The organism is Sulfitobacter sp. AS59 (assembly GCF_038899995.1).
Classification (GTDB): Bacteria; Pseudomonadota; Alphaproteobacteria; order Rhodobacterales; family Rhodobacteraceae; genus Sulfitobacter.
The window spans coordinates 226,417-283,551 of the sequence record NZ_JBBMQK010000001.1 but is presented as its reverse complement, the minus strand read 5'-3'; the positions used below and the strand labels follow the sequence as shown (position 1 = coordinate 283,551).

Genomic DNA, 57,135 nt, shown 5'->3' with positions numbered 1-57,135 from the left:
TCAGAACAGCCAGCAATCCCCGCGTTATTCGCGAAAAGCTGGATGTTGATCTTCCGGCGAAATTACTGGGGCAGGGCACATCGAATACTGCCTGCCAGCCGTCTGCCGAAATCGTTCCATTCCAAAGCAGACAGCCCGCATATACCCCTGAACGTCAGGTCGGTTTGGCCTGATCAGTCGCCGCGGGGCAGGGCGGCAACGCCGGTCCGCGCAACATCTGTCAGCCCCAAGGGGCGCATCAGGTCTGCAAAAGCATCAATTTTATCCGGCGCGCCGGTGATCTCGAACACAAAGGTTTCGAGCGTACTATCCACCACATTGGCGCGAAAGATGTCTGCAAGCCGCAAGGCCTCGACGCGTTTTTCGCCAGTGCCCGACACCTTTAACATCGCCAATTCGCGTTCGACCGACGGGCCTTCGACCGTCAGATCGTGAACCTCATGCACCGGAACGATCCGGCCCAGTTGCGCTTTTATCTGTTCAATGACCTGCGGCGTGCCCGAGGTGACAATCGTGATCCGGCTGCGGTGACCTGTGTGGTCAACTTCGGCAACGGTAAGGCTGTCGATGTTGTAGCCACGGCCCGAGAACAACCCGATGACCCGTGCTAGGACACCTGGTTCGTTCTCGACCAGAACAGCAAGGGTGTGGCGTTCGATAACATCCGAAAAATTCGCACGTAGGTTATAGGCGGAGTGGCTGGTAGAGCCTTTTTTGATTTTTAGGGCCGACATGTGACTGTCCTTTTCATCTGATTGCGTCGCCGGAATTTGTCAAAATTCCGGTCCGTTTTCTTTGAAAGAAAACGCGTTACACCAAAACGCTACCCTTAGCGTCGATCACACCTTGCGTATCCACACCGGACAACATCATGTCGTTATGCGCCTTGCCGGACGGGATCATCGGGAAGCAGTTTTCGTGCTTTTCCACCAAGCAATCGAAAATCACCGGCCCGTCATAGGTCAGCATTTCCATGATCGCGTCATCCAGATCGTCGGGATCGGAACACAAAATCCCCTTGGCCCCGAAGGCCTCGGCCAATTTTACGAAATCGGGCAGGGATTCAGACCAGCTTTGCGAATAGCGTTCGCCATGCAGCAATTCCTGCCATTGGCGTACCATACCCAACCGTTCGTTGTTCAGGATGAACTGTTTAACGGGCAGGTTATACTGCATCGCGGTGCCCATCTCTTGCATGTTCATCAGCCATGATGCCTCGCCGGCGACGTTGATGACCAAGGCATCAGGATGCGCCATTTGCACGCCGATAGACGCAGGGAAGCCATAGCCCATGGTGCCAAGACCGCCCGATGTCATCCAGCGGTTCGGGTCTTCAAAGCCAAGGTATTGCGCGGCCCACATCTGGTGCTGGCCCACTTCGGTGGTGATATAGCGGTCGTATTTCTTGGTCAGTGCTTCAAGCCGGGCCAAGGCGTATTGCGGTTTGATCACCTTGCCGGATTGCTCGAACTTGAGGCAGTCAATGCTGCGCCATTCATCGATCTGTTTCCACCATTTCGCAACGGCTTCGCTGTTTGTTTTACGGCCACGGGATTTCCAGACCTTCAGCATATCTTCCAGCACGTGGCCCACATCGCCCACAATCGGGATGTCGACGCGGATGATTTTGTTGATCGAGGACGGGTCGATATCAATATGCGCTTTGGTAGATTTGGGGCTGAACAGGTCAACAACACCGGTGATCCGGTCGTCAAAACGCGCACCGATGTTGATCATCAGATCGCAGTCATGCATCGCCATGTTGGCCTCGTAAAGGCCGTGCATCCCCAGCATCCCCAGCCATTTTTCGCCAGACGCAGGGTAGCTGCCCAAGCCCATGAGGGTTGAGGTGATCGGAAAGCCTGTCGCCTCGACCAGTTCACGCAGCAATTGCGACGCTGCGGGGCCGGAGTTAATCACACCGCCGCCGGTATAGAACACGGGGCGCTTGGCCGTTTCCATCGCGGCGACCAGTTCGGTGATCGCTTCCATGTCGCCTTTTACCGGGGGCTGGTAATGGGACACCGACGGTTTCTTGGGCTCGTACATGCCCGTCGCGAATTGTACGTCCTTGGGAATGTCGATCAGGACCGGGCCGGGGCGCCCAGACGTGGCAACATGAAACGCCTCGTGCAGAACGCCGCTCAGCTTATCCGTCTCTTTGACCAGCCAGTTATGTTTGGTGCAGGGGCGCGTGATGCCGACGGTGTCGGCCTCTTGGAACGCGTCGGACCCGATCATGAATGTCGGCACCTGACCGGTCAAAACCACCAGCGGGATCGAATCCAGCAAGGCGTCGGTCAAGCCGGTGACAGCGTTGGTGGCACCGGGGCCGGATGTCACCAGAACAACGCCGGGCTTGCCGGTTGATCGGGCATAGCCTTCGGCGGCGTGAACGGCACCTTGTTCGTGACGCACCAAAATATGTTTGATGCTGTTTTGCTGAAACACCTCGTCATAAATCGGTAGGACAGCGCCGCCGGGATAGCCAAATACGGTATCGACACCCTGATCAATCAGGGCTTGAACGATCATTTTCGCTCCGGTCATTTTGCGTGTCATCTTGGTGCTCCGTGGGGTGGTGTTTCGGGTCGTGTGTGTCGTTTCAATCTTTGTCGTAGCGCATAAAAAAACCCCCGGTTTTGGCGGGGGCGCATGGTGACGATTATGGTCTGCCGTTACCGGCCCATGCGCGTGTGTCCTACAATGACGACTAGAATAGTCATGGCCAAAGGCTCCTTTTGCGTTGCGGGGAGATTATGTTCAGGGCCGGGGGGCGTCAATGGCCATTTTCAACAAAAAGTGTCGCTAGGGGTAAAAAATCTTTGCACTTATTGCGTGATATGCGATTTTTTTGAAGTTTTTCAAAAAACATTTGGTGAATCACGTCATTTAGATGCGCACTCCGGTGCCTTGCAGCACGCCATGTTCCATCGCATAGCGGGTCAGGCCAGCGGTAGAGGATATGCCCAGTTTGCGTTTGATGTTTTTGCGGTGCGTCTCGACCGTGCGGACCGAGATATCAAGGATCGCGGCCACTTCCTTGTTGGCCTTGCCCTGCGCAAGCTGCAGCAGGATGGTCTGTTCGCGTTCGGTCAACGCGTCGCGGGCACCGTCTTTGGGCTCGAGCGATCCTTGGGCACCAGTACACAGATAGCGCTGGCCCTGCATGACCGTGTCGATGGCCAGCTTGATCTCGTCTGTTGGGACATCTTTCAGGATATAGCCCATGGCCCCGTGACTAAGCGCCGAAGAAATATATTCGGGGTTATCGTGCATCGACAAAATCACGATACGCATGTCGGGGCGGCGTTCCAGCACGATCTCGGTCGCCGACAATCCGCCCAGATCCGGCATGTTCAGGTCCATCAGGATCACATCGGGGTTCAGGCCTTCGAACTGGTCAATCGCGGCGCGGCCATTGGACAGGCAAGCGACCACTTCGATATTATCATAGCTTTCTAGGATCGATTGGATCCCTTCGGCAACCATGGGGTGATCATCGACAATCATGACTTTGACGGGGGCGGACATGGTATTACTTTCTAAGTGTTCGGGGAAGGGGCGCGAAGGCTAGGTTCCGGCGGTAAAAGATGTGTCAGCGGGACCGTTGCTTGTACCCGCGTGCCACCGGAACTTGATGTTTCCAACGACAGGCTGCCGCCCAATTGATCCATGCGTTCTTGCATATTGCGCAGACCAAGGCCACCGGCGCTTTGTGCATCGGTAAAGATGCCGCGGCCGTTATCCTTGATCTCAAGGGTGGCACCTTGGCGGTGGCCGCGCAAATCGACGACAACTTCGGATGCGCCTGCGTGGCGTTCGATATTTGTCAGGGCTTCTTGGGCAATGCGGTAGAGGGCGATCTTGGCGTCGTTATCCAGACGGTTGCGAAACACGACCGTGTTAAAGCGGCAGGTGATCCCTGTCCGGCGCGAGAATTCCTCGACCAGCGTTTTCAGGGCAGGGCCCAAGCCCAGATCATCCAGCACACCGGGGCGCAAATCGCGGCTGATCCGCCGCACCTCTGATATGGCCTCGCCCAGACTGTCGATCCCCTTGCCCAAGGGTTCTGCCGCGCGTCGGTCGCCGCGATCCAGACGGCGGCGCGCGTTTTCAAGGGCATAGCGCACCCCGACCAAAATCTGGCTGATCCCGTCGTGCAGCTCGCGGGCCACGCGGCCGCGTTCTTCCTCTTGGGCGTCGAACACCCGCTGGGTCAGCTTTTTCAGCTTGGCATCGGCCAGCCGCCGTTCACGCAGATTGACCAGCATGCCCGTGCCGAACACCAAAAACAGCGCGGCTAGGGTGATGGCACCGATATATAGAAAGGTGCGTTGCACGCGGGCCAGCACATCGGCACGGGCCGACGCAACGCTGGACAGGATATCGTCAATATAAACGCCAGTCCCAACGGCCCACCGCCAACTGGGAAAGGACGTGACATAGGTGATCATCTGCGCCTCGGTCCCGGTGGACGGTTTTGGCCACAGATAAGTGTGATAGCCGCCCCCCGCGCGGGCGATGCGGATCAATTCATCGACGACCGGTGTGCCCGCGCTGTCGGTTTCACCGCTAAAGTTTTGATTGATCCGGTCGGTTTGGCGCGGGCTGACAAGGGCGTTGCCGTCGAAATCATAGACAAAGAACTGCCCTTCCTCGCCATAGATCATCGCCGACAAAATCTGCGCGACCTGCGCCTTGGCGGGGTCATCCTCGGGCGACGCAGACCCATAGACGAAATAGAAACCGTTGCGTGCTTGGGTGACGTAATTGCGCAACTCGACCTTTTTTGCGGCAATCAGCTGGTTTTCCAGCGTGTTAATCTCGCGGTCTGCCAATGCCTTGGCCTGCAATGCAACGACCACGGCGATCCCGGCAACGGCCAGCACCAAAGGCACAGCGGCAAGCAGTGTCAGCTTTTGGGCATAGGTTGGGGCAAGGCGGGAAAACAGGCGGCGCATGTGATTCTGGTAAAGGGAAACCTAGCCGAATCAAAGGGGGTGTTCGCAAGGCCAAGATGACCTTTGGGTATCTTGGACAACAGGTTTGCCCAAAGTTTAGGCGTAAATTGGGTCATAATCTTGCGGATGATGGTGGTCTCTACGCATTAATAGGTATTTCCAACCCAAATAGATCAGGTAAATTGCCTCCACTTGAAACGACCCGCGCGCACATAAACTGCGTGGGCATCCTATACTCGGGAGGAGTATCCATATGGACCGTCGTTCATTTCTGAAGACATCCGCACTTGGCGGCACCGCTGCTGCAGCATCCACGCTGGCGGCACCACTGTACGCCCAAGGCAAACGCACGCTGACAATGGTTACCGCATGGCCGCGCGGCTTTGCTGTTCTTGATGACGCAGCGAACTACCTGAACGCCATGGTTAACGAGATGTCTGACGGCAGCTTGACCATCGAAAAGAAAGCGCCGGGCGAACTGGTTGGTGCGTTCGAAGTGTTTGACGCGGTATCGTCCGGTCAGGCCGACATGTACCACGCGGCTGACTACTACTTTATCGGTCAGCACCCTGGTCTGGCGTATTTCACAGCCGTTCCATTCGGTGGCACAGCGCAAGAGCTGACAAACTGGTACCTGCACGGCGGCGGCCACGAGCTGCACAACCAAGTCGGCGAAATCTTCAACATGAAGATGTTCCTTGCCGGTAACTCCGGTTCGCAGTCCGGTGGTTGGTTCCGCAAGGAAATCAACTCTGCTGCTGACTTTAACGGTTTGAAATTCCGCATGCCGGGCCTTGGTGGCAAGGTTCTGGGTAAACTGGGCGCATCCGTTCAGAACATCCCCGGCGGCGAACTGTATCAGGCGTTGTCCTCGGGCGCGTTGGACGGTCTTGAGTGGGTTGGTCCATTTGCGGACGAACGCGCGGGCTTCCAAGAAGTTGCCAAAGTCTACTACACAGCGGGCTTCCACGAGCCAGGCTCCGGCCTGACCGCATCCGTTAACCTGGATGTCTTCAACGACCTGACACCTGCACAGCAAAAAATCATCGAATATTCCTGCATGGCGACAACGCACACAGGTCTGGCCGAAACGCTGGCAAACAACGGTGCCGCACTGGCGCGTCTGCAGCAGCAAGGTGTTAAAACCATGCAGTTCCCAGACGATGTTTGGGATGCATTCGGTGCCGCGTCCAAAGAAGTCATGGACGAAAACATGGATGACAGCCTGTTCGCAGACATCCGCAACAGCTTTGAGACATCTTTGCAGTCTTCTGCAGAGTGGCTGTCCAAGTCTGACGCGTATTACGTGAACCAGCGTCAACGCGTTCTGGGCCAAGGCTAAGCCTTAAAACCGTCGTGTCAGGGGTCGCCATCGTGCGGCCCCTGATGCAGTTACACGACCCTGGGCGTTCACGCCGGGGCAACAAAGATTTCGCACCAAGCCTTGTCACAATCAGGGCATGCGAAGGAGGGGACATACATGGCAGATGATGTGGTGTGCGACGGGTTTTTCCGCGCAGCAGAAGGTGCCAAGATAAGCTGTCTGGACAAGTTTCAGGACGGCAATCTGATCAACTTCGTTCTCGGCAATATTCTTGAGGCATTTTACAACTTTTTCGCCGCTCTGGTTAATCCGGGCATGTGGCTGGATTGGTCAAACAGTGAATCCCTCATGCGCTTTATCTATTACGGCGCGTCGGTCGAGCTGTTTTTCGTGCTTTTCATTGGTTTGGTGTTCGTCACCGCCTTTGGATTTTGGCGCAAAGGTTGCATGTGGGGCTGCGTGCGCGTCCTCGAAGGGTTCGCCAACACGGTGGGCCGCTTTTTCGCATGGGCCGGTATTTTGATGGTGCTGCAACAGATCATCATCGTCTTTATGCAGCGGATTTTCACCCGGCCTGATATCTCGGTCGGGTTTGGTATTCCGCTTCAGTTCGACATCAGCTGGTTTGCCGAAGAGCTCAAGCTTTTCAATGCCTTGGTCGTCTGTCTTTGTGTAAGCTACACATTCGTTCAAGGCGGCCACGTGCGCGTTGACTTGTTCTATGCAGGTGTGAAATTCCGCACCAAGCGGCTGATCGACATGTTTGGCGCGCTGTTCTTTATGCTGCCATTCGCCGTTGTGACATGGCTGTATGGCTGGTTCTTCCTGTGGCGCCATCTGGTAACACCGAACCCGTCCGCATCGGACCGCTTGGAATTGCTGCTGCGCAAATCACGCCTGCTGAAATGGAACGTCGAAACGATCGGCTTTTCTCCAAACGGCTTCAACGGTTATTTCCTGTTCAAGATCCTGCTTTGCGCCTTCTGCGTCATGGTGATTTTGCAGGCGATCTCGACGTTTTATCGCGCCATTCTTGAGTACCGCGAAGGACCCGAGAGCGAAGATAAATATCTCGACCGCGATACGCTGGGCGAGGGCGAAGAAGCCTTTGAGGGCACACATTAATTTAAGGGACGTCCCATGCTTTTTGGTCTCGACGGGGTCGAAATTGGCCTAATCATCGTTTTTGTCTGCCTGTTTGGCGGCATTTTGTCTGGCTTCCCGGTGGCTTTTGCCATCGGCGGTGCCGGTATTATCTCATTCGCGATTATCGCGGCACTTGATAGCGCGGGGTTGCTGATCCATCAGGCGATTGACCAATCCTCGCAAGCGTATCGCGATCTGGTAAATTCGGGCGTGCCCAATGATGCGGTGTCGAAATTCCGATACCCTGATTTGCCGCGCATCGCCGAAAGCGTTTTCCCCGCCGGTTGGGAAGAGGCGATGAACCGCAACGTATCATTCATCGTGAACCGTATGAACGAACGCGTTCTGGCGGGGCAATCGATTGAAACACTGCTGGCGGTTTTGATGTTCGTTCTGATGGGCATCACGCTGGAACGGTCGAAAATCGCCAACGACCTGCTGACCACAATGGCGCGCGTCTTTGGCCCGCTGCCCGGTGGTTTAGCCGTGTCCATCGTTGTTGTGGGGGCCTTCTTGGCCGCCTCGACCGGTATTGTGGGCGCGACTGTTGTCACCATGGGTTTGCTGGCGCTGCCGACAATGCTCCGCAACGGTTATTCGCCCGAGCTTTCGACCGGCGTGATCGCCGCCTCGGGCACCTTGGGGCAGATCATTCCGCCGTCCATCGTGATCGTTTTGCTGGGTACATTGGCCGGCGATCTGTATTCCGCCGCGCAAGAGGCCCGCGCAACATCCGCTGGCTGTACCGACGCATTGACCTATCTGGGCGAGCCTGCGGTGGTTTCCGTAGGTACCTTGTTCCAAGCGGCATTGCTGCCGGGCATCATGCTGGCGCTGCTTTATGCGCTTTATGCCTTTGTCTATGCGTTGTTTAACCCTGAAAAAGCACCTGCCGTGCCAATGGGATCGACCAATGCCGAACCCATCACACGGGGCGAAGGTTTCACATGGTTCCTTGGCGCGCCGATCCTGTTGATTGTCGGGACGATCTTCCTTGGTAACATGGGGATCGTGGGCAGCCAGTCTACTGTCGTCTCAAGCTTTAGCGAGATTAGCGAAGGGGCCAGCCTGCGCACGAATGTCGGGCCTGAATGCCAGGCCGCGATGATTGAACTGCACGGTCAAGAGGCATGGGATACAGCCGTATCCGAACAGGCCGCTATTGAAGCCGCAGGCGGCCAACAGGCCAGCGAAAAACTGTCCGACGAAGCCTTTGCGCAAAAACAGGCCGATAAGATCACCGACGCCGCACCGATTGGGACGGGCGTTGCGATCATCGTGATTTTGCTGGGCTTGGTCCTGACAACGGCGCGCGGTGTATCGCCATCTGCTGAAAGACGGCCGCTGATCATCGGTGGCATCGGGTTGGTGCTGACGGTGCTGGTCGATATCCTGCTGGTCGGTCCGACAACATCGCCGGGAACCATGGTTGTGCTGATGGCGCTGCCCTTTGCCGCTGTGGTTTACGGGATGCTTTATGGTCTGAAGCTGTGCGCCAGCAACGAGCTGATCCGCGTGGTTTTCCCACCGCTGGTGTTGATCGTCGCTGTGCTGGGGTCGATCTTGGGCGGTATCACCAACCCGACACCGGCTGCCGCACTTGGTGCGGGCGGGGCGATCATGCTGGCGGCGTATCGCAAGCTGACCGATCTGGACCGGTCGCCCAAGGTGATCATCTGGTCAACGCTCGCCATTCTGATCTGTATCCTTGTTGGCGTGAATTTCGATCTGCGCATCAACCAAGATGATGTCGGTTTCGAGAATTGGGTCGCGTTCTTTGTCGCCTACGGTGCTTACCTTTATGCGGTGTTCGGTTTGCTGTTCTCGTGCTGGATTTTGTACACCTCCGGGGTGCTAAGCCCGGTCGTGCGCGAAACTGCCAAGGTGACCTCGATGGTGTTTACCATCCTGATCGGGTCGCAGTTGCTGAACCTTGTGGTGATCTCCTTTGGTGGGGAACACTATATCCAGCAATGGCTCAAGAGCTTTGACAACGAGCTGACGGTGTTCCTGATCGTTATGCTTGTCCTGTTCATCTTGGGCTTTGTGTTGGATTTCCTTGAGATCATCTACATTGTGATCCCGATTGTGGGGCCGGTGATTTATGGCGGTACGTTCGACCCGAAATGGGTGACCATCATGATCGCGGTGAACCTGCAAACCTCGTTCCTGACGCCGCCCTTTGGCTTTGCGCTGTTCTATCTGCGTGGGGTTGCACCGGCGAGTGTGACGACGGGCCATATCTATCGCGGCATCATCCCGTTCGTGTTGATCCAGGTCGGTGCCTTGGCGCTGCTGTGGATGTTCCCGGCGATTGTGACAATTGTCCCGGATCTGATGCCGAACTGATCGGGATAGATTTGGGATAGGAAAACGGAGAGGGCACCCAATTGGGTGCCCTCATTTAATTCTAGGGGTGCTTATGCTTTGGGGGTTGGTGGTTCTGTTGGATGAATGAGGGGGCTGTCTGCCCCCTCAAACTCCCCCGAGGATATTTTTAAGCCAGAGAAGAGGAGGCAGATCAGCGGCGTTTGGCGCTGAGATCGGGCAGGGCGATATTTGCGACCTGTTCGGCGATGGGATCGGTGCTTAATGGGTGATGGTCCGGGTTGAAATCAGCCGGATCTTTCATCTTGTGCCACTTGCCGCCCATATAAACCTCGAGGCCCGAGAACTTGGCCTTGTAGCCCATTTTCGGGCTGCCGGGCACCCAGTAGCCAAGATAGACATAGGGCAGGCCTGCCGCGCGCGCGATATCGATATGGTCTAGAATGATGTAATTGCCCAAGCCGTTCTGGGGCTGGTCGGGCGTGTAGAACGAATAGACCATGCTGACGCCATCGCCCAGCACATCCGTGAGGCAGACGCCGATCAACTCGTTTGTGACGTCGTCCGTATATTCAATGACGCGGCTGCGGATCGGAGTTTCCTCGACCATGGCGGCGAATTCAAATACGTCCATATCTGCCATGCCACCATCCGCATGGCGGCTGTCCAGATAGCGGCGGAAAAGGTCATATTGATCTTCGGTCGCCCAGGGAGAGGTGGCCCGCCGGGTCAGGCCCGCGTTCCGCTTTAGCGTGCGCTTTTGGCTTTTGCTGGGGATGAAGTCAGCGACACTGATCCGTGCGGAAAGGCAGGCGGCGCAATCGGCGCAGGACGGGCGGTAAAGCACGTTCTGCGAGCGCCGGAACCCTTGTGCCGACAAGCTGTCGTTCAGCATTGCGGCGGCCTCTCCCTGCAATGCTGTGAACAATTTACGCTCTGTCCGCCCCTCAAGATAGGGGCAGGGCTGGGGCGCTGTCACATAGAACTGCGGGGCAATGGGAAGGGTATGGCGCATGCTAATCCGATATTGTTACAAAAAGGATACCAACAGGATTTCAGGACGCCAAGCCCCAGTTTTCCACTGTGTCAGATTTCCTTGCGCCGGTTCAGGGCGACTGTTCCTAATACCATATCGCTAAGCCCCTGACAACGTGCGGTTGTGCCCATCAAAACGATGGAAATCAGCTGCAATGGCATGACGCTTATGCTGACCGTATATCCCAAGGTGTGAAGGAACGCGGTGCCCGTATCGAGACGTTCGTCGTTTTGGGTGCGCAGTTCCATCCCCATCAGGCGCATGCCCCAAGTTGATGATCCGCTGCTCAGCGTGGCGACGCGGTAGAAAAAGCCCACCACCAGCATCATCAGCGGAAAGAAGAACAGGCCGGTAAAGGCAGTGAACGGCAGCATCACAAGGCAGGCCAGCAGGATGATGATCGCATCAACGATCCACGCAAACAGTCGTTTGGTGGCGACGCCGCTGTAAAATTCCGGCTGTGTTTCGGGATCGGGGGGCATTGTCATGTCACTGTCCTTGGAATGGGGTGGATATGCCCCCCAAATGGTGGGGGGCACGGGGGTGCGCAAGTTTACGCGGTTTCGGAGGTATCGTTTTTAGGCGCGCGGTCGGCCATGAACTGGTCGAATTCGGCTTTGTCTTTGGCTTCGCGCAGACGGGTCAGGAAGGCCTCGAAATTGTTTTGCTCTTCTACCAGACGGGCCAGCGTATCGGCCTTGTAGGCGTCAAAAGCGGCGTTACCGGTGGGGCGGCTGGCCATTGAACGATGGCTGCGACGTTTGGCACAAGAGGATGATTTAAACATGCGTTTACTCCAGATCATATAAGCAAGAAGGGCAAGGCCAACAGGCCAGAAGACAATGAAACCGACAACCATGGCGGCGATCCAGGCGGGTTTGCCTTTTGAATCGAGCAGGTCTTCGGCGCGGCCTAGCCAACTGCGTTCAGTGGTGTAGGCGGGGGAATAGGTCTGAGTCATTAAAGTCCCTTTCGGTCAGAGTGTGGTGGCCCTGAAAACCTCGGGCCTGTTGTTGTGCGGGTGTATGTAAATCCCTTTCACATTACACTAGATTGTGATTGCTGAGCATTTGCGCAAGGGGTGATGTGAATCTTTTTTACATTAATTCTGCAAAAACCTCCGATGGCTTTGTTTTAATGGAGAAAACCACCCATTGACCCAAACCGTTGAAACAGCGAATGCTGGCGGGATGAGCAACCTTGCCACCCAAATTACCCGCGTTCCACGCATTTTCAACGCCGATCAGGCTGATGAAGCACGTCAGGCCGTGCCCGGACTTGCGCCTGAGGTGGCGGCGCTGGTGACGGGGGCGGGGTCCGTTTCACCCTATCTGCTGGATCTGATGCGCAAGGAAAGCGCATGGTGTGCCGCCGCATTTGACGACCCTGAAATGGCAGTGCAGGCGGTCATCGCGGGCGCGGGGGATGTGGCGGACGATCAGCTTTCCATGCATCTACGGCAGGGTAAACGACGGATCGCGCTGATGACGGGGCTGTCCGATCTGGCGGGGGCATGGACGTTGGAGCAGGTGACCACCACGCTAAGCTGCTTTGCCGATGCCGCCTGTCACGCGGCCCTGCGGGCCGGGCTGCGCGCCCAGATCAAACGCGGCAAATTGCCCGGCATGACGGCGGAGGATGCGGAAAGTGGCGCGGGCATGGTGGTGCTGGCCATGGGCAAGATGGGCGCAAACGAGCTGAATTATTCCTCGGACATTGATCTGATCTGCCTGTTTGACGAAACCCGGTTCGAGACAGATGATTTCCACGACGCGCGCACTGCTTTCGTACGCGCCACCCGCGCGATGAGCGGCACGTTAAGCGACCTGACCGGCGATGGCTATGTGTTTCGCACCGACCTGCGGCTGCGCCCTGATCCGGCGGTGACGCCTGTGTGTATGGCGATGGAGGCGGCCGAGCGGTATTACGAGAGCCTTGGCCGCACGTGGGAACGCGCCGCCTATATCAAGGCGCGTCCTGCGGCGGGTGATCTGGCCGCAGGGGATCGTTTTCTAACGGCTTTGCGCCCGTTCGTGTGGCGGCGTCATCTGGATTTCGCGGCGATCCAAGATGCCCATGACATGCGGCTGGCGATTCGCGAACATAAGGGTCTGGGTGGGCCGATCACTTTGCCCGGTCATGATATGAAGCTGGGGCGCGGAGGTATTCGCGAGATCGAATTTTTCACCCAGACGCGGCAGTTGATCGCTGGCGGGCGCGACGCTGACCTACGGGTGCGCGGCACCTGCGATGGCTTGGCCGTGCTGGCGGAAAAGGATTGGTTGCCTGCGGATGTGGCCGCGACCCTGACGGATCATTACCGCGCGCACCGTACCGTTGAACACCGGGTTCAAATGATCCGTGACGCGCAAACCCATACTTTGCCCAATACAGACGACGGTTTCGCGCGGCTGGCCGCGATGATGGATCAGGACGTTGAGGATCTGCAATCGGACCTGCACCGCCGTCTGGCGGAGGTGCATCAGTTGACTGAAGGTTTCTTTGCCGGATCAGACAGTTCGGACGCGGACGCGCCTGCACCGCATGTATTTGACAGCGCGGTGCTGGACCGTTGGTTGACCTATCCCGCCTTGCGCAGCGCGCGCGGTGCCGATCTGTTTGCCGAACTCAAACCCGGTTTGCTGGCGCGGTTGGCCGAGGCCGATAAACCCGCCGAGGCATTGCTGGCTTTTGACGGGTTTCTGTCGCGGCTCCCTGCGGGGGTGCAGCTGTTTTCGCTGCTCAAGGTGAACCCGTCCTTGTCGGAGCTGCTGATTGATATCGTCAGCACCTCGCCGGAACTGGCGGCCTATCTGTCGCGTAACGCGGCGGTGCTGGACGCGGTGATTGGCGGTGATTTCTTTAGCGATTGGCCCGGCGAAGCTGCGCTGTGCGATGCGCTGGCGGACACACTGAAAGCCGAAGGCGATTACGAGGCGCGGCTGGACGCCACCCGTCGTTGGGCCCGCGAATGGCATTTCCGCGTTGGCGTTCACCATCTGCGCGGGCTGACCGATGCGCGCACCGCTGGTGCGCAATATGCCGATCTGGCCCGCGCTGTGTTGCAAGCCCTATGGCCCGTGGTGGTCGAGGAATTCGCCCGTAAACACGGGTCGCCCCCCGGACGTGGTGCGGTGTTGGTGGGCATGGGGTCGCTTGGCGCGCGGCGTCTGACGGCGACCTCTGATCTGGATATGATCGTGATCTATGATCCGTTGGATGTGGAAGCGTCAGATGGGAAACGCCCCTTGGCCGCGCGGCTGTACTATGCGCGCCTGACCCAAGCGATGATCACTGCGATGACCGCGCCGATGTCCCAAGGCAAGCTCTATGAGATCGACATGCGCCTGCGCCCGTCTGGCAATCAGGGGCCGGTGGCCACCAGCCTTGCCAGCTTTGAAAGCTATCAGATGACCCAAGCGTGGGTGTGGGAACATCTGGCCCTGACCCGTGCGGATGTGATCGTCGGACCACAGGATCTGGCGGAGGATTTCAACGCGCTGCGGTCCAAGGTGCTGGCCAAGCCACGAGATCGTGCTGCTACCCTGCGCGAAGTGGCGGAAATGCGTGCGCGGCTGGCCACGGCAAAGGCCGCAAATGGCACGTGGGACGCGAAAAACGGGCCGGGGCGGTTGCAAGACATCGAACTGCTGGCCCAAGCGGGCGCTTTGCTGCAAGGTGAAACCGCCAGTCAGATTGACACAGGTCTGGACGCGGCGGCAGCATCAGGGATTATCAGTGGCGACGACACGCAAACACTGAAAGACGCCTATGCCACCTGCTGGTCCCTGCAATCAGCGACCCGACTGTTGTCTGCAACGGTCTTGCGCAGCGATCAACTTGGGCAGGCGGGCAAGGGGTTTTTGACACGCAGCCTGCAATGCGACAGTTTGGACGCCCTCGAAACCCATCTTGCGCAAACCTATGCAGCGGCGGCGTCGGTCATCCGAAATGCCTTGCAAGACTATGATGACGCGGCAAAGACCGGCCCAGAAAAGGAAGCACCATGAGCAAAGGCGACGCGCTGGACCCAAAAGGGCTGATTTACGAATCCTATCAGATCGACGGCATCACCAAGGCCGAATGCCGGACCATCTTTCTGGATTGGGCGCTTAGCCTGCCGCTTGATACCGAAACCGGCCCGACGATCCGGTTGATGCTGGAACGATATGGCACCACCGCCGACCAGCACCCGATGACCGACGTCATGCGCGAGGGGTTGCAAGGCATGGCCACACCGCAGCGGCGCGGCGGCTGGAAAAGCCGCCCACGCCATTGAATGTCCGACAGACGCAGATTGTTTCAAGTGGTGATCGCACGCTAAGGCTTTCCCAATCCATCAGAACCGACTAGAGGAGGCGTTATGACAACAGCCCCTATCGCATCCGCCCCGACCTCCGCCGCTGATTTGCCAGTAGTTCGCCTGCTGCCGAAAGCCAATGCACGTGCCATTCGTCACGGGTTTCCATGGGTTTACGCCAATGAAATGGTCGTTGACCGCCGGACCAAGGGCCTTGCCCCCGGCAGCCTCGCCATTCTCGAGGATAGCGCCCGTCAGGTGATGGGCATCGTCGCGGTGAACCCGCTGTCGAAAATCTTTTGCCGGATGCTGGATCAAAACTCCGAAGCTGTGATTGATCAAAGCTGGTTTGCCGCCCATATCGGGCGCGCGCTGCAATTGCGCGAACAGCTTTATGATGCGCCGTTCTATCGCCTGATCCACGCCGAAGCCGACGGGCTGCCCGGTGTGATCATCGACCGCTTTGGTGATACTGCCGTGGTTCAGCCGAACGCGGCATGGGCCGATGTGCATATCGACGCGCTGACCGCTGCCTTGGTGGAACAGACCGGCATTAAAAACGTGCTGAAAAACGCAGCAGGCCGCACGCGGACGTTGGAAGGTTTGGACGATGTCAGCCTTGTCTTTCAAGGTCAGGCACCAGACGGGCCGCTGCCCGTACCGATGAACGGCGCGATTTACATGGCCGACCTGACCGGTGGTCAAAAGACCGGTATTTTCTATGACCAACGGCCCAACCACGCCTTTGCGGCCAACTTGTCCAAGGGCAAGCGGGTGCTGGATGTATTCGCCCATGTGGGGGGCTTTGGCCTTGCTGCACTGGCAAACGGTGCCAGCTCTGTTCTGGCAGTAGACGGCTCTGCCCCTGCGTTGGAACTGGCGCAAAAAGGCGCCGAAGCGATGAACGTCGCCGACCGATTTGCCACACGCCAAGGCGATGCTTTTGACGTGCTGACGGCCTTGCGGGCCGAGGGTGCGGAATTTGACGTGGTGATCTGTGATCCACCCGCCTTTGCCCCCGGTAAACCCGCGCTTGAGGCCGGATTGCGCGCCTATGAACGCCTTGCGCGTCTTGCGGCCCCCTTGGTTGCGGAAAACGGCATTCTGGCGCTGTGTTCATGCTCGCACGCGGCCGACCTGACGCAGTTCCGCACCTCGTCGATCCGCGGGATCGGTCGGGCAGGGCGCCGCGCTGCGATGCTGCACACCGGATTTGCAGGGCCGGATCACCCGCAACTGCCGCAGCTGGCTGAAACCGGCTACCTTAAGTCGCTGTTCTTTCGGCTTTAAATGACGGTACGGGTCCTGATCGACGCCTGCGTTCTATACCCCACAGTGATGCGAGAAGTCGTGCTGGGTGCCGCGCGCGCAGGCGCGTTCACCCCGCTTTGGTCTGCCCGTATCCTTGAGGAATGGGCACGCGCCGCCGTCAAGATCGGCCCCACAGGTGAGGCACAGGCCCGCGCTGAAATCGCATTGCTGCGCGCCGCCTGGCCACAGGCCGAGGTCACGCCGAACCCAGGGCTGGAGCGTCGGCTCTATCTGCCCGACGAGAATGACATTCACGTGCTCGCCGCTGCGGTTTCCGGCAACGCAGATATCATTATGACCCTGAACGCCAAGGATTTCCCCCGTGGGACATTGGCCGAAGAAGGGCTGTCGCGGATTGATCCTGACAGCTATCTGCACGGCATCTGGTCGGCAGAGCCCGCGATGATCGAAAACGTCGCGACGGGCGTATTAGCACAAGCGAAAGAGCTCTCCGGTCAAGATTGGGAGATGCGCGCGCTGCTGAAGAAAGCGCGTTTGCCGCGGCTTGCCAAGGCGCTTGGCTAAGACATCCAGCGCTTTTGCAGACGGGTCAGCTCGGCGATGCGATCATCCGTCTTGGGGTGGCTCAGCAGCCATGCAGGGGCGGTGCCGTGGTTGCTTTGGGTCAGCGCCTCGAGCTTTTGAAACAGCGATATCTGCGGGGCGACGCCAATGCCCGCTTTGGTTAACAGCGCCGCTGCATAGGCATCAGCCTCGTATTCATCCGACCGTGACAGCCGCGCCGCCAGCAGGCTGGCCACCATATTCGCAATCCAAATCCCGATACCGGGGATCAGGCGCCCCAAGATCATCCCAAGGGCTGCCCGCATTGCGTTTTGGCCGGAAAAATCGATCATGCGGCGGCGTGAATGGCCAAGGGCGACATGGCCCAGCTCATGGGCGATGACGCTCGCCAGCTCCTCGGCCGATACCTCGCCTGATCTGAACTTGTTGTAAAATCCTCGGGTGATGAAAATGCGCCCGTCGGGGGCAGCAAGTCCGTTGACCGGAGCGACCTCGTAAATATGGACCTTGATCCGTGGCAGATCGAGCGCCTTGGCCATTTTCCGGCTCATCTCGGCCAAGGCCGGATCGACCAGTTCGGTTGATTTCTCGTCCAGTTCCTTGGCCGTGCGCCACGCGGAAAAGCGGTACATCGCAAGGCCGTACAGCACGGCAAGCAGGATGGGGATGACGCGTATCATATAACCAATATGGGCGGTCTGCGCGGAAGGGCAAGCGCAGATGAGTATTTGTGAAAGGGTGAAGCGATGGGGTGTAGCTAGATCACAGTCGTGGCGTTAACGGGTGAGCGCACGCATGCCCCGGCTGAGCCCTTCGAGTGTCATGGGGACCATGGCATCCGCGCCGAATATTTCCTGCACCATTTTGATGGATTGGGTGTAGGGCCAGTATTTTTCGGGGATCGGGTTGATCCACAGGCTACTGTTCCATTGTTCGCGGGCGCGGTCGAGCCAGACGGAGCCTGCCTCGGGGTTCCAATGTTCGCTGGCCCCGCCGGGATAGGCGATTTCATAGGGGGACATTGAGGCGTCGCCCACGAAAATGCATTTGTAATCAGGGCCATAGGTGCGCAGCACCTCGTGGGTGGATTGCTGTTCGGACCAGCGGCGCCGGTTATCGCGCCAGACGCCCTCGTAGAGGCAGTTGTGGAAGTAGAAATATTCCAGATGTTTGAATTCGGCCTTGGCAGCGCTGAACAGTTCCTCGACGGTTTTGATATGCGGGTCCATTGATCCGCCGACATCCAAGAACAGCAGCACTTTGACGGCGTTGCGGCGTTCTGGCCGCGTTTTTACGTCAAGATAGCCGTGTTCGGCGGTAGCACGGATTGTGCCGCCCAAGTCAAGCTCATCCGCGGCACCGTCGCGGGCCCAACGGCGCAGACGTTTCAGGGCCACCTTGATGTTGCGGGTGCCCAGTTCGACGGTGTCGTCGAGGTTCTTGAACTCGCGTTTGTCCCAGACTTTTACGGCGCGCTGGTGGCGCGACCCGTCTTGGCCCACGCGCACGCCTTCGGGATTGTAGCCGTATGCGCCAAAGGGAGAGGTGCCCGCCGTGCCGACCCATTTATTACCGCCCTGATGGCGGCCTTTTTGTTCCTCAAGCCGTTTGCGCAGGGTTTCCATCAGCTTGTCGAACCCGCCAGCGGCTTCGATCTCGGCTTTTTCCTCGGCGCTAAGATGCTTTTCAGCCATCTTTTCCAGCCAGTCCTTGGGGATGTCTACAGCTTCAAGAACGTCGTCCAAGCTGATGTTTTCCAAACCTTTAAATGATGCGGCGAAAGCCTGGTCGAACTTGTCGATATTACGTTCATCTTTGACCATGCTGACCCGCGCCAGATAGTAAAACGCATCCACATCATAGGTCGCAAGACCTGCTGCCATCCCGTCCAGAAAGGCGAGAAACTCGCGCATGGAAACGGGGACCTTGTGGCGGCGCAATTCGTCAAAGAAGGGCAGAAACATCGGTTAGACCCCGATCAGCAGACGGTCGAGGATCACCGTCAGGATCATACCCACGACGACGAAAGCCATGGCATATCCGGCAGCGTATTGCGCAATATCTTTGCGGTTGCCTTGGCGTTTGCGGGCGGTCAATCCGCCCCAGATTGCGCCAATCAGCGCGAATAGTATTACGATCATGTCAGCCCGCTTTTCGTGTTATTTGAGCGGGTTCAGCGACGCGATTTCGCGCATCTTGGCCCGCACAGCCCAGTCAGAACCAAAGCCGTAGCGCGCCCAGCCAAGACTGTCCAGTCTCACCAGCCGTGCTTCAGCGGGGCGGTTTTCCAGCTCTAACGCTTCGGCACGTAGCAGCAAAAGCGTGCTGAGCAGGGCCGCGTTTTCACGGCGATGTGCGGTCTCGATATGCGGGCCGATGATGCGCAACGCCTCGGCACCGTTCCCTTGGGTGATGGCATAGGCCCCCAGCTGCGTGGCGACATAGGCGCGGTGCAGATCGGTGCCGGCATTGCGGGCATAGAACAAATCGGCCATTTCGTATTGTTTATGAGCCGCCTCCGGGTCGCCGTTTTGCAGGGCGCGGCCCATGGCGTAATGGGCAAAGGCGCGGCGGTAATCCTGCCAGCCGAGGCTTTGCGCGATCTTGATGGCGCTATAGGCAGCATCTTGGCGTTGACCTGCGGATCGGCCGGGGCCAAGCGCGCCCTGAACGGCGATATTCCATTCCTGCGGGGTGCGTGTGACGTAACGTGCCTTGGTCGCGGTGCCGCGCGGGTTGATGCGCGCCAGAATGCCGGGCAGGATGTTGGCGACCTGACCGCGCGACATGCCAGAGCGTAGGGCAGGATCGTAATACGCCCGCAGCACCATCATGTCGAAACCGGTTAACACGGTGTGCACATTGTCGTCGTTGAACACCGAATCCGGGAGGCGGTAGAGGTCGTTTAGCGGGCCAAGGGCTTGAGCAACTTCTTCGTGCAGGCAATCGCGGACCTCTTGAGGGCTGGCATCATTGGGCAGAAAGATCGCGACATGTTCGCGCGTGGTCATCAGCGCCCAATTGGTCCGGGCGGTACGGCGTGCTTTCTTATATTCGGCGATACTGCTGACGTTGGGGGCCACAAAACAGGCCGCTTGGGGCAATACCTGACGGATTTTGGAGCGGCTCACCGCCTCGATGGTGATGCTGGCATCGGGCGATGTGGTCGGGCGGATGTCAATCCGGGCCTCGGACCGCAAGCGCGAGATCAGGCGCGCCAGATCAGGGCCAAGGGTGGCGGGGGCAGCACCCGTCACACGGATGGTGATCGGCCCCTCAAAACGGGTAAAGACGCGCAGGTCTTTGCCGCTTTCCATGCGAAACGCGAGTTCGATGAAATCAAGCGACAGATCATTATTCGATCGGGGGGCAGCCTGCGGATAATGGGTTGCAAAGTTTTTCATTGGGGGCAGGGATGACGCCCCACTGTCGATGGCGGCGCGGCTGACGACGGCGTTATCGGGGGCCGGGGCGCAGGCGTTAACCAACAGCATCAGCGCAAGCAGAATAACACCCCTCATGAGCGGTCACCAAGGGATGGTGGCGTCGCTGGCCCGTGGTGATGCGCAAGAAACGCGTGCTGCACAAAATCCGTGCCTACTGCCGGCACGTCCTGCGCCGCGATCATATAAGTCATTTGCCTGTTTGCCCTTTGGAGCTGATTACAGGGTCAAAATTAACCACTAACCAGACCTTTCTAAGGACCAATGGTGTCAAAAGAGAGAGAAATGTTAACGAATACGGCATCCTTGTGACGCGCGTGTCATGCTCGCCACAAGTGTATGGGGCTGTATGGGGCGGCGAAAACGCCGCCACCAGATTTAGGCCGCGCGGTTATTTCTGCGCGCGCGCCATAAAGGCCAAACGCTCAAACAGATGCACGTCTTGTTCGTTTTTAAGCAAAGCGCCGTGCAGTTTGGGCAGCGCGTTTTTGCCGTCTTTCTTGAGGTCGGCTGCATCCATGTCTTCGGCCAGCAGCAATTTTAGCCAATCCAGCACCTCGGATGTGGACGGTTTTTTCTTGAGGCCTTGTTGGTCGCGGATGTCATAGAATTGCGTCAGCGCGGTGGTCAGCAGGTTTTCCTTGATGCCGGGGTGATGCACTTCGACGATTTTGCGCAGCGTGTCCATTTCCGGAAACTGGATGTAGTGAAAGAAGCAGCGGCGCAGAAACGCGTCGGGGAGCTCTTTTTCGTTGTTTGAGGTGATGATGACGATGGGCCGGTTCACGGCTTTGATCGTTTCGCCTGTTTCGTAGACAAAGAATTCCATCTTATCGAGCTCTTGCAAAAGGTCGTTTGGAAATTCGATATCGGCCTTGTCGATTTCGTCGATCAGCAGAACGGTTTTGCCTTCTGCCTCGAACGCCTGCCACAGCTTTCCCTTGCGGATATAGTTTTTCACATCATGCACGCGTTCTTCGCCAAGTTGGCTGTCACGCAGGCGGCTGACGGCGTCATATTCATACAGGCCTTGCTGGGCGCGGGTTGTAGATTTGATGTTCCATTCAATCATAGGCAGGCCAAGGGCGTTTGACACCTGCCGCGCCAGTTCGGTTTTACCGGTGCCGGGCTCGCCTTTAACGAGCAACGGACGCTCCAGCGTGACGGCGGCGTTAACCGCAATTGTCAAATCATCCGTTGCGACGTAATCATCAGTTCCTTGGAATTTCATCTTGTTATCAACCCTTTTTGGCGCGTTATTCTGCATCCTTAAACCAATTTTCCTGTGCATTGTGTAGTGACAATCGGTGAACGCTGCGTTAGATGCCTGCATCAGGAGCGGAGTCGGGAGACTAACCTCAATGACTGGATCAAGGACCGCTATGGGGAGTGATATGAAGCAGGAAGTTTTTCTGGCAGACGGGTATACCCCTGCCGAAGACGAGCCGTTCATGAACGATCGGCAAGTAGAATATTTCAGACGCAAGTTATTAAACTGGAAAGCAGAGCTGCTGGCTGGCAGCCGCGACACAATCGAAGGTCTGCAGGATGGCACACGCAACATCCCGGACGTGAACGATCGTGCGTCAGAAGAAACAGATCGCGCGCTTGAATTGCGCACACGGGATCGGGCACGCAAACTGGTCAGCAAGATCGACGCCGCGCTGCGGCGCATTGACGAGGGCGAGTTCGGATATTGTTCGGTCACTGGCGATCCGATTTCGCTAAAACGTCTTGATGCGCGGCCCATCGCCACGATGAGCCTTGAGGCACAAGAACGTCACGAGCGTCGCGAAAAAGTGCATCGTGACGATTGATCTCTAGTTCGAAGTTTTAGCAAAAGCGCCGGGGTCCATTTCCGGCGCTTTTGTCGTTTAGGGGGCTTAAATGGCCATCAGTAATGCAGTGGTGATCGGTGGCGGCATCGGCGGGCTTGCCACGGCAGCATGTCTGTCGCGGCGCGGTATGGCCGTGACCTTGCTGGAACAGGCCCCCGCGATCTCCGAGGTGGGTGCGGGCCTGCAAATCAGCCCCAATGGCATGGCCGTATTGCGCGCGATGGGGCTTGAGCCGCAATTGAAAGCCCGCGGTGCCGTGCGCGGCCAAGCGGTTGTGTTGCAAGACTATAAGGACGGCGCGCAGGTGGCGCGGCTTGATCTGATGCGCGGGCAGGCGGATCACCCCTATCTATTTATGCACCGCGCTGACCTGATTGAGGTGCTGTTGGGGGCTGCAAAGCGGGGCAATGTATCTATCGAATTGGGTGTTCAGTCAGCCGCTTGCGTACCGGGCACCTTGCCGCAGGTCAAACTGGCGGATGATACGATTCGGCGCGCCAAGCTGATCGTTGATGCCACCGGTATCCACTCCAACACCCGCGCGGTGCTAAACGGCGCAAGCAAACCGCGTTTTAGTGGTCAGGTGGCGTGGCGGGCCGTGGTGCCAAACGCGTTTAACCACCCGGATGAGGCGCATGTCACCATGGGCCCCGGCCGTCATTTGGTCAGCTACCCCATTAGGGGCGGATCGCTGGTCAATCTTGTGGCGGTAGAAGAACGCGACGATTGGGCACCCGAGGGATGGTCCATCGCTGATGATCCGGCGAATTTACGCAAGGCGTTTCAAGGGTTTGGCGGTCGCGCCGCCGAGATGATCGCCGCCGTGGACGCCTGCACCCTATGGGGGCTGCATCTGCATCCGGTCGCCGAGACGTGGCACCAAGGCGGTGTGGCGCTGATCGGCGACGCAGCGCACCCGACACTGCCGTTTTTGGCGCAAGGGGCGAATATGGCGCTGGAGGATGCGTGGGTGCTGGCCGATTGCGTGCTCAATACGCCCGAGGATCAGGCCCTGCGGCGCTATCAATCGCTGCGCAAACCGCGCGCGCAACGGGTGATTGCGGCGGCAGCGGGCAATGCTGACCGGTATCACATGACACCCGGTCTGAAACGGACCGCCGCGCACACCGGACTGCGCGTTGCAAGCAAGCTGCTGCCCGGTGCGATGATTGGCGCGTTTAACTGGCTGTATCATCACGATGTGACCGCCCGTAAATAGTCGTTAGCCCGCCCGTTGCAGCATACCGAACAGGTCGCGGGGGTCTTCGGGGTCGGCCAGCAGATCAAGCGGGTCAAACAGCCCCGTCGTAGCAATCTGATCACGCACATAGCGCAGGGCCGAGAAATCCTCGATCGCGAAACCAACGCTGTCGAACAGGGTGATTTGCTTGTCATCGGTGCGACCTTGGGCCTGACCGGTCAGGACTTGCCAGATTTCAGTCACCGGATGATCCGCGTCAAGCTGCTGAATCTCGCCCTCGATCCGGGTCTGTTCGGGGTATTCCACAAAGATACCCGCGCGGTGCAGAATCGCAGGGGCCAGTTCGGTTTTGCCGGGGCAGTCGCCACCGATGGCATTAATGTGAACGCCCGCACCGACCATGTTATCGGTCAGGATCGTCGCATATTGCTTGTCTGCGGTGCAGGTCGTGACAATCTGTGCACCCAACATCGCGTCCTCGGCTGTATCGCAGGGCACAACCTTGATCCCTTGACCAGCGAGGTTCGCAGCACATTTCGCGGTGGCGGCAGGGTCGATATCAAACAAGCGTACCTCGTCGATGCCGACAATCGCCTTCATCGCCAATGTCTGGAATTCTGATTGCGCGCCATTGCCGATCATCGCCATCACATGCGCGCCCTTGGGGGCCAGCAAACGCGCCACCACAGCCGAGGTTGCCGCCGTACGCAGCGCCGTCAGTATCGTCATTTCCGACAGCAACACAGGATAGCCATTGGCGACATTGGACAGCAACCCGAACGCCGTCACCGTTTGCAGCCCGTCCGCCGTGTTCGACGGATGGCCGTTGACGTATTTGAACCCGTACACATCCCCGTCCGAGGTCGGCATAAGCTCGATCACGCCTTTCTCGGAATGGCTGGCGACGCGGGGCGTTTTGTCAAACAGCTCCCACCGTTTGAAATCAGCCTCGATATAGTCGCCCAGGCCCACCAGCATCGGTTCAACGCCAATGTGGTGGATCAGTTTCATCATGTTGTGAACGGAGACAAAGGGGACAAGCGCCTTTTCCGAGGGGTTCAGATTGGTCATTTTATTATCCTTAAAATCAATACGCGCGGGTCGGGCGGTCGAACACGCGGCGCCCGAACGCCGATGCGGCCAGATCGACCATCAAACGCGCTGTGCGGCCGCGTTCATCCAGAAACGGGTTCAGTTCGACCAGATCCATTGACGTGATCAACCCGCTATCATGCAGCATTTCCATCACCAGATGGCCTTCGCGCACCGTGGCACCGCCCGGCACGGTCGTGCCAACGGCAGGGGCGACGGAGGGATCAAGAAAATCCACATCCAAGGACACATGCAGCATGCCATTCACGGCCGCGACTTTCTCAAGGAATGCATTCAGCGGCGTGGCGATACCCGTTTCGTCGATCTCGCGCATATCAACACGCTGGATTGTGGTTTCTTGCAGGGCAGCACGCTCTGCCGCGTCAACCGACCGCAGACCGATGATGGCGATGTTATCATGGGGCAGGGCATAGGGCAGATCGGGAAAGGCATCGAAGCCGTCGCGCCCGGTGACATAGCCCAACGGTGTGCCGTGCAAATTGCCGCTGTCCGTGCTTTCGGGGGTGTGAAAATCGCTATGCGCATCTAACCACAACACAAACAACGGACGGTTCTGCGCCTGCGCATACCGCATCGCGCCCAAAACGGTGCCGGACGCCAGCGCATGATCACCGCCCATAAATATGGGGAGCCCGTCGCGAAAAGCTTCTTCAGCAGCATCGGCAAGGCTTTGCGTCCAGGCCACCGTTTCTTCCAGCGCATAAAGCTTGGGGTGTTGGCCGGGGGTAAAGGGTGCGGGGGCCACGTTGCCGCGATCGATCACGCTGTGCCCCAGATCGGTGAGTGCGGTCGCCAGACCCGCGGTGCGATAGGCATCAGGCCCCATCAAACAACCACGGCTGCGCTTGCCGCTGTCCATTGGTGCGCCCACAAGAATGCAGTTTTGCTGTGTCATCACGAAGCCCCTCAAATTAAGTTGCATAAGACATAACTGGGTGGTCTGGATCGCCACAATGCAGTAAAGTGATCAAATTGGACCATAATTGACCATTTTGGATATATAAAATGAACGTTTCGGACGAAGCCCTGATTGCTGCCCTTCGCGAGGACGCGCGGGCGTCTCTGTCAGATCTGGCGGCCAAGCTGGGTATCTCGCGCACAACGCTGCGGGCGCGCATGGAACGGCTGCAATCAAGCGGTGAAATTCTGGGGTTCACCGTCGTCACGCGGTCGGATGTCCTGACCGATCCGGTGCGGGGGTTGATGATGGTCGAGATTGAGGGCCGTGGCACCGACCGTATCACCCGCACGCTCATGGGTATGACGCAGCTGCGCGCGGTTCATTCCACCAATGGGCGTTGGGATGTCATCGTTGAAATTGGCACCAAAACGCTTGAGGAATTCGACGCCGTATTGGCCCGCATTCGCAAGCTGGAAGGGGTAGTGGCAAGTGAAACCAGCCTGCTGCTGAAAACGCGTAAAACGGGGCAGAGCGCGGGGGCGGCTTAGGCCCGTGCGCGCGCCGCTGCGACCCAGATTGCCAGCAGGACGACGCTGATCACCGCGTTCCAACCGGCCATGGACAGACCCAGAAACTGCCAGACGATCTCGTCGCACATGACAAGGCCGGATGGCGCAGTCGTTGACAGCAAATCACTGCCGCTCAGCGCGCCCAAATCCATACCGCCACCTGTGCAGCTGGACGGGCCGGGCCACCATTTCCATTCAACACCCGCATGATACGCACCGATTGCGCCTGTGACGGTCACGGCCAAGGCACCCAGCCAGATCAACGCACGCGGTGCGCCGAACAGCACAATCACCCCAAGGAATATCGCCGCAGCATGTGGCCATCGTTGCCACAGGCACATCTTGCACGGGGCCAGCCCGCCAATGTGTTGAAACCCAAACGCGCCCAGCAGCAGCGCCGCCGACCCAAGTGTCGCCAATAAAACCAAAGTGTTGCGCGTCATCACAGATACCTCACCGCAAAAATGCCGCCAAACAGAAGAATAACGGCAAGCGTGAACATAAGGGGCAGGCGGCGCTCAATAAAGTCACGGATTGGTGCGCCGAATTTCCACAGCAAGGCCGCGACAATAAAGAACCGCAGCGCCCGTGCCAGAATAGATGTGACGATAAAGGTGCCCAATGGCATGGTCGTCCAGCCGGACATAATCGTGATCACCTTGTAGGGGAACGGCGTGACGCCAGCGGTCAGCACCGCCCAGAACCCCATGTCGTTGAACCGGGTTGAGAATTCAGCCATTGCATCGGCTTTGCCCAGGCTGGCCAAAATCGGCGCGCCAATTGTGTCGAACGCAAAGGCCCCGATGGCATAGCCCAACATGCCGCCTGCAACCGACGCGACCAAAGCCACGCCCGCAATCAGCCATGCGCGGTTTGGCCGGGCCAGAATCATTGGAATCATCATGATATCCGGCGGAATCGGGAACACCGAGCTTTCGATAAATGCGACAAATGCCAGCGCCCAAAGCGCGTGTGGGTGGTTGGCAAGGCTCAGCACCCAGTCATAAAGGCGTCGGATCATACGGTGTTCTCCGCTGGAGTGACTTTGTTTTATTGGCAACACCATGACTATGCCGCGTGGTCAAGGAAAACCCGTAAATTTGCCCTTGCCGACCCGCGCGTTGCACGTTATCAGCCCCTCAGTGCCCGAGTGGCGGAATGGTAGACGCAGGGGATTCAAAATCCCCCGCCGCGAGGCGTGCCGGTTCGAGTCCGGCCTTGGGTACCACCTTGTTTTTGGCAAGGCTTTCCGTAAAAACCTGATAATGATGATCGGTGAAAACATTGTTTTTCGCCGGTAGCATTGTCTTTTTTGGTGCTGGGTTGTTGGTATCGCGGACAGTCCGAAGGCCCAGTGTTTCATGACCAAAACGCTATCTATCCGGGGTCTCGCGCCGCCAAGCCTCCCAAGCTTCGGGCGTGTCCAGATCGCGGCGGGCATGTTGACCGGGCAGGGGAATAAACTGCGTTTCGTCCTGCGCCGCAGCGACGATATCGCGGCCACCACTGTCGCCGGTCAGCTTGGCAAAGGCCGCAAAATGCGTGCCCGCAAAGATGATGGGATGGCCCGGTTTACCGTCTTCTGTGGCACCGCGCCAAATTGAGGTGTCAGACGACAGATCAACAGCTCTCAAACATGTTATCAGGTCCTCAGTCGTCAAATCCGGTAGGTCGGCAAGCAATAGCATTGCGGCCGTGGCATCTGGCGGTAAGGCGGCAACACCGCGTCTGAGCGAGGCATTCATCCCTTCCGCCGCATCAGGCACAGGAACGACCGTTACCTTCAAATCGTCAATCACGTCATAGCGCGGGTGCGGCGCCTCCGGCAGCGTCACAAACAGCGGCCCCGCCTTGGCGGCCAGCGCCATCAGCGCCTGACGTCGCAGCAAGGGCATGCCATCAACGATTTCAAGCAGCTTATCGCGCCCGCCCATGCGCGAGGACTGACCCGCAGCAAGCAGAATAATCGGGATGTTGGATGTGCTCATGCTCTATCGTTAACGGGATTTCGCGACGTGTTTAACCCCTAGCCGCGCATGCGGGTGCCGTCGGCGTCAAACAGCGGCGTGGTGATCAATCGGGCGGGGCACATCTTGCCCAAAATCTCGATCTCGACCATTAGCCCCTCGCGCTTGCTTTTCGTCGGGACAAAGCCCAGCGCGATGGATTTGCGCGCGAAATGCGAATAGCCCCCTGAGGTGCAGAACCCCACCACATGACCGTCATGCCAGATCGGCTCGTAGCCATGCACATCCGCGTCGATGCTATCAACCTCAAAGGCGCAGAGCGTACGATCCGGCCCTTTAATCCGTTCTGCCACGGCGGCGGATCGTCCAATGAAATCAACATCTTTCTTGAAGTTGATGAACCGGTCCAGGCCTGTCTCAGCAGCGGTGTAATCCGGTGAATACTCGGACATCCAACTGCCAAAAAATTTGTCCAAGCGCAGCGACATCATTGCACGCATGCCAAAAGGCACCATGTCAAAGCCGCGGCCAGCCGCCGACAGGGTCGTCCAAAGGCTGCGCTGATCCATCGGGTCGCAGTAAATCTCGAACCCCAGATCGCCGGTGTAGCTGACCCGCTGCACCAGACAATTCACCATGCCAACGGTCATTTCGCACACATCCATGAATTTGATCGTGCTGACATCCGCGCGTGTGCAGGCTTGCAGCAGCTTGGCCGCGTTCGGCCCCGCGATCTGGAACCCATTACGCCTGTCTGATATATTCTCGACACCGACGTCGCCGTTTAGATGCTGGGTAAACCAGCGCATGTGATAGGCCTGCGCGCCGTAAGATGCGGTCAGTTGAAAGGTTTCATCACCCAGACAAGAGACGGTGAAATCGCCGATCAACTTGCCGTTTTCAGACAGCATCGGCGTCAATGACATGCGGCCTGTTTTGGGGATGCGCCCCGCCATGATCCGGTCAAGCCATGCCCGCGCATCGGTGCCCGTCACCAGATATTTCCCGAAATTCTGCACCTCGTTGATGCCCACACTCGCCCGGACGGCAGTAACCTCGCGCGCGATGGCACCGAAAGCGTCGGACCGGCGGAAGGATGGGGTCTCGAATGTCGGCTCGTCGCTTTGCGCAAAGTAATTTGCGACCTCAAGACCGTATTGCTGGCCCCAAACCGCGCCCATCTCACTGAAAATGTCATACATCGGCGTGGTGCGGTGCGGCCGCGCGGCGGGCAATTCTTCGTTCGGATAGGATACCGAGAACCGTTTTTGGTAATTCTCGATCACCTTGGGCAGGGTATAGCCGGGGCTGATCCAGTCGCCAAAGCGCGCCACGTCCATCGCCATCACGTCGCGTTCCGGCTCGCCCTCGATCATCCATTGCGCCAGCATCAACCCGACACCGCCCCCCTGAGAGAACCCTGCCATCACCCCGCAGGCCGACCAATAGTTCCGCACGCCGGGCACAGGGCCAACCAGCGGGTTGCCGTCTGGGGCAAATGTAAACGGCCCGTGGATCACCGATTTCACCCCGGCGGTGGCCAGCACGGGGAAGCGTTTATACGCGAAATCAATGCTTTGCTCGATCTTGTCAAAGTCATCTGGCAGCAGTTCGTGCCCAAAGCCCCAAGGGGTGCCATCCACCGCCCATGGCCGCGCGGATTGTTCGTAGAACCCGATGCACAGCCCGCGCCCTTCTTGGCGCAGATAGCTTTCTCCGGCGGGGTCCATCACATGGGGGTGCTCGGCGTCGCGCTCATAGATCTGGGGGATGTCGTCGGTGACGATATACTGGTGCTCCATCGGGTGAAGCGGCAGATACACGCCCGCCATGGCACCGACCTCGCGCGCCCAAAGCCCGCCTGCGTTGATTAGATGTTCGGTGTGGATCGTCCCCTTGTCGGTCACCACATCCCATGTGCCATCCGCCCGCTGGTTGGTTTCGCGCACCATGCAATGGGTTTCAATCGTGGCACCGCCCATGCGGGCCGCCTTTGCATAGGCGTGGGTGGTGCCGGACGGGTCAAGATGGCCATCCAGCGGGTCATACAGACCGCCGATAATACCATCGAGATTGGTGATCGGCGCGATTTTGGCGATTTCCTCCGGCCCGACAATCTCGGTATCCAGCCCCATGAATCGGTGCTTGGCCCGTTCCGCCAACATCATGTCAAAACGTTCCGGCGTATCGGCAAGGGTCACACCGCCGACATGGTGCAGGCCGCATGACATGCCGGTGATCTCTTCCAGCTCTTTATACAGACGGATGGTATAGCCTTGCAAAGCCGCCATATTTGTATCGCCGTTCAGCGTGTGAAACCCGCCCGCCGCGTGCCACGTACTGCCAGACGTCAGCTCGGACCGCTCCACCAGCATCACGTCTTTCCAGCCCAACTTGGTCAGGTGATAGAGGACGGATGCGCCAACGACGCCGCCCCCAATAACAAGCGCACGGGTGGTGGTTTTCATCTAGGACCTCCCTCAGGTGGGTATAAGGGATCGTTGCAAGGGGGCCATTGGTCGGCATGCTGGCCAGCGACATTTGATGTCGGGTTTTGACCATGCCCGCGCCATGGACAGGCCAAAGCATCGCTGGACAAGGCACCGCGCCGCATTAGATATGGGTGCTATGGATATTGACATGCTGAACCCATCGACCCTGATCCGCAAAGCGGGCTATCTAAGCAGGCAATTGTCGGTGCGGGTGGTGATCATGGGGCTGCTTGCCGTGGTTGCCGTGGGCCTAAGCTCAGTCATCGAACATTGGATTCCCGAGGAGCTGGCCTCAACACTGACCGGTGCGGCGGCGGACCGGTTGCTGTCCATCATCGCCAACGCGATGTTGGCGGTCACCACCTTTTCGCTTAGCGTCATGGTCACGGTCTACCGCAGCACGTCGACCCAATGGACCCCGCGCGTGCACCGTTTGATCATTCAGGACCAGACCACACAAAACACGCTGGCTGTGTTCATCGGGGCCTATGTATATGCGCTGATCGCGATCATCATGCGCGAATTGGGCGTGTTCGACGACAAAAGCGCCTTTGTCCTTTTCATCACCACCGTGCTGGTTCTGGTGCTGATCGTGTTCTATCTGATCCGCTGGGTGCTGCATTTGCAAAGCTTTGGCAGCCTGATCGACACATCCCGTCAAGTCGAAGACGAAACCAGCCAGATGTTCCGTGACCGGTTGGCCAACCCTTGTCTAGGGGCCAACCCGCTGGTTGATCCCATCCCCGACAGCGCCGAAGTTATCGCCGCAAGCGAAAGCGGCTATATCCAGCATATCTATCCAGAAGCGCTTGACGAAATTGCCAAAAACCACGGCGTGCGCATTTATATGATGCGCAATATCGGAAGCTTTGTGTTCATGAACGAACCCTTGGTCAAGATCGATCAGGTGGGCGACGCCGTGGACGATGACCATACCGACAAAACCCTGCGCAAGGGTATCCAGCAGGCGATAATCTTGGGCGATGTGCGGACATTCGATCAAGACCCGCGTTTCGGGTTGATTGTCATGGGAGAGGTTGCCTCGAAAGCGCTGTCGCCGGGGGTGAATGATCCGGGCACGGCGATTGATGTGATCCACCGCATTGGCCGCATTCTGACCGATTACGAGGACGAGGTCAGCCGCGACCGTGATGAAGTTCTAGACAGCATTTTTGTCGAACCGATTGATCCGGCCGATTTGATACAGGACGCATTCGGGGCCTTGGCACGCGACGGCGTGGCCGTGGTTGAAGTGCAGCAATGTTTGCAATCAACCTTGGCGGGGCTGATGCGCCATCCTGATGATGGTTTGCGCACAGCCGCGCGCGCCGCCGCCGAACGACATCTGTTCCGCGCCCTGACCAAGATTGATTTCGCCCCTGATCGCGATCAACTGCTGAAAAGCGCTGCGAAAGACGTGCGTGAACATGTCACCGCTGAACTCGATAGCGCTCAGAACGACTAGGGGCATTTCTCTAGCCTGTCTTGGGGGCGACCGGTTTTGTCGGTTTTGGGCAACCCGCGCCCCGCCGCGCGGGGCAGGCTGACTGGAAGGAAACAGCAAAGCGGGATTTAGATCATGCGCAGCCACGCATCGGCAGTTGTCATCGGGGGCGGCGTTATCGGCTGCTCGATCCTGTATCACCTGACCAAATTGGGTTGGACAGATGTGGTGCTGCTGGAACGGTCAGAGCTGACATCGGGCAGCACTTGGCATGCGGCCGCCAACATCCACGGGCTGCACGATAACAACAACATCACCCGCATCCAGAATTACACGATGGACCTGTATAACGCGCTTGAGGCGGAAACGGGCCAGTCTTGCGGCGTCTTTCAACCGGGCAGCCTGTATCTGGCCCAGACCGAGGCCCGCGAACATCAGCTGCGCCTGCAAGCGGCCAAGGCGAAATATTATGGGCTGAATTTCCACGAGGTCAGCCGAGATGAGGCCGAGCGTCTGCACCCGTTGGTCAATTTCGATGGCATCCGCTGCATCATGTTCGAAGCGTCGGGCGGCAACGTCGACCCGTCCGGCGTGACCAACGCCTATGCCACAGGCGCGCGGCAAAACGGCGCTGAAATCATCCGGTTTTGCCCCGTTATTGGGGCCGAGCAACAAGCGGACGGCACTTGGATCGTGCGAACGGAAAAAGGCGATATCGCAACGCAATGGATCGTGAACGCCGCAGGGCTGTGGGGGCGTGAAGTGGCGGCGATGGCGGGGCTGACCCTGCCGTTGCAACCGACCGAGCACCAGTATTTCGTGACAGAAACCATCCCCGAGATTGCAGGCCTTGATCGCCGCCTGCCATCGGTTGCGGACCGTGACGGCGAATATTATCTGCGCCAAGAAGGCAAGGGCCTGCTCGTCGGCGCCTATGAAAAAGACCTGCGGTTCTGGGCCGAAGACGGCACACCACAAGGCTTTGGCCACGAGCTGTTTGCCGACGATCTGGAGCGGATCGAGCCCAACATGATGCGCGCGATTGACCGCGTCCCAGCGGTGGGCACCGCCGGGATTAAGCGGGTGATCAACGGGCCGATGATCTGGTCGCCTGACGCCAATGTGCTGTTCGGCCCTGTACCAGAATTGCGTAACTATTTCTGTTGTAACGGCATCATTCCGGGGTTTTCTCAATCTGGCGGCATGGGGTTGCTGGCCGCAGATTGGATCGTCACGGGCGAGCCGCGCTATGACATGTTCGCCTGGGATGTGGCGCGGTTCGGCGATTGGGCCGACGCCGCATTCACCAAGGCGCGGGTGGGCGATCAATATGCCAACCGGTTCAAAATCCACTTCCCGAACGAAGAACGCGCCGCTGGTCGCCCCGTGCGCACACGCCCCGTTTACGAGGTGCAAAAACAGATGGGGGCGGTGTTCGGCCTGAACTATGGGTGGGAGCATCCCTTGTGGTTTTCTGACACCCCCGGCACCGTAGATACCGATGGGTTCACGCGCCAGAATTGGTGGGGCCCTGTGGGCGATGAATGCCGGATGCTGCGCGAAAATGCCGGGATCATCGACATCTCGAACTTTGCGAAATACCGCTGTGCGGGGCCCGGCGCCGAACGCTGGCTGAACAGCCTTTTTGCCAACACCATGCCCAAGACGGTGGGCCGATCCTGCCTCACGCCGCTGATCGGCGTGCGCGGCGGGATCGCAGGCGATTTCACCGTCGCACGTCTGGCCGAGGATGAATTCTGGATCATCGGGTCGGGCATGGCGGAACGCTATCACCAGCGGTTCTTTAACGCGGTGCCGCTGCCCGATGGGACCGTGTTTGAGAGTAAAACCAATGACATGTGCGGGTTCAATGTGGCGGGGCCTAAATCACGCGAGATGTTGCAGCGGCTGACGAATGCATCGCTGGAAACGGCTGATTTCCCGTTCATGCGGTCGAAATGGATGGAGGTCGCAGGCCTCCGCGTGTTGGCGCTGCGGGTGTCCTTTACCGGCGATCTGGGATGGGAATTGCATTGCGCTGCTGGCGATCAAATCACGCTCTATAAGGCGCTCATTGCCGCGGGTCGCGATGTCGGGGCTGGCCCCGTTGGATCGCGCGCGCTGATGTCGCTGCGGATCGAAAAAGGATACGGATCGTGGGGCCGTGAATACAGCCCCGAATATTGGCCCCAAGAGGTCGGGCTGGATCGTTTGTGCAAGCTGGATAAAGAGTTTTTGAATAAACCCGCGCTGTTGGACGTTTTGCAAAAGCCCGCCCGCGAGCGGTTGGTGGTCTTGGCGCTGGTCGCGGAGGCGACGGATGCATCGAACGCGGATGCCACGGGCGGGGAGCCGATATTCAAGGGCGGTGTAGGTGTCGGGCGTGTGACCTCGGGTGCTTATGGATATGCTGTCGGGCAATCGCTGGCGCTTGGGTTCGTGAAAGACGTGAAAGCCGGGGAAAGGGTGGATGTTATGGTTCTGGGTGTACCCCATGGTGCTGTCGTGCTGGAACACGCGCCGTTTGATCCCCAAGGTGTACGGCTGCGCGGTTAACCCTGCCATAGTAATAGGGATTGCGACGGGTAAACCCGTCGCCAGATTGGGGGCCAGCCCATTCCTTTTAAAGATTGGGGGCCAGCCCCCAAGACCCCCGGGATATTTTAAAGCCAGAGAAGGGGGTTAGAGGGGGCGGATTTTGAATTGGGTGATGCGGTTGCCGTCGCGGGCTGTGACCTCGAACCTGAAACCGTGGAAGACGAACACCTGACCGGGGGTCGGGATCATTTGGGCCTCGTGGATTACCAGACCGGCGACAGTGTTGGCCTCGTCATCGGGTAGGTTCCAATCGGTGGCGCGGTTGATATCGCGGATGGTCATCGCCCCATCGACGAAATACTGGCCGTCTTCGGCCTTGGTCACGCCCATATCCGCCTCGGCGTCGAATTCATCGGTAATCTCGCCGACGATTTCCTCGAGGATGTCTTCGAGGGTGATCAACCCCTGAAGGGAGCCGTATTCATCCACCACCAAGGCAAAATGGGTGCGGCGGCGCAGAAACTGGCGCATCTGTTCGTCAAGGGTCGAGGTTTCAGGCACGAAATAGGGTTTCATCGCCACATCGGTGATGTTGAAATCCTTGAACGGTTCGGCATCGCCTTGCGCGTCGGTGATGCGTTTGTACATGGCGCGCAGCAGGTCTTTGGCGTGGATGACGCCCACGATGTTTTCAGGGTCATCGCGGTAGACGGGCAGGCGGGTGTGATTGGATTCCAAACACTGCTCGAGGATCTTTTCTGGTTCCAGCCGCCCATCGATCATCTCGATACCCGAACGGTGGAGCATGACCTCTTCCACCACGCGTTCGCGCAGATCCAACGCGCCCAAGATACGGTCCCGGTCTTCTTTTTCGACGACGCCTTCGGAGTGGCCAAGCTGCAGCGCGCCGGCGATTTCCTCGCGGACGGCAAGGATATTACTGTCGGGGTCGATGGTGACACCAAACAGACGCAGCATTCCACGCACCAAAAAGCGCACGGCGCTCACCATCGGGCTAAAGATCAACACCACCAGCGAGATCGGGCGCGACACCAGGCCAGCGGCCCGTTCCGCGTTGGTGATCGCATAGGTTTTTGGCAGCACCTCGGCAAAGATGAGAACCAAGAACGTCATGACCAAGGTCGCCAGGGCGACACCGGATTCGCCGAACAACCGCGTGAACAGCGCCGTGGCGAGAGAGGCCGCGAGGATGTTCACCAGATTGTTGCCCAGCAGGACAGAGCCGATCAGCCGTTCGTTATCTTCTGTAATCACAAGCGCACGCTGCGCGCCCCGCGAGCCTTTGTCGGCCTGCGCGCGCAGCTTGCCGCGTGACGCGGCCGTCAACGCCGTTTCCGAGCCCGAGAAGAAACCCGAGAGGATCAGAAGAAACAGAATGATACCGATGCTGATCCAGAACGCGCTGTCTAGCATTGCGGGGGCCGTGTCCATTTGCGAATATACCTTTTGCGGTTGCTGTTACGTTATGGGCGCGCGGGCGGTTTCATTCAAGGGATGAGCATTGTGAAGCATCAAGATTTAGGCGTGCTGGCGGGCCCTGTGTTGCTGTTTGGCGGCCCATATTCGAACTTGCACGCGTTTGAGGCGCTGATTGGCGCGGCGCAGGGTTTGGACATTCCCGCAAGCCGGATGATCTGCACCGGCGATGTGGTGGCCTATTGCGGGGACCCATCTGCCACCGTTGATGCGATGCTGCAGGCAGGGGTCGCCTTGGTTGCTGGTAACTGCGAGAAACAGCTGGCGGCGCATGCGCTGGATTGCGGCTGCGGGTTTGATGCGGGCACCACCTGCGATCTGTTGTCGGCGGGATGGTACAATGTCGCGAATACGCAGGTCAGTCAAAGCCAGCGGGATTGGATGGGGGATGCGCCCGATATCGTCAGTTTTACCCATGGCGGGCAGCGTTTTGCCGTGATCCATGGCGGTGTGACAGATATTGCGCGGTTCATTTGGCCGACCTCTGCGGGGCATGTTTTTGAGGGGGAATGGAACGCCGTTGAGGCCGCGATTGGGCCGGTTGACGAGATCGTTGCAGGGCATAGCGGGATACCGTTTACCCGCGATTGCGCCAAGGGCCGTTGGATCAATGCGGGCGTGATTGGCATGCCGCCCCATGACGGCGGGCAACAGACGCGGTTTGCGGTGCTAGATCAGGGACGGGTGACGTTTCACACGCTTGACTATGACGTGGACAGGGCCGTTCATGCGATGGAACAGGCGGGGCTAACCCAAGGCTATCATACGGCGTTGCAGAGCGGTTATTGGCCGTCAGAGGATGTACTGCCGCCGGATTTGCGACGACCGGCCTTAGCCAGCGGGTGATTTTCGAGCACCAGCTCGGATAGGCGCGCTTCAAGCACATGGGTGTAAATTTCGGTCGTGGCGACGTCGGCATGGCCCAGCATCGTCTGGATCGACCGCAGATCGGCGCCATTTGCCAAAAGATGCGTGGCGAATGCATGCCGCAAGGTGTGCGGCGTGACCTTGGACGGATCGACGCCAGCGGCGACCGAAAATTCCTTGATCATCAGATAGAACCGATGACGGGTCAGATAGCCGGATGCGCCGCGCGAGGGGAATAAAAACCGCGAGGGTGGTTGCTTTTTTTCGTTGGCGGCAGCGTCGATTTTATCGCGCTCAATCAGCCAGTCGTGCAAGGCCTGACGGGCAGGGGGCGACAGCGGGACCAGACGTTCCTTGCCGCCCTTGCCCATGATCAACAACAATCGCGGATCGCCACGGGTCGCACTGATCGGCAGGCTGACCAGCTCGCTCACCCGCATGCCTGTGGCGTATAACAGCTCCATCAGGCAGGTGTTGCGCAGTTGATCCTGCATGTTACGGCCAGAGTTTCGCGCGGCGTCAAGCAGGCGGTCCACCTCGTCTTCGCTCAACACTTTGGGCAGGCGTTTATCCTGACCGGGGCCGGTGATCTGGATTGCAGGATTGTCCGTGCGCAATCCTTCCTCGAACGCAAAGCGATACAGCTGTTTGACCGCCGACAGCCGCCGCGCGCGGGTCGATTTGGCAAGCCCCTGCGCGTCGCACCAGACCAGATAGCTTTCGACATCCGCACGTCCGGCACTGTCGAAATCAAGGTTCCGGCGGGCCAGAAAGCTGTCAAAATCCTTAAGGTCGCGGCCATAAGCCAACAGCGTGTTGGTGGCGGCGCCCAGCTCGGCGGCTTGGGCCTCAAGAAAGGTGGAAATCCAATGGAATGTTGCGCTCTGCATCAGCTACGCTCCAGCAAAAGAACTTGCAGGGCTGCCCGCCTTGCAATGTCTTCCATACCCAATGCGCGCAAGGTCGACAGCGCATCCCGCAAGGCTGCGGTGTCACCGTTTGCGCCGTCTTCAAGCAGGGCGATTGTCGCAAGGATCGACATGCCCAGCTTTCCGTTTTGGGCCTCTGTGATCAGGATCGCCCGTGGTGACGGGGTGATAAAGGCGCTGGCTATGGCGTCGGCGTGGCGCATATCAGGGATCGATTTTGGCGCGGTACCCGTCGCAATGGCGGCCAGAAAAGCAGCCTCAGTGTTTTGGTCATTTACCGACCCGACCGATTCATAAATCGGGGATAGCAACGAAATCCGGTCCCGCAACGCGGCGGCGGCACCTTCCAGCGGGATGGCTTGAAGTGGCTCGGCAAACAATGTCGCAAAACTTACTTCAAGCTCGGCTTCTTGCATCGCGGTCCAAGCAGGGCGCAGGGTTTTTGCCACGGCCTCGGCGCTGCCGGTGTTCAGCGCGGTATCAAAGCGTTGGAGTGCGGCCACGCGATCCCAGATGCCACCGGATGCGGCGGGGGCGCGGTCAGAATATATGCCCAAAAACCGATTGTCGGGCAGGGCACCAAGACGGGTCAACCGCTCTGCCGCCTCTAGCTGGGCCTTCCATCCGGCCACATCGCGCAGGTCCACCACGGCAAAGGCAGGGGGCAAGGATCGCGTCTGTGGGCGCTCGCCAATCGCTTCGAACAGACGAAACCCCATGGCATCCATGGTACGCGGCATGGGAAGGCCGGGTTCCCCTTCGAATAGGTCTGGATTTAGAAATCTGTCCAACAACGCGAGCCGTTCAGGGGGCAGCAGTTGCAGGGCTTGTGCGGACCCGAATGTTAACGCCGCCGTATCCCAATTTCCCGCCCGCGCGGCACAGAAGATGCGCACGCTATAATCGCTTGTCAGATAAGGCTTTTGCGTCAGCAGGGCGCAGGCGCGGTCCTCGGTCCCGACCAGCAGGCTGACCTGCATCCACAGGGCAAAATGATCAGACGATGTGGCGACGCCGGCCTGTTCAATCAACGACAGTGCCGGATCAACGGCACCATTATCGACCAATGCTTGGACACGGGCCAAGGCCAGCGCGTCACCTTCGGCGGCGCGGCCCGCCGGGGCGATCGCCTCGGCCAGCAATAGCCGGTAAAACAGCGCCCGCGCGGCTGGCAAATGCAGATCGGGCATGTGATCCAGCCGGTCGGTAATGTCGCTGACCGTGCTGGCCGACCACAGATCCTGCGGCAACCCGGTGACCTTGGCCGGAACAAGACCAATCGCGCGCGGGCTGCCTTCGCCTAGGACTGTCACGGTGACCTTGGGCGGCAGGGCGGTTTGGGCCACGGGGGCTTCGCCCGGGGAAATGGGGCCTTTGGGTTTGCGCGGCGCGGTTTTGGGTTGCTCGCCCAGCCAGTCGATCACCGACAAAGGGCCGGTATCGACCGAAGGGGCCTGCGCCATGACTGATGCGGGCCAGCACAGCAGACAAAACGCAAAAATTTGCCGCGTCATCGGTGTCACTGTGTCGGCAATTGTACAGGTTCGCGCACTTCGACCTGATCAGGTGCAAAGTCGGCCCCGAAAAACGGCCCGACATATGCATAAACCGCTAAACTGAATAATCCAAAAACGAAAAGGAATATCAACAACTTAATAAGTTTACCCATGGTGCCTGCCTGCTTTCTTTTGAACATTTTGGACAACTATATATGGCCTTTTCGCTAAGATCACGTCATTCAAAGACAAATGAACGAATTTGAGCAAACCCCAGCCGATCCGGCCCCAAAACGCCCCCGGTACCACCTGAAGAAATCGGTCGTGCTGGTCGGGATGATGGGTGCGGGGAAAACGGCAGTGGGCCGTGCGCTGGCGGTCAAGCTGGGCGTGCCATTTCTGGACAGCGATCACGAGATCGAGGCCGCGGCCAACCTGACGGTGCCGGAAATATTCGAACGCGACGGCGAGCCGTTTTTCCGTAAACGTGAAACCGAAGTGATTGCCCGCCTGTTGGAAGAAGAACCCGGTATCCTGTCCACCGGCGGCGGCGCGTTTTTGGCAGAAATTAACCGCGATCTTATTTCCGCCAAGGGGGTTTCGGTCTGGCTTGAGGCTGATATCGACCTAATCTGGAACCGCGTCAGACATAGAAACACACGGCCCTTGCTGCGCACCAGTAATCCGCGCAAGACCCTCGAAGAACTTTTCGAGGCACGGGTGCCGATCTATAAACTTGCAAATCTTTCAACGACTTCCAAGCCGAGCCTGTCGATTGATAAAATGGCAAACCGGGTGATTGATACGTTGTTATCGCGCCCCGACGTACTTGAGAGAAGTGATGCGTAAAACTGTACATGTGGGCCTGCCGGGCCGTGAATATGACATCCAGATCGGGCCGGGCCTTTTGGCCGAGGCGGGCAAATATATCGCGCCGTTTCTGCCGCGCCCACGGGTGGTGGTGATCAGCGATGAAACAGTCGCCGCCTTGCATCTGGACAGTCTGCGCGCCGGATTGGCCGCAGATGGCATCACGCTGCAATCCCTTAGCCTGCCCCCTGGAGAGGCGACAAAATGCTGGACGCAACTGACCCATTGCGTGGATTGGTTGCTGGATCAAAAGGTTGAACGCAATGACGTTGTGATCGCTTTGGGCGGCGGCGTGATTGGTGATTTGGTGGGCTTTGCAGCCGCTATTTTGCGCAGGGGTGTTCGGTTTGTGCAAATCCCGACATCGCTGCTGGCGCAGGTCGACAGCTCGGTCGGTGGCAAGACAGGGATCAATGTCGCGCAGGGCAAGAACCTTGTGGGGGCTTTTCATCAGCCCACATTGGTTTTGGCCGACACAGACACGCTGGGCACGCTTGAGCCGCGCGATTTTCTAGCGGGGTATGGCGAGGTCGTTAAATACGGGATGCTGGGCGATGCCGCATTCTTTGACTGGCTGGAAACCCAAGGTCCGGCACTGGCCGCCGGCGATATGGAGGCCCGGATCGAGGCGGTGCGCCGGTCGGTGCAGATGAAGGCCGACATCGTCATGCGCGACGAGACAGAGCTGGGCGAACGTGCACTGCTGAACCTTGGCCACACCTTTGGCCACGCGTTAGAGGCCGCGACGCAGTATTCCAGCCGCTTGTTGCATGGCGAGGGCGTCGCCATCGGCTGTGCCTTGGCGTTTGAATTGTCCGCGCGTTTGGGGCTGTGTTCGCAAGAAGACCCAAGCCGCGTGCGGGCGCATCTTAAGACGATGGGGATGAAGACCGACCTGCGCGATATCGAGGGTGATCTGCCGGATGCCGACGGGTTGTTAGAGCTGATGGGCCAAGACAAAAAGGTCGTGAGCGGCGAGTTACGCTTTGTCCTTGCGCGCAGCATTGGCGAGGCCTTCGTAACCGGCGATGTGCCGCGCGAAACGGTCCGGCAAGTGCTGGTTGACGCGCTGGCCCAGCGGTAACGGGGCAGGCGGGCAGCACGCCCGCAATCACTGTAGAATTCCAAAACGAAAGCGCCGTCATGAATAATGACGGCGCTTTGCTTTGTACGGTTTGTTACTCTCAGAACGGGATTTCGTCATCCAGATCACGCGAGGATTGGCCACCGCCGCCACCCGTGTTGCCACCTCCGCTGCTGGACGGGCCGGAATCGTATCCGCCGCCATAGCCACCCGGGTCAGACGGGCCGCTGTCATAGCCGCCACCGCCGCCGCCGGAACCACCACCCGATGGGCCGTCCAGCATGGTCAATGTGCCGTTAAAGCCTTGCAGCACAACTTCGGTGCTGTAGCGGTCTGCGCCGGACTGATCCTGCCATTTGCGGGTCTGCAACTGGCCTTCGATATACACTTTCGATCCCTTTTTCAGGTATTGCTCGGCGATGCGCACCAGCCCTTCCTGAAAGATCGCCACCGAATGCCATTCTGTTTTCTCGCGGCGTTCGCCCGTGTTGCGGTCTTTCCATGTCTCGGAGGTCGCGATGCGCAAGTTGCACACTTTGCCGCCGTTTTGGAATGAACGCACCTCGGGATCGCGCCCGAGATTGCCAATAAGGATCACTTTATTCACTGAGCCGGCCATGATGCCCCCTGTCTGTTATGCGATTGAAAGGGCCATGCGAATCTCGCTGACCCTAGCGTTGAGAGCCGTTATATCAGTGCTGCCTCCAAGAAACAGCGCAAAGGGCCGTTAAATGCACGATCACAATTTCGAATGCGGTTAATAAATGGTGGCATCGACCCGTCATTTTGCTATGTTGTGCGGATTGTGGCCGGATTGAGGATTTCATGAAAAAACTTATCGTCGCATCGCTGTGCTCGGTTGCTCTGCTGTCCAGCCCTGTCACGGCCGAGGTTTTCTCCTCCAAAAGCCGATCCAAGCTTTTCGCCTCGCAGAAAAAGCTGCTCGATACGCGCGCATCCAGCCAATACGCCGCGTCGGTTCGATTGCAGCCAACCCGCGTCATGACGCCCACCAAATGGGACATGCCAAAATACGGTGGCAAGTATAAAGGCCAATATCACAGCATGGCCCGCGAAGCGGCCCGCCGCCACGCCATCCCCGAAGATTTATTTCTGCGCCTCGTGCAGCAGGAAAGCGGATGGAACCCTGCGGCGAAATCCCACAAAGGGGCCTTGGGGCTGGCGCAGTTGATGCCGGAAACCGCACGGGTGTTGCGGGTTAATCCCCATGACCCCTATCAAAACCTCGATGGCGGCGCGCGTTATCTGAAGCTGCAGTACCGCGCCTTTGGCAATTGGAAGCTGGCCCTTGCCGCCTATAACGCAGGCCCGGGTGCGGTGAAGAAATACGGCGGCATCCCCCCGTTCAAAGAGACCAAGAACTACGTCAAAGTCATTGCCGGCCTTTAGACGCCCATTAAGCCCCTAAAATATAATAAATTTCCTTATTTGACCGCCGCCCTGTTTTATTATCGCAAGACTGCGGAACCAAAGGCCTAGTCCACCGTTAACCATACAGTACGCAATTCGGGTCGCACAAAAACCCCTGCGTGTAAGTATGACGATAAGGACTATTAAATGTTAAATTCAGTAAAGCGTATCGCTCTGGCGACCACAGTCAGCCTTGCAGCCCTGTCCACCGCGGCCGTCGCAAGCGAAGATATCATCTTCTCTGAAATCAACGTCACCGCCGTTATGGGTGCCGCAGAAAACGCCAACGCGCTGGACGTATTCCCCGAAATCGTAACCGATCTGGAACAGGCCATCGCAACGCGCGTGTCCACCGGGTCTGACGCATCGCTGCCCACGATCAAAATCGACATCCGTCAGATATCCCTGAACGGCAACCCGATGTTGACCTCGCTTGAGGGGTTCAATGAAATCTCGGGCATTGTGGCAATTACCGATGACAACAACAGCATTGGCGCACAAAGCTTTGCGGTGAACATCGCAGCCTATCCTGCCGACCAAATCGTGCCAGAAGGCTTTGTCGCGGTGCCGCCGTCGCAGGATGATTTCTATGACGCGATGATTGAAGGTTTTGCCGACACCGTTGCGCAACGCATCAACACGATCCACGTAAACTAATCCCGACACACGACAAACGGTGACCGCGCAGCCCCCACTGCGCGGTTGCTGTTATGGGGCGGTCCGTGCAGTGTTGCGCGGTCCGCTCTATAGGTTTCCGGGCAGGCTATTCCGCGGCGACGTTAATCTCGATCACCGGCTCCATATCGGCCAGCTGGGCATCCGTCAGATGGCATTTTACCTCGTGACCATCCGCCAGACTGCGCAGGCTGGGAACAACCGTTTCGCATAGATCGCCGGGCACCTGCGGCTTCCAACGACAGCGCGTTTGAAACGGGCAACCGGGGGGCGGGTTCATGGCGGATGGCACATCGCCCTCCAGCACGATATGTTTCTTTTTCACCCGCGTGTCAGCAATGGGCACCGCCGACAAAAGCGCCTCTGTATAGGGGTGATAGGGCGGCGAGAATACTTGCTCCGTCGTGCCCAATTCAACCACATGACCCAGATACATGACCATCACCCGATCCGATAGATAGCGCACGATGCTCAGGTCGTGGCTGATGAACAACAGCGTGGTCTTTTGCTCGCGCTGGATTTCCATCAACAGATCGGTCACCGCCGCCTGCACGGATACATCAAGCGCCGACACAGGTTCATCTGCCACCACAATCCGTGCATCGCCGGCAAAGGCGCGGGCGATCCCCACACGCTGCTTTTGTCCGCCTGAAAGCTGGCGCGGCATACGGCCCGCAAATTCGCGGGGCAGTTTGACCAGATCAAGCAGTTCCAACATCCGCTGGCGGCGTTCTTTTTCATTCTTACCGATCTTGAAAATCTCAAGCGCGCGAATGATTTGGCGGCCCACGGTCATTGACGGGTTCAACGTATCAAAGGGGTTTTGGAACACCATCTGGATGTCCGCCACGTTTTGCGTGCTCCGGTCTTCGATCGGGACCCCGCCAATGTCGGTACCATCCAGCAAGACCTGACCTGATGTCGCCGTCTCCAGCCCCATCAACACCTTGGCAAAGGTCGATTTACCGCAGCCGGATTCGCCTACGATGGCAAGCGTCTCGGATTCCCGCGCCTCAAAGCTCAGCTCTTCATTGGCCTTCACCACTTTGGTGGCCGATCCGCCGAACATCGAATTCGCGGCGACCTCATAATATTTCTTCAGCTTGTCCATCTTCAGGACAACTTTGCCGATCTCGCCCTTGGTTTTGACATCGGCCAATTCCAGCGGCGCGTTCCAGTCGATTTCCTGAAACCTCAAACAGCGCGTGGCGTGGCGCTCGTTGCCCGGCACGTCCTCCATAAAGATCGGTCCCTGATCGCAACGCCCTGCCTCAAAGTAATCGCAGCGCGGGCCAAAATTGCAGCCCGGCGGGCGTTCGTGGGGCAGGGGGAAATTGCCGGGGATCGCAATCAGCGGGCGCGCATTCTTGTCGGCGCCGGGCAGGGGGATCGACCGGAACAGCGCCTGCGTATAAGGGTGCTGCATCTCGTCGAACACATCCTCGATTGATCCACGCTCCACCGCTTCGCCCGAATACATCACGCAAATCCGGTCACAGGTTTCCAAGACTAGCCCCAGATTATGCGAGATAAACAGCATCGATGTGCCGTACTTCTTGCCCAAATCCTTGACCAGTTCGACCACCGCGGCCTCTACCGTGACGTCTAGGGCCGTCGTCGGCTCGTCCAATATCAACAGGGCCGGTTTGGCCATCAGCGCCATGGCAATCACGATGCGCTGCTGCTGCCCGCCCGACAATTGGTGCGGATAAGCTTTCAAAATACGTTCGGGGTCGGGCAGCTTCACATCCGTCACCACCTGCAAGGCACGGGTGCGGGCATCGCTTTCGGACATGCCCAGATGGATCATCGGCACTTCCATCAACTGCTGCCCGATCCGCATCGCGGGGTTCAGCGATGCCATCGGTTCTTGATAGATCATCGCGATCTGGCTGCCGCGAATATCGCGCAATTCCTCGTCGCTCATCTCGGCCAGATCACGGCCCTTGAACTTGATCGACCCGCCAACGACCTGACCATTTACGCCCAGATCCTGCATCACACCCAAAGCGACGGTGGATTTACCACAGCCCGATTCCCCGACCAAACCAACCGCTTCGCCCGGTTTGACCGAGACCGAGAAATCCATCACCGCAGGAATTTCGCGCAACCGCGTGAAAAACGAGATCGATAATCTATCAATCTCTAAAATCGGCCCGTCATAATCCTGCGTCGCCATGGCTTATCTCCTTCACCCAAATGCCCGCAAATATTGCTTCCAAATGGTCCAAAATCCCGGGGGTCCGGGGGCTGGCCCCCGGTCCCGTCCTTACATCAATCGCGCAAGCTTTCCTCGCGCAGACCATCGGCCAACAGGTTCAACCCCAGCACAAGGCTCAGCAGCGCCACCGCAGGGGCAATCGCCGCATGCGGATACAGCGCCAGCAAACGGCGCCCAGCGTTGATGGTGGTGCCCCAATCAGGGCTTTCGGATTCCAACCCAAGGCCAAAGAACCCAAGCGTCCCCAAAAGGATCGTCGTATAACCGATGCGCAGGCAGAAATCGACGATCAGCGGCCCGCGTGCATTGGGCAGTATCTCCCATAGCATGATGTACCAAGGGCCTTCGCCACGGGTCTGGGCGGCGGCCACGTAATCGCGGGTTTTGATGTCCAGCGCCAAGCCGCGCACGATCCGGAATACCGTGGGGGCATTCACGAAAACCACCGACACGAACACCACCAACACGCCCGCATCAATGTCAAACAGGTCCATAAACGCGGGCAGGCCGGGCAGGCGGTAGGTCGGTGCATCAACGATCAGTCCATCGGTCGATACCAGCGACAGGTAAAGCCACCCCGCGATCCCCAGCACGATAATCAGCAAGGGCGTACGCAAGGACGGTTGCGTATAGAAACGCGAATTCAGCAGCACCGTCAGAAACACCAGCGGAAAGACGAACAAAACCAAGGCCATATAGTTCGGGATGCCTGTGCGGACGATCTCGGGCGTGACGAGCAGATAAAACAGCAAGATCACCGGAAAGGCGAGGATCAGGTTCGCCAGAAAGCTGAGGAACATATCCAGCTTGCCACCGTAATACCCCGCGGGCAGGCCCAAGGTGATCCCGACCATAAAGGCGAAAAGCGTGGCCATCGGTGCGATTTGCACCACGATCCACGATCCCTTTATCAAGCGGCTGAACACATCACGGGCCAGATTGTCTCCGCCCAGCAGGAACCATTGATAGTCCTCAGGCTCGGCCCGCGCCAGCGGGGTGCCGGGCAGTTTGTTCTTCATCCCAGACACCTGGCTTAGGCTGTCATGGGTAATCAGCATGTCAAAGACGCCGCCGAACACACCGGCAAAAACCCAGAACATGACCAGCGCAAAGCCGATCATCCCCACGGTGCTGTCGAATAGTTTGCCATATAGGCCCAGCCGTCGCTTGAACGTAATCGATACCGCAAACAGCACAACAAGGGCGATCCACACCGGCAAAAGCCGCTGTGCGAGCCCGCCGAAAATCCCCGCATCTGGGCCCATAACGACGCCCGCCAGCAGATAGATCAGGACCACGCAAACTGCCGCCAGAAACCCATAGGCCCCGACGCGGCCCAACAGCCCCGACATGCCCTGGCTCGCCGCGCTGACGCCGCCCGATCCGACCGTGCGCATTTCGGCGTTGGGAATAAAGGACATCGCGATTTGCAGCGCATAGGCCAAAACCGTAACGGCGACCGCAATCCCCAAAACCGGGTTCAGCCATCCCATTGAGCCTGTCCATGTCAAAGCTTCCATGTGCCTGCCCTTTCTTTATGTGATGCGGATGCGGGGGTTCAAAAACACATAGCCGATATCGGAAATCAGCTGTGTGGCCAGAACCACGATGACGGACACGACCGAGACGGCCAGCAACAGCTCAATATCGTTATTGGCGGCGGCCTGAACCAACAGCCAACCAAAGCCTTTGTAGTTGAATAGGGTCTCGACAATGACGACCCCGTTCAACAGCCACGGAATTTGCAGCATGATCACCGTAAAGGGGGCGATCAGCGCGTTACGCAAGGCGTGTTTCAGGACAATATCGCGGAACTTGACGCCTTTCAGCCGCGCCGTGCGGATATACTGCGCGGTCATCACCTCGGTCATCGAGGCGCGGGTCATTCGCGCGATATAACCCATCCCGTACAGCGAGATGGTCAGAACGGGCAGGAAGAAGTTCCAGAACGTCGCATCCTTCATGGCGGATGTGGCGGAGCCGAGAAACAATGTCTTGCCGTCGATCCAGCCCATTTCAGCCAGCCAAGGCGATATACCAAAGCGCGAGGAGGCCAAAACCGCAATAAAGATCACGCCCGACACATATTCGGGGGTGGCGGTGGTGGCGATTGAAAAGGTCGATAGCGACCGATCCAGCCGTGACCCTTCGCGCATGCCAGCCAACACGCCCACAATCAATGCACAGGGCACCATCAGCATCAACACACAGAGCATGAGCTTACCGGTCAGCCCAAGACGGGTCAGGACGGTCGCGCCGACGTCTTCTTTGAATACGGTGGAATAGCCCCAATCGCCTTGCAAGATGCCGCAGAAACGCGGGCGATCCTCGGGCAGGGTGGCGCTGGTAAAGCAACGGCCGGTGGTTTTACCGTCCTCGGCCTCCGTCACCCAGCCAGGCATAACCCCAAGCCATTGGCCAAACTTGACCGGCGTGGGCTGTAGATAGCCGCGATTTTCCAGATAGCTGGCGACGGCCTCGTCCGACATGCGAAAGTTGCCTTGGGTTTTGGCCAGTTTTTCAAGATTGGGATAAAGATTGGTCAGCCAGAAAACGATGAACGTCAGACAGAGCGCCGTCAAAAGCATCAGACCAAGACGGCGCAGAATGAAAATCCCCATGAAACATCCCTGTTGCGTGGCAGACGCAATACGCCGCACCGAATTTCGGGCAATTTCGCCCTTGTTGATTGTCTGCGCAGCACATCAGTCAGGCCTTTGGCCACTCACGCGTGTTGCATCTCTCCCTCGGTGCTCATTTTGCGGCTTTGACATCCGCAGCGGCACCGTATTGTCCCACCATGAGGCACAAGAAAGCACGTCAGGTCAATGTCGGCATTCAGTGTTTGGAATATTAAATGCGACGTCAGGCAATTCTATCGGCAAGATCGGGGACAAGTTGGGGAACTGTTTTGCCTTGCAAGGGCAGGCCGTGATTGGCCGCGCGCAGCTTGCTGGGCGGGCGTCCGGTGTGTTGTTGAACAAACCGCGTGAAATAGGCGGCGGAGCCAAACCCAAGTTGCTGCGCGATGCTTTGGGCCGAATGTTCAGTCGTGGTCAGCAGATCGCGCGCGGCATAAACGACACGTTCGGTGAGGATGTCAGCGGCGGTTTTCCCGGTGGCCGCTTTGACGGCGCGGGTCAGATGTGTGGGGGTCACACCCAGCTCGTCGGCATAGGTGGCCATGGGGGCACCTGTCGCGAAACGTTCCGACACCATCTTGCAAAACCGCGCGCTGAGACGGATGCCGGCGTTGATGTGGTCGGGCACATGTTCGTCCTGCATGATTTGACGGCGCAGCCACACGGACATCAGCGCGGCGTGGGCCTCAAGCGCTTGACTGGCCAGGGCGCGGGGGTCTTGTTGTTCGCGCTGTGCCGCCTCGATCAGGCCGGTCAGCTCCGACTGGGCGCGCACATCCCTGATCCGCAAATGGCGCGGTATATGGGGCAGGTTCAGCGGCGCACCGTTCGGAATGACCACGGCATGACCGAATCCTTGCCGCCCCAGTTCAAGAGAAAACAATGAACCGGCGGGCACGAAGATCGCATTATGTGCGCCCAATCCACGCCGCTGACCATCCAGCTGCAACAGGCCTTGGCCACGGGTGATCCATATCAACAGATGTGATTGATAGTCATGAGACAGAAACAATCGCCAGTCTTGACCCTGGGAAAGTTGCGCCAGCGACAGGATTTGAACCACGCCTTTATTCATCATAGAAAACCATCACAATAATTATACTCAAAACGAGTATTATACACTTATGTGGCGAATTAAAGTCCTGTTTGTGATATTTTCGGCCCCTATGATGGTCCGTATTTCCGCCACATTTCAGCGTTCTTTCGCAACCATGTCCGCTGACGTTTGGCATATTGCCGTGTGGCGATGATGGCGTCCTGGCGCGCTTGGTCCAAGGTCACGCGCCCGTCCAGATAGGCCATCAGCTCTGGCACGCCGATGGCGCGGTGCGCGGGCAGGGACGGGTCATAATCAGGGCGCACAGCGGCAACTTCGTCCAGCGCCCCTTGGTCCAGCATCTGATCAAAGCGCCGGATAATGCGGTCATTCAGCCAGTCCTTATCGGCATCCACGGCAATGGCGGTACACCTCGACAACGGCAGCAGCGGGGGTGGTGTATCGTCTTGCCATTGCGCTAATCCGCGGCCCGTTGCGGTCAGCACCTCCCACGCGCGCTGCACCCGCATAGGGTTGTTCAGGTCCAAACGAGCGGAAGTTAGCGGATCAAGCTGGGCGATCATTTCCTCGCGGGTCAGGACATCGCCAGCGGCACGAACATCGGTTGGCGTGGCGGGGATTTCGGCCAACCCATGGGTTAACGCGCTAAAGTACAACCCCGTGCCACCCACGATGATCGGCCTGATGCCCTGTTGCAAAATATCGCTCACTTCGCGCAACCAATGACCGACGGAGTATGACTGATCTGCAGAAATATGCCCGTATAACAGATGCTTGGCGCGCTTTTCCTCGGCCTCTGATGGCCGTGCCGAGATCACACGCCAGCAGGCGTAGACCTGACTGGCATCGGCATTCACGACCACCCCCCCTTGGGTTTCCGCCAGCGCCAAAGCCAACGCAGATTTCCCCGACGCAGTGGGCCCCGCGATCAACACAGGCAGGGCCGGATCGACAGATGTGATCACAGCATCGATAGACGTTAGGGAAGTTTGTGGCATTTCTTTGCACGGACCTTTGACGGAGCATTGAACATTTCTGCTATTTGCGACATTTTACAGCGCAATGAAAACCCTTCTCTCACCCTCGAAAGGTGCGCCCAATGACTGATACCCTCCCCAAAGTGACATTCAACCGGGTGATGCTCAAAATTTCGGGGGAAGCGTTAATGGGTGATCAGGGGTATGGCCTGCACCCGCCGACGGTCCAGCGGATCGCACGCGAAGTCAAATCGGTGCATGATCTGGGCGTCGAGATTTGTATGGTCATCGGCGGCGGCAACATCTTTCGCGGTCTTCAGGGCAGCGCCCAAGGGATGGAACGCACCACGGCCGACTATATGGGGATGCTTGCCACAGTGATGAACGCACTGGCCATGCAGTCCGCCCTTGAGGAACTGGACATCCACACCCGCGTGATTTCCGCGATCACCATGAACGAAGTCGCCGAACCCTATATTCGCCGCCGCGCCGTGCGCCACCTTGAAAAGAAACGCGTCTGCATTTTCGCCGCTGGCACCGGCAACCCGTATTTCACAACCGACACCGCCGCGACCCTGCGCGCCAATGAAATGGCCTGCGAGGCGATCTTTAAAGGTACCAAGGTCGACGGCGTATACGACAAAGACCCCGCAAAATTCGACGATGCAAAACGTTATGACACCGTCAGCTATGACGACGTGCTGCAAAAACGGTTGGGTGTTATGGATGCGTCAGCCATCGCCTTGGCGCGCGACAACAACCTGCCGATCATCGTCTTCTCGCTGGACGAGCCGGGCGGCTTCCGCGGGATATTGGCAGGACAAGGCACCTATACCCGCGTCCAAGGGTAACGCCGCACCAAAGCTTGGTCTTGTCTCTCTATACAAATGGGGGGCGATACCGCTATATCGATTGAAATATAAACAGTTACAAAACGACCGGGGACATCATGTCAGACGATTTTATGTTGGATACCGACGACCTTCAGCGCCGCATGGATGGGGCAATTGCTTCCTTGCGCACTGAATTTGCATCCCTGCGCACGGGCCGTGCCTCGGCCTCTATGCTAGAGCCGGTGATGGTTGACGCCTATGGCACCAAGACGCCGATCAACCAAGTGGGCACGGTCAACGTACCAGAACCACGCATGGTCACGATCAATGTCTGGGACAAAGGGCTGGTCGGCAAAGTTGAAAAAGCGATCCGCGAATCTGGTTTGGGGATTAACCCGCAGCTTAACGGCACCATCATCATGTTGCCGATCCCTGAACTGAACGAAGAGCGCCGCACGCAGTTGACCAAAGTTGCTGGCCAGTACAGCGAACATGCCCGGGTTTCCATTCGCAACATCCGCCGCGACGGCATGGACCAGATCAAAAAGGCCAAGGCTGATGGCATGTCCGAGGACGACCAAAAGGTCTGGGAGGGCGAAGTTCAGGATATGACGAATAAATACATCGCCATGATCGATGAGCAGCTTGAGACGAAACAAGCCGAGATCATGCAGGTCTGATGCCTACCGCGTCTCCCCCAACGTGCGAGCTGGTCCCAGGAGCGCCACGCCACGTGGCAATCATAATGGATGGCAATGGTCGTTGGGCGACGCAACGTGGCAGGCCGCGGCTGATGGGCCATCACGCAGGTGCCAAGCGCGTCCGTGAGATCGTTGAGGCCTGTCAGGCGTTCGGCGTGGAATACCTGACGATTTTTGCCTTTTCGACCGAGAACTGGAAACGGACCCAAACCGAGGTCGCCGGCCTCATGAGCCTGTTTCGGATGTATATCGCCAAGGAAACAAGGGCGCTTAAGGCGCGCGGGGTTCGCGTGCGGTTTATCGGGGATCGGGTCAAGCTGGACGATAAGCTGATCAAGCTGATGAACGATCTTGAGCGGGAAACCGAACATAACACCCGCACCCATCTGACGATCGCGCTGAACTACGGTGGCCGGGACGAGGTTGCCCGCGCGACCAAGCGGCTGGCGAAGGATGTCGCGGCTGGCTTGCTGGATCCTGAAAACGTGGATGAAGAAACGCTGCCGCGCTATCTGGATACCTATGTGCTGCCCGACCCCGATCTGGTGATCCGCACCAGCGGCGAGGCGCGGATTTCCAACTTTCTTCTGTGGCAATCGGCCTATGCGGAATACGAATTTATCGACACGCTTTGGCCCGATTTCTCGAAAGAGGAGTTTGGCAAACTTTGCGCGTCATTTGGCTGCAGGGATCGGCGTTTTGGTGCTGTGAAACCATGACCGGACCAAAAGCCGGCGCAAAAGGATCTATCCTATGACGGGAACTTCGGAAAAGTGGTCTGACCTTGCGGCGCGGGTAGGCTCCGCAATCGCGATGATCGTGATCGGCCTCGGCGGGATTGCGATGGGCGGCCCGATTTTCCATGTTTTGGTATCGATCATTTGCGGATTGATGGCATGGGAACTGGTGGGCATGTTGAACCCCGACCGCCCGCAGGCCAAAATCCAGATGGGGCTGCTGGTGGGCGGCGCGACGCTTGCCGCGATCTATTTGCCGATGGGGTTTGCCTTGCCCGTTCTGCTGGCACCGGCGCTGGTCGGTTTCGGACAGCTTGAAAAACACCGTACGATCTTCATGTGCTTTACCGTAATGATCATGCTGGCGGGCTTTGGTCTGGTGCAAATTCGCGATGGCTATGGCTTTGGCTGGATGATGTGGCTGGTGCTGGTCGTGGTCATCACCGATGTGTTTGGCTATTTCGCAGGTCGCGCCATTGGTGGGCCCAAATTCTGGCCGCGGGTCAGCCCCAAGAAAACATGGTCCGGCACCGCTGCGGGTTGGGTTGGCGCTGCCATCGTGGGCTATCTGTTTTCCGTCAACACAGGCATCGGCATGCAGCTGGTTGGTGTGTCCGTCGCGGTGTCGATGGCATCGCAAATGGGCGATATGGCCGAATCTGGTATGAAGCGGCGGGTAGGGGCCAAGGACAGTTCGAACCTGATCCCCGGCCATGGCGGATTGCTGGACCGTTTTGACGGCATGTTGGGCGCGGCCTTGTTCTTGCTGATCATCGGTCAGTTTCTGACCATCACCCCAACTCTGAACTGATCCCATATGAAACGGCGTGTAAGTATATTCGGGGCCACCGGCTCTATCGGGCAAAACACCATTGATTTGATCCGGCGTGCGCCTGACGATTATGACGTGGTGGCGCTGACGGGTGCGGGTAACATTGCGCAGCTTGCGGCGGACGCCAAAGAATTACGCGCGGATATTGCGATTACGGCCCATGACAATCTGCTTGATGATCTGCGCGATGCCTTGCAGGGCAGTGGTGTAAAAGCCGCTGCTGGTGCCAATGCCATCCGCGAGGCCGCGACCCGTCCTGCGGATTGGGTGATGTCGGCCATCATCGGTGCGGCAGGGCTGGCACCGGGCATCGAGGCCCTGAAACAAGGGTCGACCTTGGCGCTGGCCAACAAGGAATCGCTGGTCTGCGCTGGCAAGTTGATCCTGGAAACGGCACAAACCCACGGTGCCGCGATCCTGCCCGTAGACAGTGAACATTCCGCAATTTTTCAGGCGTTGATCGGCGAAGACATGGCCGCCGTCGAGCGGATTATCATCACCGCCAGCGGCGGTGCCTTTCGCGACTGGCCCATTGAGAAACTGGCGGAAGCGACGCTCGATCAGGCCTCGAACCATCCCAATTGGGATATGGGTCAGCGGATCACCATCGACAGTGCATCCATGTTCAACAAGGCAATGGAAGTCATTGAAACCCATGAGTATTTCAATATCGATCCTAAGCAGATCGAAGTCTTGGTCCACCCGCAATCGATGATCCATGCGCTTGTGGGCTTTAACGACGGCGCGCTGATGGCCCATGTGGGGCCACCTGATATGCGCCACGCCATTGGCTTTGCCCTGCATCACCCGCACCGCAAACCACTGCCCGTCGAACGGCTGGATCTGGCCAAGATCGGCAGCTTTGAATTTCGCACGCCCGACGAGGCGCGTTGGCCCGCATTGCGGCTGGCCCGCGAAGTAATGGAACGCGGTGGCATGGCGGGCGCAGTTTTCAACGCCGCCAAAGAAACCGCCCTTGATGGCTTTATCGACGGGCGCTTGCGCTTTACCCAGATGGCCGAGGTGGTCGAGGACACATTAACGCAGCTGAATTCCGACAGCGGCCTGATTGATGCGACCATGACCCTTGATAACGTGGCGCAGGTGGACCATCTGGCAAGGCAGGCGGCACAGACCATAATCAATAAAAAGGCAGCATAGCGTTTTGGATATTTTTGCACTGATACCCCAATTTGGCGGGCTGATCTGGACTTTGCTGGCGTTTATTATCGCGCTGTCCGTGATCGTCGCGATCCATGAATACGGCCACTATATTGTCGGGCGGTGGTCGGGCATTCACGCTGATGTGTTTTCGCTGGGGTTCGGGCCGGTTCTGTACAGCCGTGTCGATAAACGCGGTACCGTTTGGCAGATCGCGGCACTTCCTTTTGGCGGATATGTAAAATTTGCGGGCGATGCGAATGCGGCCTCCGGCAAGGATGAAACGGCGATGGCGGCGGCGCAGGACGATCCCGCGCGCCTGCGCAGCACAATGCACGGTGCCCCGCTTTGGGCACGTGCGGCCACGGTTGCGGCGGGTCCGTTGTTCAACTTTGCCATGTCCATTATCATTTTCACGGTGATCGCCTTGCAAGTCGGGGTGCCAAAGGATCCGCTGACCATTGGTGACATACGTCCCTTACCGTTTGTGGAATCGCAGCTGCAGTCGGGGGATGAGATTCTATCAGTTGCGGGTATTTCGATCCCGTCTGCCGATGATGTCACCGCGTATGCCGACGCTTTTGACGCCATCCCACTGGCTCAGCCGCTGTATTACGACGTGATGCGCGACGGCCAACAGATGACAGTGCCGGGCCCTTACATTATGCCGACCTTGATCAAGCAGGTCATGCCACAATCGGCCGCCTATGAGGCCGGATTGATGGCGGGTGACGTGATCACCGGCGTTGATGGCGTGCCGATTTTTGCCTTTAGCCAGCTCAAGAAATTCGTGGAAGCATCCGAGGGCAGGGCGTTGTTGCTGACCGTATGGCGCGACGGCGAAACGCTTGAGTTCACCATGCGCCCCAAAGTGATTGATGAACCCCAGCCCGACGGCAGTTTCAAGTCGCAGACGCGGATTGGTATTGCAGGCGGCACCGCCTTTGATGCGGCCACCACAACCCCCGGCGTGCTGGATGCGCTGTGGTCCGGCGTGGCCAACACGGGCCGTATTATCGAAGGGTCGATTTCCGGCCTCAAGCACATGATCATCGGGAATATCAGCACCTGCAATCTGTCTGGGCCGGTCGGAATCGCCCAAACTTCTGGCGCGATGGCGTCGCAGGGCGCGCAATCGTTCATCTATTTCATCGCGGTGTTGTCAACGGCGGTGGGCCTGTTGAACCTGTTCCCGATCCCAGCCTTGGACGGGGGCCATCTGGTGTTTTATGCCTACGAGGCCGTCACCGGTAAGCCGCCAAGCGATGGCGCATTGCGGATCCTGATGACCATCGGCTTAACACTTGTTTTGGGGCTGATGGTCTTTGCCCTTGGGAACGATCTGTTCTGCCCGTAAAGGCCAAAATGTCGCAAACGCCACAATATTGCCACAATTGACGAAAAGTTTCGCCTTATTTGATGCGTATCCCCTTTGCTATGTGAGCAAAGGGGTATCTCATGACTGCCATCAAATCCAACTACCGTGGCCTAAGCCTTTTGGTTGATCTGAACTGGGATCGTGCCCTGTACTTGGGCGCTTTGGCATTTGCGCTGGCTGCTGGTGCGTATCTCGGCTCTGCCTAAGGGTCGCCGCCTGTTACAATCTGATGATGAGACAAGCCGATTGAAGCCCTGATTTGGGGGGCTTCATCGGCTTCTTGCTTTTGACAACGGGCATTAATTTGTCTAATCAGATTCAAAATTGAATTAAATACAGGTGTATAAAATGGGGCATGAAAACGGGTTGGGCAATTCCGTCCAGAAGTCGGCGGTAGTGCCATTCTCAAAATCTCTGCGGAACGCTTCATTTTGTGTAATGCTGTCAGTGGCTTGGCTTGTTCCAGGGTCGCAAGGGCACGCCCAGGATTACCAGTTCAGTACGATCCAGATCGAAGGCAATAACCGGATCGGCGACAGCGCCGTTCTAAGCCGCGCCGGAATCGCACGGGGCCGGGCTGTGTCGGGTGGTCAATTGAACGACGCCTATCAAAATCTGCAGGCCAGCGGTCTGTTTGAATCGGTTACGATTGAACCGCGCGGCGGCACCTTGGTGATTACCGTTGTTGAATACCCCACGATCAACCGCATCAGCTTTGAGGGTAACGCCCGTATCAAGGACGAAGCGCTGGCTGCCATGATCGGATCGGACGCGCGCCGCGTGTTTAACCCGACGCAAGCCGAAAAAGACGCTAATGCCATCGCCGAGGCCTATGGCAACGATGGCCGCATTTCGGCGCGGGTCCAGCCCAAGGTCATTCGCCGCAGCCAAAACCGCGTTGATCTGGTGTTTGAAATTTTCGAAGGCGACAACGTCGAGATCGAGCGCCTGAGCTTTGTCGGCAACCGCGTCTATTCGGACCGCCGCTTGCGCCGTGTCCTAGGCACCAAACAGGCCGGCTTGTTCCGCTTCTTGATCAAACGCGACACTTTTGTTGCGCAGCGCACGGATATTGACCGGCAGATGCTGCGTGATTTCTATAACTCGCGCGGCTATGTCGACATGCGGATTTCGGCGGTAAACGCCCAGCTGACCGAAGAACGGGACGGCTATTTCGTTCAGTTCAACATCCAAGAAGGCCAGCAATTCAAGTTCGGTGATATGTCGGTCACATCGACAATCAACGGCGTCGATCCTGCCGTTTACCAGAACATCGTCAAAGCCAAATCCGGTGCTGTCTATTCACC

The 57,135-nt window shown here is 58.1% G+C and carries 54 protein-coding genes and 1 tRNA gene (2 of these 55 cut by a window edge); 27 read left to right on the top strand and 28 right to left on the bottom strand.

The features are described from left to right. Window positions 1–173, top strand: partial view of a hypothetical protein gene (locus tag WNY39_RS01435; RefSeq protein WP_342843467.1) — the 3' portion only. Its footprint begins 163 nt before the window's first position; 173 of the gene's 336 nt are visible here — the last part of the coding sequence; its start codon lies beyond the left edge, outside the window; it ends in the stop codon at window positions 171–173. On the opposite strand, the gene ilvN is transcribed toward WNY39_RS01435, so the two are convergent. The 4 genes from ilvN to WNY39_RS01415 all read right to left on the bottom strand — a co-directional run bounded on the left by ilvN (window position 174) and on the right by WNY39_RS01415 (window position 4,964). Next, entirely contained in the window at window positions 174–734 is a 561-nt protein-coding gene (gene ilvN, locus WNY39_RS01430) for an acetolactate synthase small subunit (protein WP_342843465.1), read from the bottom strand. A gap of 76 nt (window positions 735–810) precedes the next feature. Then, the gene (locus WNY39_RS01425; RefSeq protein WP_342843463.1) at window positions 811–2,562 is read right to left on the bottom strand and encodes an acetolactate synthase 3 large subunit; all 1,752 of its coding nucleotides are present in this window, start codon (window positions 2,560–2,562) and stop codon (window positions 811–813) included. Window positions 2,563–2,892: 330 nt separating this feature from the next. Then, window positions 2,893–3,534 (bottom strand): response regulator transcription factor, encoded by a 642-nt coding sequence (locus tag WNY39_RS01420; protein WP_342843461.1) that lies wholly within the window; start codon window positions 3,532–3,534, stop codon window positions 2,893–2,895. A gap of 11 nt (window positions 3,535–3,545) precedes the next feature. Beyond that, on the bottom strand, window positions 3,546–4,964 hold the full coding sequence (locus WNY39_RS01415; RefSeq protein ID WP_342843459.1) for a cache domain-containing protein: 1,419 nt from the start codon (window positions 4,962–4,964) through the stop codon (window positions 3,546–3,548). A gap of 253 nt (window positions 4,965–5,217) precedes the next feature. Between WNY39_RS01415 and WNY39_RS01410 the strand changes: the two genes are divergently transcribed. From WNY39_RS01410 to WNY39_RS01400, 3 genes are all read left to right on the top strand, one after another. Continuing rightward, the gene (locus WNY39_RS01410; RefSeq protein ID WP_341235051.1) at window positions 5,218–6,306 is read left to right on the top strand and encodes a TRAP transporter substrate-binding protein; all 1,089 of its coding nucleotides are present in this window, start codon (window positions 5,218–5,220) and stop codon (window positions 6,304–6,306) included. A gap of 138 nt (window positions 6,307–6,444) precedes the next feature. Continuing rightward, complete coding sequence (locus tag WNY39_RS01405) at window positions 6,445–7,413, top strand: C4-dicarboxylate ABC transporter permease (RefSeq protein ID WP_342843458.1); 969 nt, start codon at window positions 6,445–6,447, stop codon at window positions 7,411–7,413. Window positions 7,414–7,428: 15 nt separating this feature from the next. Next, entirely contained in the window at window positions 7,429–9,783 is a 2,355-nt protein-coding gene (locus WNY39_RS01400; RefSeq protein WP_342843456.1) for a TRAP transporter large permease subunit, read from the top strand. A gap of 172 nt (window positions 9,784–9,955) precedes the next feature. Here the strand turns inward: WNY39_RS01400 and WNY39_RS01395 are convergent, their stop codons facing one another. The 3 genes from WNY39_RS01395 to WNY39_RS01385 form a co-directional block, all read right to left on the bottom strand. Further along, window positions 9,956–10,777 carry an arginyltransferase gene (locus WNY39_RS01395; RefSeq protein WP_342843454.1) on the bottom strand — a complete coding sequence of 274 codons (822 nt, stop codon included), beginning with the start codon at window positions 10,775–10,777 and terminating at the stop codon, window positions 9,956–9,958. Between the two features lie 71 nt (window positions 10,778–10,848). Beyond that, the gene (locus WNY39_RS01390; RefSeq protein ID WP_342843452.1) at window positions 10,849–11,286 is read right to left on the bottom strand and encodes an RDD family protein; all 438 of its coding nucleotides are present in this window, start codon (window positions 11,284–11,286) and stop codon (window positions 10,849–10,851) included. Window positions 11,287–11,351: 65 nt separating this feature from the next. Then, window positions 11,352–11,759, bottom strand: coding sequence for a DUF2852 domain-containing protein (locus tag WNY39_RS01385; RefSeq protein ID WP_342843450.1), 408 nt, complete (start codon window positions 11,757–11,759; stop codon window positions 11,352–11,354). 229 nt (window positions 11,760–11,988) lie between these two features. Between WNY39_RS01385 and WNY39_RS01380 the strand changes: the two genes are divergently transcribed. The 4 genes from WNY39_RS01380 to WNY39_RS01365 all read left to right on the top strand — a co-directional run bounded on the left by WNY39_RS01380 (window position 11,989) and on the right by WNY39_RS01365 (window position 16,934). Further along, a complete protein-coding gene (locus WNY39_RS01380; RefSeq protein WP_342844335.1) occupies window positions 11,989–14,808 on the top strand; it encodes a glutamine-synthetase adenylyltransferase in 2,820 nt (939 codons plus the stop codon). After that, window positions 14,805–15,077 carry a hypothetical protein gene (locus tag WNY39_RS01375; RefSeq protein ID WP_342843448.1) on the top strand — a complete coding sequence of 91 codons (273 nt, stop codon included), beginning with the start codon at window positions 14,805–14,807 and terminating at the stop codon, window positions 15,075–15,077. The genes WNY39_RS01380 and WNY39_RS01375 overlap by 4 nt, the downstream gene beginning before the upstream one ends. Before the next feature lie 84 nt (window positions 15,078–15,161). Further along, window positions 15,162–16,388, top strand: a complete 1,227-nt coding sequence (locus tag WNY39_RS01370; protein ID WP_342843446.1) for a class I SAM-dependent rRNA methyltransferase — start codon at window positions 15,162–15,164, stop codon at window positions 16,386–16,388. Continuing rightward, a complete protein-coding gene (locus WNY39_RS01365) occupies window positions 16,389–16,934 on the top strand; it encodes a PIN domain-containing protein (protein ID WP_342843444.1) in 546 nt (181 codons plus the stop codon). Here the strand turns inward: WNY39_RS01365 and WNY39_RS01360 are convergent. The 5 genes from WNY39_RS01360 to WNY39_RS01340 form a co-directional block, all read right to left on the bottom strand. After that, window positions 16,931–17,614: a M48 family metalloprotease gene (locus WNY39_RS01360; protein WP_342843442.1), complete on the bottom strand. Its 684-nt coding sequence runs from the start codon at window positions 17,612–17,614 to the stop codon at window positions 16,931–16,933. The genes WNY39_RS01365 and WNY39_RS01360 overlap by 4 nt on opposite strands. 96 nt (window positions 17,615–17,710) lie before the next feature. Continuing rightward, a complete protein-coding gene (locus WNY39_RS01355; protein WP_342843440.1) occupies window positions 17,711–18,898 on the bottom strand; it encodes a VWA domain-containing protein in 1,188 nt (395 codons plus the stop codon). 3 nt (window positions 18,899–18,901) lie between these two features. Beyond that, on the bottom strand, window positions 18,902–19,075 hold the full coding sequence (locus WNY39_RS01350; protein ID WP_341235062.1) for an apolipoprotein acyltransferase: 174 nt from the start codon (window positions 19,073–19,075) through the stop codon (window positions 18,902–18,904). Between the two features lie 18 nt (window positions 19,076–19,093). Further along, window positions 19,094–20,455, bottom strand: coding sequence for a DUF2927 domain-containing protein (locus tag WNY39_RS01345; RefSeq protein WP_342843438.1), 1,362 nt, complete (start codon window positions 20,453–20,455; stop codon window positions 19,094–19,096). A gap of 313 nt (window positions 20,456–20,768) precedes the next feature. Continuing rightward, a complete protein-coding gene (locus WNY39_RS01340) occupies window positions 20,769–21,608 on the bottom strand; it encodes a MoxR family ATPase (RefSeq protein WP_341235064.1) in 840 nt (279 codons plus the stop codon). A gap of 163 nt (window positions 21,609–21,771) precedes the next feature. Here WNY39_RS01340 and dksA point away from each other — a divergent pair, with 163 nt between their 5' ends. Together dksA and WNY39_RS01330 are read left to right on the top strand one after the other, a co-directional pair. Beyond that, window positions 21,772–22,194 (top strand): RNA polymerase-binding protein DksA, encoded by a 423-nt coding sequence (gene dksA, locus WNY39_RS01335; RefSeq protein WP_341235065.1) that lies wholly within the window; start codon window positions 21,772–21,774, stop codon window positions 22,192–22,194. Between the two features lie 70 nt (window positions 22,195–22,264). Continuing rightward, window positions 22,265–23,434, top strand: a complete 1,170-nt coding sequence (locus WNY39_RS01330) for an FAD-dependent oxidoreductase (protein ID WP_342843435.1) — start codon at window positions 22,265–22,267, stop codon at window positions 23,432–23,434. A gap of 3 nt (window positions 23,435–23,437) precedes the next feature. Here the strand turns inward: WNY39_RS01330 and WNY39_RS01325 are convergent, their stop codons facing one another. Further along, window positions 23,438–24,487: an ornithine cyclodeaminase gene (locus tag WNY39_RS01325; RefSeq protein ID WP_342843433.1), complete on the bottom strand. Its 1,050-nt coding sequence runs from the start codon at window positions 24,485–24,487 to the stop codon at window positions 23,438–23,440. Between the two features lie 16 nt (window positions 24,488–24,503). Continuing rightward, a complete protein-coding gene (gene rocF, locus WNY39_RS01320) occupies window positions 24,504–25,424 on the bottom strand; it encodes an arginase (protein WP_342843431.1) in 921 nt (306 codons plus the stop codon). 110 nt (window positions 25,425–25,534) lie between these two features. Here rocF and WNY39_RS01315 point away from each other — a divergent pair, with 110 nt between their 5' ends. Then, complete coding sequence (locus WNY39_RS01315; RefSeq protein ID WP_342843429.1) at window positions 25,535–25,978, top strand: Lrp/AsnC family transcriptional regulator; 444 nt, start codon at window positions 25,535–25,537, stop codon at window positions 25,976–25,978. Here the strand turns inward: WNY39_RS01315 and WNY39_RS01310 are convergent. Then, window positions 25,975–26,442 carry a disulfide bond formation protein B gene (locus tag WNY39_RS01310; protein WP_342843427.1) on the bottom strand — a complete coding sequence of 156 codons (468 nt, stop codon included), beginning with the start codon at window positions 26,440–26,442 and terminating at the stop codon, window positions 25,975–25,977. The two genes, WNY39_RS01315 and WNY39_RS01310, sit on opposite strands and share 4 nt — an antisense overlap. Beyond that, the gene (locus WNY39_RS01305) at window positions 26,442–27,020 is read right to left on the bottom strand and encodes a YqaA family protein (protein WP_342843425.1); all 579 of its coding nucleotides are present in this window, start codon (window positions 27,018–27,020) and stop codon (window positions 26,442–26,444) included. The genes WNY39_RS01310 and WNY39_RS01305 overlap by 1 nt, the downstream gene beginning before the upstream one ends. A gap of 123 nt (window positions 27,021–27,143) precedes the next feature. On the opposite strand from WNY39_RS01305, the gene WNY39_RS01300 reads away from it, so the two are divergent. Then, window positions 27,144–27,227: transfer RNA gene (locus tag WNY39_RS01300), tRNA-Leu, on the top strand. Between the two features lie 145 nt (window positions 27,228–27,372). Here the strand turns inward: WNY39_RS01300 and WNY39_RS01295 are convergent. Both WNY39_RS01295 and WNY39_RS01290 read right to left on the bottom strand, forming a co-directional pair. Then, window positions 27,373–27,987 (bottom strand): nucleotidyltransferase family protein, encoded by a 615-nt coding sequence (locus WNY39_RS01295; RefSeq protein ID WP_342843423.1) that lies wholly within the window; start codon window positions 27,985–27,987, stop codon window positions 27,373–27,375. A gap of 38 nt (window positions 27,988–28,025) precedes the next feature. Next, window positions 28,026–30,434: an FAD-dependent oxidoreductase gene (locus WNY39_RS01290; RefSeq protein WP_342843421.1), complete on the bottom strand. Its 2,409-nt coding sequence runs from the start codon at window positions 30,432–30,434 to the stop codon at window positions 28,026–28,028. A gap of 160 nt (window positions 30,435–30,594) precedes the next feature. Between WNY39_RS01290 and WNY39_RS01285 the strand changes: the two genes are divergently transcribed. Further along, window positions 30,595–31,923 carry a DUF2254 domain-containing protein gene (locus tag WNY39_RS01285; RefSeq protein ID WP_342844333.1) on the top strand — a complete coding sequence of 443 codons (1,329 nt, stop codon included), beginning with the start codon at window positions 30,595–30,597 and terminating at the stop codon, window positions 31,921–31,923. Between the two features lie 114 nt (window positions 31,924–32,037). Then, on the top strand, window positions 32,038–34,458 hold the full coding sequence (locus tag WNY39_RS01280) for an FAD-dependent oxidoreductase (protein ID WP_342843419.1): 2,421 nt from the start codon (window positions 32,038–32,040) through the stop codon (window positions 34,456–34,458). A gap of 126 nt (window positions 34,459–34,584) precedes the next feature. On the opposite strand, the gene WNY39_RS01275 is transcribed toward WNY39_RS01280, so the two are convergent. Continuing rightward, on the bottom strand, window positions 34,585–35,892 hold the full coding sequence (locus tag WNY39_RS01275; RefSeq protein WP_341235075.1) for an HlyC/CorC family transporter: 1,308 nt from the start codon (window positions 35,890–35,892) through the stop codon (window positions 34,585–34,587). Window positions 35,893–35,955: 63 nt separating this feature from the next. Between WNY39_RS01275 and WNY39_RS01270 the strand changes: the two genes are divergently transcribed. After that, window positions 35,956–36,783 carry a metallophosphoesterase family protein gene (locus WNY39_RS01270; protein ID WP_342843417.1) on the top strand — a complete coding sequence of 276 codons (828 nt, stop codon included), beginning with the start codon at window positions 35,956–35,958 and terminating at the stop codon, window positions 36,781–36,783. Here WNY39_RS01270 and WNY39_RS01265 read toward each other — a convergent pair. Genes WNY39_RS01265 through WNY39_RS01255 form a run of 3 tightly spaced genes read right to left on the bottom strand, consistent with a single transcriptional unit; the run spans window position 36,720 to window position 39,402 of the window. Continuing rightward, window positions 36,720–37,694 (bottom strand): tyrosine recombinase, encoded by a 975-nt coding sequence (locus WNY39_RS01265; protein ID WP_342843415.1) that lies wholly within the window; start codon window positions 37,692–37,694, stop codon window positions 36,720–36,722. The genes WNY39_RS01270 and WNY39_RS01265 overlap by 64 nt on opposite strands. Further along, window positions 37,694–39,247: a hypothetical protein gene (locus tag WNY39_RS01260; protein ID WP_342843413.1), complete on the bottom strand. Its 1,554-nt coding sequence runs from the start codon at window positions 39,245–39,247 to the stop codon at window positions 37,694–37,696. Before WNY39_RS01260 ends, WNY39_RS01265 begins: the two co-directional genes overlap by 1 nt. A gap of 5 nt (window positions 39,248–39,252) precedes the next feature. Continuing rightward, entirely contained in the window at window positions 39,253–39,402 is a 150-nt protein-coding gene (locus tag WNY39_RS01255) for a hypothetical protein (RefSeq protein ID WP_341235079.1), read from the bottom strand. A gap of 79 nt (window positions 39,403–39,481) precedes the next feature. Between WNY39_RS01255 and WNY39_RS01250 the strand changes: the two genes are divergently transcribed. After that, a complete protein-coding gene (locus WNY39_RS01250; RefSeq protein WP_342843409.1) occupies window positions 39,482–40,078 on the top strand; it encodes a shikimate kinase in 597 nt (198 codons plus the stop codon). Continuing rightward, window positions 40,071–41,183, top strand: a complete 1,113-nt coding sequence (gene aroB, locus WNY39_RS01245; RefSeq protein ID WP_342843406.1) for a 3-dehydroquinate synthase — start codon at window positions 40,071–40,073, stop codon at window positions 41,181–41,183. Before WNY39_RS01250 ends, aroB begins: the two co-directional genes overlap by 8 nt. A gap of 100 nt (window positions 41,184–41,283) precedes the next feature. Here the strand turns inward: aroB and WNY39_RS01240 are convergent, their stop codons facing one another. Continuing rightward, on the bottom strand, window positions 41,284–41,802 hold the full coding sequence (locus WNY39_RS01240) for a single-stranded DNA-binding protein (RefSeq protein ID WP_341235082.1): 519 nt from the start codon (window positions 41,800–41,802) through the stop codon (window positions 41,284–41,286). 206 nt (window positions 41,803–42,008) lie between these two features. On the opposite strand from WNY39_RS01240, the gene WNY39_RS01235 reads away from it, so the two are divergent. After that, a complete protein-coding gene (locus WNY39_RS01235; RefSeq protein ID WP_342843404.1) occupies window positions 42,009–42,593 on the top strand; it encodes a lytic transglycosylase domain-containing protein in 585 nt (194 codons plus the stop codon). 168 nt (window positions 42,594–42,761) lie between these two features. Further along, window positions 42,762–43,271: a hypothetical protein gene (locus WNY39_RS01230; protein WP_342843400.1), complete on the top strand. Its 510-nt coding sequence runs from the start codon at window positions 42,762–42,764 to the stop codon at window positions 43,269–43,271. 106 nt (window positions 43,272–43,377) lie between these two features. Here WNY39_RS01230 and WNY39_RS01225 read toward each other — a convergent pair whose 3' ends face one another. From WNY39_RS01225 to miaA, 5 genes are all read right to left on the bottom strand, one after another. Further along, window positions 43,378–45,468, bottom strand: coding sequence for an ABC transporter ATP-binding protein (locus WNY39_RS01225; protein ID WP_342843398.1), 2,091 nt, complete (start codon window positions 45,466–45,468; stop codon window positions 43,378–43,380). Between the two features lie 95 nt (window positions 45,469–45,563). After that, window positions 45,564–47,030: an ABC transporter permease gene (locus WNY39_RS01220; RefSeq protein WP_342843396.1), complete on the bottom strand. Its 1,467-nt coding sequence runs from the start codon at window positions 47,028–47,030 to the stop codon at window positions 45,564–45,566. 15 nt (window positions 47,031–47,045) lie between these two features. Then, window positions 47,046–48,131: an ABC transporter permease gene (locus WNY39_RS01215; RefSeq protein ID WP_342843394.1), complete on the bottom strand. Its 1,086-nt coding sequence runs from the start codon at window positions 48,129–48,131 to the stop codon at window positions 47,046–47,048. Window positions 48,132–48,375: 244 nt separating this feature from the next. Further along, complete coding sequence (locus WNY39_RS01210; RefSeq protein ID WP_342843392.1) at window positions 48,376–49,227, bottom strand: AraC family transcriptional regulator; 852 nt, start codon at window positions 49,225–49,227, stop codon at window positions 48,376–48,378. Between the two features lie 89 nt (window positions 49,228–49,316). Beyond that, complete coding sequence (gene miaA / locus WNY39_RS01205; protein ID WP_342843390.1) at window positions 49,317–50,207, bottom strand: tRNA (adenosine(37)-N6)-dimethylallyltransferase MiaA; 891 nt, start codon at window positions 50,205–50,207, stop codon at window positions 49,317–49,319. 101 nt (window positions 50,208–50,308) lie between these two features. Here miaA and pyrH point away from each other — a divergent pair, with 101 nt between their 5' ends. The 8 genes from pyrH to bamA form a co-directional block, all read left to right on the top strand. Continuing rightward, window positions 50,309–51,037 carry a UMP kinase gene (gene pyrH, locus WNY39_RS01200; RefSeq protein WP_342843388.1) on the top strand — a complete coding sequence of 243 codons (729 nt, stop codon included), beginning with the start codon at window positions 50,309–50,311 and terminating at the stop codon, window positions 51,035–51,037. Between the two features lie 98 nt (window positions 51,038–51,135). Further along, window positions 51,136–51,699: a ribosome recycling factor gene (frr, locus tag WNY39_RS01195; RefSeq protein ID WP_341235090.1), complete on the top strand. Its 564-nt coding sequence runs from the start codon at window positions 51,136–51,138 to the stop codon at window positions 51,697–51,699. Further along, window positions 51,699–52,439: a polyprenyl diphosphate synthase gene (uppS, locus tag WNY39_RS01190; RefSeq protein WP_342843386.1), complete on the top strand. Its 741-nt coding sequence runs from the start codon at window positions 51,699–51,701 to the stop codon at window positions 52,437–52,439. The genes frr and uppS overlap by 1 nt, the downstream gene beginning before the upstream one ends. Before the next feature lie 34 nt (window positions 52,440–52,473). After that, window positions 52,474–53,268 carry a phosphatidate cytidylyltransferase gene (locus WNY39_RS01185; protein ID WP_342843384.1) on the top strand — a complete coding sequence of 265 codons (795 nt, stop codon included), beginning with the start codon at window positions 52,474–52,476 and terminating at the stop codon, window positions 53,266–53,268. A gap of 6 nt (window positions 53,269–53,274) precedes the next feature. Then, entirely contained in the window at window positions 53,275–54,450 is a 1,176-nt protein-coding gene (gene dxr / locus WNY39_RS01180) for a 1-deoxy-D-xylulose-5-phosphate reductoisomerase (protein ID WP_342843382.1), read from the top strand. Between the two features lie 4 nt (window positions 54,451–54,454). Next, window positions 54,455–55,807: an RIP metalloprotease RseP gene (gene rseP, locus WNY39_RS01175; RefSeq protein ID WP_342843380.1), complete on the top strand. Its 1,353-nt coding sequence runs from the start codon at window positions 54,455–54,457 to the stop codon at window positions 55,805–55,807. 101 nt (window positions 55,808–55,908) lie between these two features. Then, window positions 55,909–56,034 carry a hypothetical protein gene (locus tag WNY39_RS01170; RefSeq protein ID WP_342843378.1) on the top strand — a complete coding sequence of 42 codons (126 nt, stop codon included), beginning with the start codon at window positions 55,909–55,911 and terminating at the stop codon, window positions 56,032–56,034. Window positions 56,035–56,266: 232 nt separating this feature from the next. Beyond that, window positions 56,267–57,135: the 5' portion of an outer membrane protein assembly factor BamA gene (bamA, locus tag WNY39_RS01165; RefSeq protein ID WP_342843376.1), read on the top strand. Its footprint extends 1,399 nt past the window's final position; 869 of the gene's 2,268 nt are visible here — the first part of the coding sequence; the start codon lies at window positions 56,267–56,269; its stop codon lies off the right edge, out of view.

Coding starts and splice junctions, on each gene's coding strand:
- WNY39_RS01225 (WP_342843398.1), bottom strand. CDS start 45,468: ATGGCGACGCAGGATTATGACGGGCCGATTTTAGAGATTGATAGATTA.
- WNY39_RS01375 (WP_342843448.1), top strand. CDS start 14,805: ATGAGCAAAGGCGACGCGCTGGACCCAAAAGGGCTGATTTACGAATCC.
- WNY39_RS01360 (WP_342843442.1), bottom strand. CDS start 17,614: ATGATACGCGTCATCCCCATCCTGCTTGCCGTGCTGTACGGCCTTGCG.
- WNY39_RS01425 (WP_342843463.1), bottom strand. CDS start 2,562: ATGACACGCAAAATGACCGGAGCGAAAATGATCGTTCAAGCCCTGATT.
- WNY39_RS01355 (WP_342843440.1), bottom strand. CDS start 18,898: ATGTTTCTGCCCTTCTTTGACGAATTGCGCCGCCACAAGGTCCCCGTT.
- WNY39_RS01230 (WP_342843400.1), top strand. CDS start 42,762: ATGTTAAATTCAGTAAAGCGTATCGCTCTGGCGACCACAGTCAGCCTT.
- WNY39_RS01365 (WP_342843444.1), top strand. CDS start 16,389: ATGACGGTACGGGTCCTGATCGACGCCTGCGTTCTATACCCCACAGTG.
- WNY39_RS01420 (WP_342843461.1), bottom strand. CDS start 3,534: ATGTCCGCCCCCGTCAAAGTCATGATTGTCGATGATCACCCCATGGTT.
- WNY39_RS01390 (WP_342843452.1), bottom strand. CDS start 11,286: ATGACAATGCCCCCCGATCCCGAAACACAGCCGGAATTTTACAGCGGC.
- WNY39_RS01250 (WP_342843409.1), top strand. CDS start 39,482: ATGAACGAATTTGAGCAAACCCCAGCCGATCCGGCCCCAAAACGCCCC.
- WNY39_RS01310 (WP_342843427.1), bottom strand. CDS start 26,442: ATGACGCGCAACACTTTGGTTTTATTGGCGACACTTGGGTCGGCGGCG.
- WNY39_RS01240 (WP_341235082.1), bottom strand. CDS start 41,802: ATGGCCGGCTCAGTGAATAAAGTGATCCTTATTGGCAATCTCGGGCGC.
- WNY39_RS01215 (WP_342843394.1), bottom strand. CDS start 48,131: ATGGGGATTTTCATTCTGCGCCGTCTTGGTCTGATGCTTTTGACGGCG.
- WNY39_RS01260 (WP_342843413.1), bottom strand. CDS start 39,247: ATGACGCGGCAAATTTTTGCGTTTTGTCTGCTGTGCTGGCCCGCATCA.
- rocF (WP_342843431.1), bottom strand. CDS start 25,424: ATGACACAGCAAAACTGCATTCTTGTGGGCGCACCAATGGACAGCGGC.
- WNY39_RS01385 (WP_342843450.1), bottom strand. CDS start 11,759: ATGACTCAGACCTATTCCCCCGCCTACACCACTGAACGCAGTTGGCTA.
- aroB (WP_342843406.1), top strand. CDS start 40,071: ATGCGTAAAACTGTACATGTGGGCCTGCCGGGCCGTGAATATGACATC.
- WNY39_RS01315 (WP_342843429.1), top strand. CDS start 25,535: ATGAACGTTTCGGACGAAGCCCTGATTGCTGCCCTTCGCGAGGACGCG.
- WNY39_RS01285 (WP_342844333.1), top strand. CDS start 30,595: ATGGATATTGACATGCTGAACCCATCGACCCTGATCCGCAAAGCGGGC.
- WNY39_RS01380 (WP_342844335.1), top strand. CDS start 11,989: ATGAGCAACCTTGCCACCCAAATTACCCGCGTTCCACGCATTTTCAAC.
- WNY39_RS01415 (WP_342843459.1), bottom strand. CDS start 4,964: ATGCGCCGCCTGTTTTCCCGCCTTGCCCCAACCTATGCCCAAAAGCTG.
- WNY39_RS01220 (WP_342843396.1), bottom strand. CDS start 47,030: ATGGAAGCTTTGACATGGACAGGCTCAATGGGATGGCTGAACCCGGTT.
- WNY39_RS01170 (WP_342843378.1), top strand. CDS start 55,909: ATGACTGCCATCAAATCCAACTACCGTGGCCTAAGCCTTTTGGTTGAT.
- WNY39_RS01400 (WP_342843456.1), top strand. CDS start 7,429: ATGCTTTTTGGTCTCGACGGGGTCGAAATTGGCCTAATCATCGTTTTT.
- WNY39_RS01275 (WP_341235075.1), bottom strand. CDS start 35,892: ATGGACACGGCCCCCGCAATGCTAGACAGCGCGTTCTGGATCAGCATC.
- WNY39_RS01270 (WP_342843417.1), top strand. CDS start 35,956: ATGAGCATTGTGAAGCATCAAGATTTAGGCGTGCTGGCGGGCCCTGTG.
- uppS (WP_342843386.1), top strand. CDS start 51,699: ATGCCTACCGCGTCTCCCCCAACGTGCGAGCTGGTCCCAGGAGCGCCA.
- WNY39_RS01325 (WP_342843433.1), bottom strand. CDS start 24,487: ATGACCAATCTGAACCCCTCGGAAAAGGCGCTTGTCCCCTTTGTCTCC.
- pyrH (WP_342843388.1), top strand. CDS start 50,309: ATGACTGATACCCTCCCCAAAGTGACATTCAACCGGGTGATGCTCAAA.
- dxr (WP_342843382.1), top strand. CDS start 53,275: ATGAAACGGCGTGTAAGTATATTCGGGGCCACCGGCTCTATCGGGCAA.
- WNY39_RS01370 (WP_342843446.1), top strand. CDS start 15,162: ATGACAACAGCCCCTATCGCATCCGCCCCGACCTCCGCCGCTGATTTG.
- WNY39_RS01255 (WP_341235079.1), bottom strand. CDS start 39,402: ATGGGTAAACTTATTAAGTTGTTGATATTCCTTTTCGTTTTTGGATTA.
- WNY39_RS01185 (WP_342843384.1), top strand. CDS start 52,474: ATGACGGGAACTTCGGAAAAGTGGTCTGACCTTGCGGCGCGGGTAGGC.
- WNY39_RS01235 (WP_342843404.1), top strand. CDS start 42,009: ATGAAAAAACTTATCGTCGCATCGCTGTGCTCGGTTGCTCTGCTGTCC.
- WNY39_RS01210 (WP_342843392.1), bottom strand. CDS start 49,227: ATGAATAAAGGCGTGGTTCAAATCCTGTCGCTGGCGCAACTTTCCCAG.
- WNY39_RS01295 (WP_342843423.1), bottom strand. CDS start 27,987: ATGAGCACATCCAACATCCCGATTATTCTGCTTGCTGCGGGTCAGTCC.
- WNY39_RS01280 (WP_342843419.1), top strand. CDS start 32,038: ATGCGCAGCCACGCATCGGCAGTTGTCATCGGGGGCGGCGTTATCGGC.
- dksA (WP_341235065.1), top strand. CDS start 21,772: ATGAAGCAGGAAGTTTTTCTGGCAGACGGGTATACCCCTGCCGAAGAC.
- WNY39_RS01405 (WP_342843458.1), top strand. CDS start 6,445: ATGGCAGATGATGTGGTGTGCGACGGGTTTTTCCGCGCAGCAGAAGGT.
- WNY39_RS01265 (WP_342843415.1), bottom strand. CDS start 37,694: ATGCAGAGCGCAACATTCCATTGGATTTCCACCTTTCTTGAGGCCCAA.
- WNY39_RS01290 (WP_342843421.1), bottom strand. CDS start 30,434: ATGAAAACCACCACCCGTGCGCTTGTTATTGGGGGCGGCGTCGTTGGC.
- WNY39_RS01350 (WP_341235062.1), bottom strand. CDS start 19,075: ATGATCGTAATACTATTCGCGCTGATTGGCGCAATCTGGGGCGGATTG.
- frr (WP_341235090.1), top strand. CDS start 51,136: ATGTCAGACGATTTTATGTTGGATACCGACGACCTTCAGCGCCGCATG.
- ilvN (WP_342843465.1), bottom strand. CDS start 734: ATGTCGGCCCTAAAAATCAAAAAAGGCTCTACCAGCCACTCCGCCTAT.
- WNY39_RS01395 (WP_342843454.1), bottom strand. CDS start 10,777: ATGCGCCATACCCTTCCCATTGCCCCGCAGTTCTATGTGACAGCGCCC.
- WNY39_RS01410 (WP_341235051.1), top strand. CDS start 5,218: ATGGACCGTCGTTCATTTCTGAAGACATCCGCACTTGGCGGCACCGCT.
- WNY39_RS01340 (WP_341235064.1), bottom strand. CDS start 21,608: ATGAAATTCCAAGGAACTGATGATTACGTCGCAACGGATGATTTGACA.
- WNY39_RS01345 (WP_342843438.1), bottom strand. CDS start 20,455: ATGAGGGGTGTTATTCTGCTTGCGCTGATGCTGTTGGTTAACGCCTGC.
- miaA (WP_342843390.1), bottom strand. CDS start 50,207: ATGCCACAAACTTCCCTAACGTCTATCGATGCTGTGATCACATCTGTC.
- WNY39_RS01330 (WP_342843435.1), top strand. CDS start 22,265: ATGGCCATCAGTAATGCAGTGGTGATCGGTGGCGGCATCGGCGGGCTT.
- WNY39_RS01305 (WP_342843425.1), bottom strand. CDS start 27,020: ATGATCCGACGCCTTTATGACTGGGTGCTGAGCCTTGCCAACCACCCA.